General features: G+C 52.0%; 61 protein-coding genes and 1 pseudogene (2 of these 62 running past the window's edge). 23 read left to right on the plus strand and 39 right to left on the minus strand.

From position 1 onward, the window contains the following. Both PsAD13_RS01075 and PsAD13_RS01080 read left to right on the plus strand, forming a co-directional pair. Positions 1-161, plus strand: partial view of a peroxiredoxin gene (locus PsAD13_RS01075; protein WP_057464703.1) — the end only. The gene continues 391 nt to the left of window position 1, outside the view; 161 of the gene's 552 nt are visible here — the last part of the coding sequence; the start codon falls outside the window, past its left edge; the stop codon is at positions 159-161. Between the two features lie 273 nt (positions 162-434). Beyond that, positions 435-977 (plus strand): carboxymuconolactone decarboxylase family protein, encoded by a 543-nt coding sequence (locus PsAD13_RS01080; RefSeq protein WP_057464702.1) that lies wholly within the window; start codon positions 435-437, stop codon positions 975-977. A gap of 242 nt (positions 978-1,219) precedes the next feature. On the opposite strand, the gene PsAD13_RS01085 is transcribed toward PsAD13_RS01080, so the two are convergent. The 3 genes from PsAD13_RS01085 to PsAD13_RS01095 all read right to left on the minus strand — a co-directional run bounded on the left by PsAD13_RS01085 (position 1,220) and on the right by PsAD13_RS01095 (position 3,461). Continuing rightward, on the minus strand, positions 1,220-1,579 hold the full coding sequence (locus PsAD13_RS01085) for an NINE protein (RefSeq protein ID WP_057464701.1): 360 nt from the start codon (positions 1,577-1,579) through the stop codon (positions 1,220-1,222). Between the two features lie 149 nt (positions 1,580-1,728). Next, positions 1,729-2,091: an NINE protein gene (locus PsAD13_RS01090; protein ID WP_208986359.1), complete on the minus strand. Its 363-nt coding sequence runs from the start codon at positions 2,089-2,091 to the stop codon at positions 1,729-1,731. Between the two features lie 128 nt (positions 2,092-2,219). Beyond that, positions 2,220-3,461 carry a cyclopropane-fatty-acyl-phospholipid synthase family protein gene (locus tag PsAD13_RS01095; RefSeq protein ID WP_063317060.1) on the minus strand — a complete coding sequence of 414 codons (1,242 nt, stop codon included), beginning with the start codon at positions 3,459-3,461 and terminating at the stop codon, positions 2,220-2,222. 324 nt (positions 3,462-3,785) lie between these two features. Here PsAD13_RS01095 and PsAD13_RS01100 point away from each other — a divergent pair, with 324 nt between their 5' ends. Further along, entirely contained in the window at positions 3,786-4,667 is an 882-nt protein-coding gene (locus PsAD13_RS01100; protein ID WP_244275097.1) for a polyprenyl synthetase family protein, read from the plus strand. On the opposite strand, the pseudogene PsAD13_RS01105 reads toward PsAD13_RS01100, so the two are convergent. Continuing rightward, a pseudogene (locus PsAD13_RS01105) lies at positions 4,664-5,215 on the minus strand (cysteine hydrolase family protein). The gene PsAD13_RS01100 and the pseudogene PsAD13_RS01105 overlap by 4 nt on opposite strands. Before the next feature lie 159 nt (positions 5,216-5,374). Between PsAD13_RS01105 and PsAD13_RS01110 the strand changes: the two are divergent. Beyond that, complete coding sequence (locus PsAD13_RS01110; protein ID WP_057464696.1) at positions 5,375-5,587, plus strand: hypothetical protein; 213 nt, start codon at positions 5,375-5,377, stop codon at positions 5,585-5,587. 4 nt (positions 5,588-5,591) lie between these two features. Here the strand turns inward: PsAD13_RS01110 and PsAD13_RS01115 are convergent, their stop codons facing one another. Genes PsAD13_RS01115 through PsAD13_RS01130 form a run of 4 tightly spaced genes read right to left on the minus strand, consistent with a single transcriptional unit; the run spans position 5,592 to position 7,878 of the window. Then, entirely contained in the window at positions 5,592-6,065 is a 474-nt protein-coding gene (locus tag PsAD13_RS01115; protein ID WP_057464695.1) for a YbaK/EbsC family protein, read from the minus strand. A 28-nt stretch (positions 6,066-6,093) separates the two neighbouring features. Next, the gene (locus PsAD13_RS01120) at positions 6,094-6,768 is read right to left on the minus strand and encodes a dienelactone hydrolase family protein (RefSeq protein ID WP_208986362.1); all 675 of its coding nucleotides are present in this window, start codon (positions 6,766-6,768) and stop codon (positions 6,094-6,096) included. Further along, positions 6,765-7,199, minus strand: coding sequence for a hypothetical protein (locus PsAD13_RS01125; RefSeq protein ID WP_063317062.1), 435 nt, complete (start codon positions 7,197-7,199; stop codon positions 6,765-6,767). The genes PsAD13_RS01120 and PsAD13_RS01125 overlap by 4 nt, the downstream gene beginning before the upstream one ends. Positions 7,200-7,236: 37 nt before the next feature. Continuing rightward, entirely contained in the window at positions 7,237-7,878 is a 642-nt protein-coding gene (locus tag PsAD13_RS01130; RefSeq protein WP_063317063.1) for a DNA-3-methyladenine glycosylase, read from the minus strand. 72 nt (positions 7,879-7,950) lie between these two features. Here PsAD13_RS01130 and gluQRS point away from each other — a divergent pair, with 72 nt between their 5' ends. Continuing rightward, on the plus strand, positions 7,951-8,808 hold the full coding sequence (gluQRS, locus tag PsAD13_RS01135) for a tRNA glutamyl-Q(34) synthetase GluQRS (protein ID WP_063317064.1): 858 nt from the start codon (positions 7,951-7,953) through the stop codon (positions 8,806-8,808). A 1-nt stretch (position 8,809) separates the two neighbouring features. On the opposite strand, the gene PsAD13_RS01140 is transcribed toward gluQRS, so the two are convergent. Continuing rightward, positions 8,810-9,772, minus strand: coding sequence for an AEC family transporter (locus PsAD13_RS01140; protein WP_063317065.1), 963 nt, complete (start codon positions 9,770-9,772; stop codon positions 8,810-8,812). Positions 9,773-9,802: 30 nt separating this feature from the next. Next, the gene (locus PsAD13_RS01145) at positions 9,803-10,816 is read right to left on the minus strand and encodes an AEC family transporter (protein WP_208986363.1); all 1,014 of its coding nucleotides are present in this window, start codon (positions 10,814-10,816) and stop codon (positions 9,803-9,805) included. Between the two features lie 113 nt (positions 10,817-10,929). On the opposite strand from PsAD13_RS01145, the gene PsAD13_RS01150 reads away from it, so the two are divergent. Continuing rightward, the gene (locus PsAD13_RS01150) at positions 10,930-12,057 is read left to right on the plus strand and encodes a hybrid sensor histidine kinase/response regulator (protein ID WP_063317066.1); all 1,128 of its coding nucleotides are present in this window, start codon (positions 10,930-10,932) and stop codon (positions 12,055-12,057) included. On the opposite strand, the gene PsAD13_RS01155 is transcribed toward PsAD13_RS01150, so the two are convergent. Further along, positions 12,054-12,656, minus strand: coding sequence for a 2-hydroxychromene-2-carboxylate isomerase (locus PsAD13_RS01155; RefSeq protein WP_063317067.1), 603 nt, complete (start codon positions 12,654-12,656; stop codon positions 12,054-12,056). The two genes, PsAD13_RS01150 and PsAD13_RS01155, sit on opposite strands and share 4 nt — an antisense overlap. 211 nt (positions 12,657-12,867) lie before the next feature. Here PsAD13_RS01155 and PsAD13_RS01160 point away from each other — a divergent pair, with 211 nt between their 5' ends. After that, complete coding sequence (locus PsAD13_RS01160) at positions 12,868-13,707, plus strand: phosphatase PAP2 family protein (RefSeq protein ID WP_063317068.1); 840 nt, start codon at positions 12,868-12,870, stop codon at positions 13,705-13,707. A gap of 67 nt (positions 13,708-13,774) precedes the next feature. On the opposite strand, the gene PsAD13_RS01165 is transcribed toward PsAD13_RS01160, so the two are convergent. After that, entirely contained in the window at positions 13,775-14,260 is a 486-nt protein-coding gene (locus tag PsAD13_RS01165) for a low molecular weight protein-tyrosine-phosphatase (protein WP_057464687.1), read from the minus strand. A 155-nt stretch (positions 14,261-14,415) separates the two neighbouring features. On the opposite strand from PsAD13_RS01165, the gene PsAD13_RS01170 reads away from it, so the two are divergent. After that, positions 14,416-14,709, plus strand: coding sequence for a 4a-hydroxytetrahydrobiopterin dehydratase (locus PsAD13_RS01170; protein WP_057464686.1), 294 nt, complete (start codon positions 14,416-14,418; stop codon positions 14,707-14,709). A 21-nt stretch (positions 14,710-14,730) separates the two neighbouring features. Here the strand turns inward: PsAD13_RS01170 and PsAD13_RS28245 are convergent, their stop codons facing one another. After that, positions 14,731-14,955 carry a sulfurtransferase TusA family protein gene (locus tag PsAD13_RS28245; RefSeq protein WP_057464685.1) on the minus strand — a complete coding sequence of 75 codons (225 nt, stop codon included), beginning with the start codon at positions 14,953-14,955 and terminating at the stop codon, positions 14,731-14,733. Between the two features lie 94 nt (positions 14,956-15,049). Between PsAD13_RS28245 and PsAD13_RS01180 the strand changes: the two genes are divergently transcribed. From PsAD13_RS01180 to PsAD13_RS01195, 4 genes are all read left to right on the plus strand, one after another. Next, positions 15,050-15,622 carry a DUF924 family protein gene (locus tag PsAD13_RS01180; RefSeq protein ID WP_063317069.1) on the plus strand — a complete coding sequence of 191 codons (573 nt, stop codon included), beginning with the start codon at positions 15,050-15,052 and terminating at the stop codon, positions 15,620-15,622. A gap of 365 nt (positions 15,623-15,987) precedes the next feature. Next, positions 15,988-16,326, plus strand: a complete 339-nt coding sequence (locus PsAD13_RS01185; RefSeq protein WP_057464729.1) for a P-II family nitrogen regulator — start codon at positions 15,988-15,990, stop codon at positions 16,324-16,326. 22 nt (positions 16,327-16,348) lie between these two features. Beyond that, positions 16,349-17,665, plus strand: a complete 1,317-nt coding sequence (locus PsAD13_RS01190) for an ammonium transporter (protein WP_063317070.1) — start codon at positions 16,349-16,351, stop codon at positions 17,663-17,665. 364 nt (positions 17,666-18,029) lie between these two features. Then, positions 18,030-18,395 (plus strand): nuclear transport factor 2 family protein, encoded by a 366-nt coding sequence (locus PsAD13_RS01195; RefSeq protein WP_057464727.1) that lies wholly within the window; start codon positions 18,030-18,032, stop codon positions 18,393-18,395. Positions 18,396-18,471: 76 nt separating this feature from the next. Here the strand turns inward: PsAD13_RS01195 and PsAD13_RS01200 are convergent, their stop codons facing one another. From PsAD13_RS01200 to PsAD13_RS01250, 10 genes are all read right to left on the minus strand, one after another. Then, complete coding sequence (locus PsAD13_RS01200) at positions 18,472-18,846, minus strand: hypothetical protein (protein ID WP_208986365.1); 375 nt, start codon at positions 18,844-18,846, stop codon at positions 18,472-18,474. Between the two features lie 138 nt (positions 18,847-18,984). Beyond that, positions 18,985-19,803 (minus strand): ABC transporter permease subunit, encoded by an 819-nt coding sequence (locus tag PsAD13_RS01205; RefSeq protein ID WP_063291308.1) that lies wholly within the window; start codon positions 19,801-19,803, stop codon positions 18,985-18,987. A gap of 224 nt (positions 19,804-20,027) precedes the next feature. Then, on the minus strand, positions 20,028-20,915 hold the full coding sequence (locus PsAD13_RS01215; RefSeq protein ID WP_057464725.1) for a cation diffusion facilitator family transporter: 888 nt from the start codon (positions 20,913-20,915) through the stop codon (positions 20,028-20,030). 168 nt (positions 20,916-21,083) lie between these two features. Continuing rightward, on the minus strand, positions 21,084-21,827 hold the full coding sequence (locus PsAD13_RS01220; RefSeq protein ID WP_057464681.1) for a DUF1223 domain-containing protein: 744 nt from the start codon (positions 21,825-21,827) through the stop codon (positions 21,084-21,086). Between the two features lie 122 nt (positions 21,828-21,949). Next, positions 21,950-22,543 (minus strand): DsbE family thiol:disulfide interchange protein, encoded by a 594-nt coding sequence (locus PsAD13_RS01225; protein ID WP_063291271.1) that lies wholly within the window; start codon positions 22,541-22,543, stop codon positions 21,950-21,952. A 5-nt stretch (positions 22,544-22,548) separates the two neighbouring features. Next, on the minus strand, positions 22,549-22,779 hold the full coding sequence (gene ccmD, locus PsAD13_RS01230) for a heme exporter protein CcmD (protein ID WP_057464679.1): 231 nt from the start codon (positions 22,777-22,779) through the stop codon (positions 22,549-22,551). A gap of 5 nt (positions 22,780-22,784) precedes the next feature. Then, positions 22,785-23,564 (minus strand): heme ABC transporter permease, encoded by a 780-nt coding sequence (locus PsAD13_RS01235; RefSeq protein ID WP_063317072.1) that lies wholly within the window; start codon positions 23,562-23,564, stop codon positions 22,785-22,787. A gap of 178 nt (positions 23,565-23,742) precedes the next feature. Further along, a complete protein-coding gene (ccmB, locus tag PsAD13_RS01240; protein ID WP_181951980.1) occupies positions 23,743-24,402 on the minus strand; it encodes a heme exporter protein CcmB in 660 nt (219 codons plus the stop codon). Between the two features lie 11 nt (positions 24,403-24,413). Then, positions 24,414-25,127 carry a heme ABC exporter ATP-binding protein CcmA gene (ccmA, locus tag PsAD13_RS01245; protein ID WP_084404609.1) on the minus strand — a complete coding sequence of 238 codons (714 nt, stop codon included), beginning with the start codon at positions 25,125-25,127 and terminating at the stop codon, positions 24,414-24,416. A gap of 140 nt (positions 25,128-25,267) precedes the next feature. After that, a complete protein-coding gene (locus PsAD13_RS01250) occupies positions 25,268-25,708 on the minus strand; it encodes a cupin domain-containing protein (RefSeq protein ID WP_063305964.1) in 441 nt (146 codons plus the stop codon). 466 nt (positions 25,709-26,174) lie between these two features. Here PsAD13_RS01250 and acnA point away from each other — a divergent pair, with 466 nt between their 5' ends. From acnA to PsAD13_RS01270, 4 genes are all read left to right on the plus strand, one after another. Further along, positions 26,175-28,850, plus strand: a complete 2,676-nt coding sequence (gene acnA, locus PsAD13_RS01255) for an aconitate hydratase AcnA (RefSeq protein WP_063317073.1) — start codon at positions 26,175-26,177, stop codon at positions 28,848-28,850. A gap of 648 nt (positions 28,851-29,498) precedes the next feature. Further along, positions 29,499-30,137, plus strand: a complete 639-nt coding sequence (locus PsAD13_RS01260) for a DarT ssDNA thymidine ADP-ribosyltransferase family protein (RefSeq protein ID WP_063317074.1) — start codon at positions 29,499-29,501, stop codon at positions 30,135-30,137. Then, complete coding sequence (locus tag PsAD13_RS01265; protein WP_063317075.1) at positions 30,130-30,819, plus strand: hypothetical protein; 690 nt, start codon at positions 30,130-30,132, stop codon at positions 30,817-30,819. Before PsAD13_RS01260 ends, PsAD13_RS01265 begins: the two co-directional genes overlap by 8 nt. Positions 30,820-31,320: 501 nt before the next feature. Then, positions 31,321-31,647: a hypothetical protein gene (locus PsAD13_RS01270; protein ID WP_063317076.1), complete on the plus strand. Its 327-nt coding sequence runs from the start codon at positions 31,321-31,323 to the stop codon at positions 31,645-31,647. Positions 31,648-31,834: 187 nt separating this feature from the next. Here the strand turns inward: PsAD13_RS01270 and PsAD13_RS01275 are convergent, their stop codons facing one another. From PsAD13_RS01275 to htpX, 10 genes are all read right to left on the minus strand, one after another. Beyond that, positions 31,835-32,437, minus strand: a complete 603-nt coding sequence (locus PsAD13_RS01275) for a hypothetical protein (RefSeq protein WP_063317077.1) — start codon at positions 32,435-32,437, stop codon at positions 31,835-31,837. Positions 32,438-32,505: 68 nt separating this feature from the next. Next, positions 32,506-33,084 (minus strand): hypothetical protein, encoded by a 579-nt coding sequence (locus PsAD13_RS01280; protein WP_208986366.1) that lies wholly within the window; start codon positions 33,082-33,084, stop codon positions 32,506-32,508. An 846-nt stretch (positions 33,085-33,930) separates the two neighbouring features. Further along, positions 33,931-34,383 (minus strand): GNAT family N-acetyltransferase, encoded by a 453-nt coding sequence (locus PsAD13_RS01285; RefSeq protein ID WP_057464672.1) that lies wholly within the window; start codon positions 34,381-34,383, stop codon positions 33,931-33,933. A 12-nt stretch (positions 34,384-34,395) separates the two neighbouring features. Further along, the gene (locus tag PsAD13_RS01290) at positions 34,396-35,139 is read right to left on the minus strand and encodes a carbonic anhydrase (RefSeq protein ID WP_244275084.1); all 744 of its coding nucleotides are present in this window, start codon (positions 35,137-35,139) and stop codon (positions 34,396-34,398) included. 113 nt (positions 35,140-35,252) lie between these two features. Beyond that, complete coding sequence (locus tag PsAD13_RS01295) at positions 35,253-35,720, minus strand: GNAT family N-acetyltransferase (protein WP_208986367.1); 468 nt, start codon at positions 35,718-35,720, stop codon at positions 35,253-35,255. Between the two features lie 96 nt (positions 35,721-35,816). After that, positions 35,817-37,346: a glycosyltransferase family 39 protein gene (locus PsAD13_RS01300; protein ID WP_063317354.1), complete on the minus strand. Its 1,530-nt coding sequence runs from the start codon at positions 37,344-37,346 to the stop codon at positions 35,817-35,819. Between the two features lie 180 nt (positions 37,347-37,526). After that, on the minus strand, positions 37,527-39,143 hold the full coding sequence (gene purH / locus PsAD13_RS01305; RefSeq protein WP_057464670.1) for a bifunctional phosphoribosylaminoimidazolecarboxamide formyltransferase/IMP cyclohydrolase: 1,617 nt from the start codon (positions 39,141-39,143) through the stop codon (positions 37,527-37,529). A 163-nt stretch (positions 39,144-39,306) separates the two neighbouring features. Then, complete coding sequence (locus PsAD13_RS01310; protein WP_063317079.1) at positions 39,307-40,965, minus strand: heparinase II/III family protein; 1,659 nt, start codon at positions 40,963-40,965, stop codon at positions 39,307-39,309. A 273-nt stretch (positions 40,966-41,238) separates the two neighbouring features. Beyond that, on the minus strand, positions 41,239-42,687 hold the full coding sequence (gene rsmB, locus PsAD13_RS01320; RefSeq protein WP_084404610.1) for a 16S rRNA (cytosine(967)-C(5))-methyltransferase RsmB: 1,449 nt from the start codon (positions 42,685-42,687) through the stop codon (positions 41,239-41,241). A gap of 303 nt (positions 42,688-42,990) precedes the next feature. Beyond that, positions 42,991-44,019, minus strand: coding sequence for a zinc metalloprotease HtpX (htpX, locus tag PsAD13_RS01325; protein WP_063317080.1), 1,029 nt, complete (start codon positions 44,017-44,019; stop codon positions 42,991-42,993). A 212-nt stretch (positions 44,020-44,231) separates the two neighbouring features. On the opposite strand from htpX, the gene PsAD13_RS01330 reads away from it, so the two are divergent. Then, positions 44,232-44,495, plus strand: a complete 264-nt coding sequence (locus PsAD13_RS01330; protein ID WP_063286174.1) for a DUF1674 domain-containing protein — start codon at positions 44,232-44,234, stop codon at positions 44,493-44,495. Between the two features lie 56 nt (positions 44,496-44,551). Here PsAD13_RS01330 and PsAD13_RS01335 read toward each other — a convergent pair whose 3' ends face one another. Further along, entirely contained in the window at positions 44,552-45,556 is a 1,005-nt protein-coding gene (locus PsAD13_RS01335) for a CorA family divalent cation transporter (protein WP_063291262.1), read from the minus strand. Between the two features lie 202 nt (positions 45,557-45,758). On the opposite strand from PsAD13_RS01335, the gene PsAD13_RS01340 reads away from it, so the two are divergent. The 4 genes from PsAD13_RS01340 (at position 45,759) to PsAD13_RS01355 (ending at position 51,922) form a co-directional block, all read left to right on the plus strand. Next, positions 45,759-46,955, plus strand: coding sequence for an aminotransferase class I/II-fold pyridoxal phosphate-dependent enzyme (locus PsAD13_RS01340; protein ID WP_063317081.1), 1,197 nt, complete (start codon positions 45,759-45,761; stop codon positions 46,953-46,955). A 4-nt stretch (positions 46,956-46,959) separates the two neighbouring features. Further along, a complete protein-coding gene (locus PsAD13_RS01345) occupies positions 46,960-49,857 on the plus strand; it encodes a DNA translocase FtsK (protein ID WP_063317082.1) in 2,898 nt (965 codons plus the stop codon). 254 nt (positions 49,858-50,111) lie between these two features. Continuing rightward, complete coding sequence (locus tag PsAD13_RS01350; protein ID WP_063317083.1) at positions 50,112-50,801, plus strand: outer-membrane lipoprotein carrier protein LolA; 690 nt, start codon at positions 50,112-50,114, stop codon at positions 50,799-50,801. A 71-nt stretch (positions 50,802-50,872) separates the two neighbouring features. Next, positions 50,873-51,922, plus strand: coding sequence for a cyanophycin synthetase (locus PsAD13_RS01355; RefSeq protein ID WP_063317084.1), 1,050 nt, complete (start codon positions 50,873-50,875; stop codon positions 51,920-51,922). Positions 51,923-51,986: 64 nt separating this feature from the next. On the opposite strand, the gene PsAD13_RS01360 is transcribed toward PsAD13_RS01355, so the two are convergent. Together PsAD13_RS01360 and PsAD13_RS01365 are read right to left on the minus strand one after the other, a co-directional pair. After that, on the minus strand, positions 51,987-52,193 hold the full coding sequence (locus PsAD13_RS01360; RefSeq protein WP_057464660.1) for a DUF1737 domain-containing protein: 207 nt from the start codon (positions 52,191-52,193) through the stop codon (positions 51,987-51,989). A gap of 91 nt (positions 52,194-52,284) precedes the next feature. Further along, entirely contained in the window at positions 52,285-53,187 is a 903-nt protein-coding gene (locus PsAD13_RS01365; RefSeq protein ID WP_063317085.1) for a CoA ester lyase, read from the minus strand. Between the two features lie 268 nt (positions 53,188-53,455). On the opposite strand from PsAD13_RS01365, the gene PsAD13_RS01370 reads away from it, so the two are divergent. Then, positions 53,456-53,917, plus strand: coding sequence for a GNAT family N-acetyltransferase (locus PsAD13_RS01370; RefSeq protein WP_057464658.1), 462 nt, complete (start codon positions 53,456-53,458; stop codon positions 53,915-53,917). A 14-nt stretch (positions 53,918-53,931) separates the two neighbouring features. Here PsAD13_RS01370 and PsAD13_RS01375 read toward each other — a convergent pair whose 3' ends face one another. Continuing rightward, positions 53,932-54,975 carry a DUF2125 domain-containing protein gene (locus PsAD13_RS01375; protein ID WP_063317086.1) on the minus strand — a complete coding sequence of 348 codons (1,044 nt, stop codon included), beginning with the start codon at positions 54,973-54,975 and terminating at the stop codon, positions 53,932-53,934. A 94-nt stretch (positions 54,976-55,069) separates the two neighbouring features. On the opposite strand from PsAD13_RS01375, the gene PsAD13_RS27180 reads away from it, so the two are divergent. Continuing rightward, positions 55,070-55,594, plus strand: a complete 525-nt coding sequence (locus PsAD13_RS27180) for a gamma-glutamylcyclotransferase (RefSeq protein WP_082597033.1) — start codon at positions 55,070-55,072, stop codon at positions 55,592-55,594. A 13-nt stretch (positions 55,595-55,607) separates the two neighbouring features. Here PsAD13_RS27180 and PsAD13_RS01385 read toward each other — a convergent pair whose 3' ends face one another. Then, positions 55,608-55,979, minus strand: a complete 372-nt coding sequence (locus PsAD13_RS01385; protein ID WP_208980588.1) for a hypothetical protein — start codon at positions 55,977-55,979, stop codon at positions 55,608-55,610. Positions 55,980-56,137: 158 nt separating this feature from the next. Then, a protein-coding gene (locus PsAD13_RS01390) for a lysophospholipid acyltransferase family protein (protein WP_208980589.1) crosses the window boundary here: on the minus strand, positions 56,138-56,362 show its 3' portion. It continues 483 nt past the right edge of the window; 225 of the gene's 708 nt are visible here — the last part of the coding sequence; the start codon falls outside the window, past its right edge; it ends in the stop codon at positions 56,138-56,140.

Consider the following 56,362-nt stretch of genomic DNA (forward strand, 5'->3'; position numbering starts at 1 on the left):
CCTTCGTTGTCGACAACGAAAACACCATCCAGCACATCTACGCAACCAACCTGAACGTTGGCCGTAACCCGAAAGACACCCTGCGTGTTCTCGACGCTCTGCAGACCGACGAACTCTGCCCATGTAACCGTGAAGTTGGCGGCGACGTAATCGCAGCTTAATGCGTATTCCCGAAAAGTGGTTCCGGTTTTCGGGTAAGAATACGACAAAAAACAAAGACTTAGAGCTTGATGTCTGAATGCACATGAAGGCATCAAGCTCTAAGTCTGGAACAATCAGGACCGGAGCACATAAAACGAAAAATCGCAGGCTCCGGTCTTTTTAGCGTACTTCCGAAAACAATAAAAATCAGGTTTCGGAAGAGTTTGCGCACCAAAAACTAAAAACCATCACTTTGCACGTGGCCCATTGCCAAAATCATTAGGAGAAACATCATGTCCATCGATTCCTTGAAATCCCGCCTTGGTGACTTTGCTAAGGACGTTCGTTTGAATCTTGGCTCTATGGGAACTGATGAATCTCTGACTGCTCAACAAAAATACGGCCTGATCGTCGCTTGCGCCATCGCCACCCGCAATGCAGACGTGAAGAAGGCCCTGATTGCAGAAGCTGCTCCGCACCTGTCCGCAGAAGCGATGAGCGCCGCCAAAGCTGCTGTATCAATCATGAGCATGAACAACATCTACTACCGCTTCGTACACCTCTCCTCAAATGAGCAGTACGGAACCATGCCTGCCAAATTGCGCATGAACGTGATTGGCAAGCCGGGCGTAGACAAAGTTGATTTTGAATTGTGGTCGCTTGCTGTATCCGCCATCAACGGCTGTGGCATGTGCATTGATAGCCACGAAGCTATCCTGCGCAAGGCTGGTGTAACTGCCGAGATGGTGCAAACAGCTGTTCGTTTCGCATCAATCATCCAATCTGCTGCTGTCGCCCTTGAAGCATCAGAACTGGAATTGGAAGCAGCTGAATAACCACAAGCGCCTCTCTATAGGGTTTCGCCCTGTTTAATCCCCTCCCAGGATTATTCGTGCCCCGAATAACAGGCGATACCTAAACTGGCTCCAAGAGCTAAGCCGAAGCCCCCCAGCTTCGGCTTTTTCTTTGTCGTGAGCCTACAACGTATCTCCGAAAAGTGGAAACCTGTTTTCGGATAAAGATACGCAAAAACAAAGACTAAAGCAGATCAGGTGTTTCAATTTAAATGCGAGCTGCTTTAGCGAACCTCATCAGGGATGGAAGGTGTATTGAACACCCCCACTAGGATGATCAGCAAATCAACCAGCGCCCACGCGGAAACAATCATTCCCAACCCCAAAGCTCCACTAACAACAACCAGCATCCCGTTTGGATCCAACGTCTCCATCCGGTTCAGACCGCTCACAATCAGAAAACCCGTGACCAAAGAAAGAACGAGCATCACCGCTCCACTCAGCGGCTTACCAAGGTAAAACCGATGCAGCCCCAAGCCGCCCAGAAAGAGCGACAGGATCACTGTCACCACAGCAGATTTGTGCGGGTTCTTGAGATAAAAGAAACCTCTGTTACCAGAAGAATTGGCGGTTTGATCGCTCATGACTACGACCTCCGGTGAGCTTCAATCACACTCAGAGGCTGACACGCATTATCGATCAAGACACCTCCCGATATTTAAGGCATCTAACTAGGGGCTATGAATTCATCCTAGGCAATCGTGAAAGGGCCAAGCCTTAGCAACACTCTGCCCTAAAAACTCTCGCGAACGAGCAATACAATCAGCACGATCAGATCGATAAACACCCAGATGTTTGCGATCATCGCCATACCGATGGCAACACCGAAGCCGATCCACTCGCCTGTCGTCAGATCAGCAATCAAATTATGCCCCTCCAATCCCATGAGTAACGGGATCAGGATCAAAACTGCTGTAATATTCAGGCAGTTGATGACAACGGCACTGCCGAGCTTACGCAGGTAAAACCGATGCGCTGCGAACTGACCAAGCAACAGCGCAAACAAAACGGCATAGGCTGTCGACTTACCCGGTTCGGAAAAATTGAAAATGCCCTCTCGCCGCCTTTGCGAGGGCAATGTAATATCATCAAACACCAACGACCTGCTTTCACCCATGCATTCAAAACATCGGGAAAGTAGCCAATGATTTCACTGGGCGTCAATGATCCACCCTAACAAACCCCGGAACTAATTCCGGAGTCCTCTCTTTAGCGCAGAGCAGTTTATGCCGTTTTTCTGCGATCATCACGATGAGAAATCATCGCTTGCTCATTGTCACCAATGAAGTCACGGATGATCGGCACGGCATCCCGTTCTTTAGACAGGATCAACTGGAACACCATGAGCCGCCCGTGCAGGAAGTTCATTTCGCAGCCTGACAGATAGAACTCCCACATTTTGCAGAAGCGCTCGTCATACAACTCTTTGATCTTGTCTCGGTTACGCTCGAAATTAAGGCGCCAGTCTCTCAGGGTGTAATAGTAGTGCAGCCGTAAGATCTCGTTATCACAGACCCAAAGACCCGTTTTCTCAATATCGGCAAAGGTCTCTGAAAGAGCAGGACAATACCCGCCTGGGAAGATATACTTGCTCAGGAATGGGCCAGTCACACCCGGAGGTCCACTGCGACCAATCGAGTGAATGACAGCATAGCCATCCTGCTTCAGACAGTCTCTGACCTTGGCAAAGTAAGCACCCAGATTGCCGTGGCCAACATGCTCCATCATGCCGACAGAAACAACGCGGTCAAACTCACCTTCAAACTCGTTGTAGTCCAGACAGACAAAATCAACCTTGCCTTCAAGACCGGCAGCTTTCACCCGCTCTTCAGCAATTTTGATCTGCTCGGTAGAAACGTTGAGAGAGGTCACCTGCGCACCAGTCTGCGCCATGCGAATGGCCAGAGAACCCCAACCACCGCCAATTTCAAGCACTGACATACCTGGCTTTAGGTCCAGCTTGGCAACCAGATGATCCAGCTTAGCCTGTTGGGCTTCTTCAAGCGTATCTTCAGGCGTCCGGTAATAAGCACAACTATAATTGAGCCCGTCATCCAAAAACAGCCGATACAAATCCGTCGACAGATCGTAGTGATGACGCACCTGCGCTTTGTTTTTCTTCAGGTTCAGGCCAAGTCGCCGCCGCGTATGGCCGTCTTTCATGAAGGTTAGAATTCGTTGAATAGGATGTTCTGTAAGCAGGCCGTCATTCGCCATGAACACAGCAACCAGATCATTCAAAGTGTGACCCGGTTCCATGGTGATCAAGCCATCCATATAGGCTTCGGCTGCTTTCAGTTCAGGATCAATCAGAAGTGTGTAGGGAAGCTTCTGACTGTGAAAACGCAATGCAGCGGAGGGGCCGCCTTCATCGCTACCAAAAACATGCTTTTTGTCTTTGGCGTCAAAAATTACAAGTTGCCCTTTCTGGACAAAACTCGACAAAATCTTCGAAAGTGCACGCATTTCTATTCCCCCTATCATCTCTTATAGCTGACTTACTAGGGCGCCTTATTGCGAGGCTCTTATTATATGACCTTAGGTAACTTTAGATTTAACCTAAAGAAAAAAACAGCCACAAGGCAACTCCGCAGGAAATCTCATCCGAATATTTACGGGGCGAAAATCCGCAGGAACCTTACGGTAACACGCCATTTCACTTGACGTTGGGCTGTTTTCGGGACAAACGATCAACGTGCTATCTGTCGATTAGGTAAGCACTTTCAAATCTGTTGTATTTTAATTGCTCGTTTGGGATGGGGTTCTGTGTCTGTTGCTTTAAAATCGGTCATCACCGAAACCGCTCAGTCTCTTGAAGAAAAGCTCACCTCTCTTTTAGGGGAGACAGTTCGTTCTGAGGAGTTGGCCCGCCCCGAACGCTTGTTGGAAGCGATGAACTACGCAGCGCTGTCCGGCGGCAAACGCCTGCGCCCGGTTCTCATGGTGGAAGCTGCACGCTTATTCGGTCACGAGGATGAAGGCACGCTTGTAGCCGCATCAGCACTGGAATGCATTCACTGCTACTCCCTCGTCCATGACGACCTGCCTGCAATGGATGATGACGATGTGCGTCGTGGCCGTCCAACAACCCATAAGGCATTTGACGAAGCAACGGCGATCCTTGCAGGGGATGCACTGCTCACGATCGCATTTGATTTCATTGCTGATGAGCAGGTGCATCCTGACCCGGCCATCCGTCTGCGATTGTCTCGGGAACTCGCCCGTGCATCCGGCATTGGCGGTATGGCAGGCGGCCAGATGCTCGATCTGGCCTCTGAACATCGCGACAGAACAGAAGCTGAGATCCGTCAGCTACAGGCGATGAAGACCGGCGCCCTCATTCGTTATGCATGCCGTGCAGGCGCAATGCTCGCAAATGCCACAGAAGACGACATTGCTCGTCTCACCCGTTTTGGCGAAATCATCGGTCTGGCGTTCCAGCTGGCAGATGACCTGCTGGACTTAACTGGCGATGCAGAAGTGGTCGGCAAGGCAACGGGCAAAGATGCAGAAGCTGGCAAGGCCACCCTCGTCAGTCTGCTGGGTGAAAACCACACCCGTCAAGAGCTCTCACGCTTAATTGCAGAAGCAGATGAACTGCTGGAGCCATACGGCGCAAAGGCCAACACCTTGAAGACGCTGGCCCGTTACATCGCAGATCGCGAAAGTTAAGCCGTCACTGCCTGCGCAAATTCAACATCAACCTCTGGAAGGGCGGTAATGCTGCCCTCATACCCACGAAGATAAATCAGCGTGTTGTTGTGATGCGCTCTGATTTGCTGTCCAGTAGCGTGCTCTTTGTCGTGCGTGGTGTGCGCATCATTCACCAGTCGCAGGTTAAACCCAAGCGAAGCCGCACGGCGGAACGTGGTATCTACGCAAAACTCTGAAGCAAACCCGCAGATCGTCAGATCCGTAATGCCGCGCTCATCCAACAACTCTTTCAGATTGGTTTTGTAGAAGGAATCCGGTGCAGTTTTCCGCACCTTCAAATCACTGTCCGTTACAACAAGATCATCCGGCAATTCCCATCCCTCAGAACCATAAGCCAATTGATGGTTTGCCCGTTCATGCTAAACAACGATAACTGGTATGCCTGCTTCACGAGCTTTTGCGCTCAGTCTGTTGATACGGGCAATCGTTTCATCCCGCTCAAAAGGGTGCGGCTCCACATCAAATAAGTATTTCTGGACATCAATAATAATCAGCGCGGTGCTCATCGTACCCTCATTTATTGGAGGAACAGGTCTGTCCTTCTTCCCCTAAAAATACGCCCATGAATTAGTCATAAGCAATTGTAATCAATAAATATTTTCTTTGACCTTTGTAACCATCAAACAGATAGTTGGTCCTGAAGCAGGTAGACAGGAGGTCGTTACATGGATCATGAAATGATGATGGAAGGCTTCGCTCTTTGGCAAGTTGTCATTATGATCGTCTGGATACTGGTTGTTGTCATTCCAATCGCCAGAATCCTGAACCGTCTCGGCTTTTCAAGGATCTGGACCATTCTGGCTTTCATTCCCCTGGTCAACCTGATCTTCCTCTGGATCCTAGCCTACGTTCATTGGCCAGTCGAAGACAGAATGTAGCCTGCTACTTCACACAGATGACCTGATGGTCTCCCAAAATGTCCGGCAAATTTCCGGGCATCATGAACACTGCACTCGGCGTTCCGGCAGCAGCCCACACTTCATCAAAGCTCAACAGATCTTCATCCACGAAAACCGTCAGTTCCTGCTTATGTCCCAGTGGTGGAATGCCACCAATCGAGAACCCGGTAACGTTTCTGACGAACTTGGCATCAGGCCGCCCGATCGGCCCACCAACGACTGTAGAAATGGCGTCTTCGTTGACGCGATTGGTCCCACTTGCCAGCACCAAAATAGCTTCCTCGGTATCCAGTTTCTGAAAAACAAGGGATTTGACGATCTGTTCCTGAGCGCAGCCCAACGCCTGTGCAGCCTCTGCAGCAGAACGTGAAGACTCCGGCAGCTCAACCACTTTCAACCCAAGCCCACGATCATCCAAAAAACTCTGAAATTGCTTTGCACGCTTACTTTGCAACATATAACCCCTCCTCCGGCCTGTGCTTCCTTTAGATAGTGGTTGGCGCTAAAATTCCAAACCGCTCTTTTAGGAACCGGAGCGCCAATGCCTGTGCCTCGCTATTGATGGAGTGATCCAGCCCCGCCAGATCATGCGCTTCCACATCAAACCCTGCATTCTCCAGCGCCGTTTGAGCAGTCCCAAGATACGCCGCCGCCACCACATCATCCTCACTGCCATGCAGAAGCATCACTGGAGGCCGCACCACCATCTGCTCCACCAGATGCTCAGGTCCACCCAAAACACCGGAGAAACTCAGCAGGCCTGCCGCCTCTGAAAAACGCCGAGGTCCAACATGCAAAGCAACCATAGCACCCTGCGAAAAGCCACCCAGCACCATGTCACGCTCCAGCAGACCATAATGCTCCAGCTCGGCATCCAGCACCCGGTTGATCAACGGCGCAGCGGCCTGCACACCAATCCAGATTTCCCGCGCATCAAACTCAGTGGCCGCAAACCACTGCCGCCCCTCAACCCAATGTGCGCATGGCTCTGGCCCATTCAGGCAAACAACTGCAGTCTCTGGCAGCTCGTCGCGCAAGGCACGCGCCGTCGGCTCCATGTCCCCAGCATCACCGCCATACCCATGCAGCAACACCAGCAGTTTGCGCACCGGTGCATGGCTCGGCTCCAAGCGGATGCACTCAAGCTCGTGCATACTCATTCAGCTTCTTTCATCGTCATATGACCAGCAAGATCCTGAAGCAGACCATCCTTCAAAAGGACATTCATCATCGCACCATCATAATAGCGCTCTTCAACGACCTTGCCATCATCCCAGCGCTGCCAGCACAAACCGTCAATCTGCTGCAACACACCAGCACCATCTACAAACTGGCTGAGATTGCGGAAGGCGCATAAACCACGCGTCTCATCAATCACAACATCTTCAATCTTGCCAATGATGGATTGCGCTGCAGAAATAAACGGCTCTTGCTTGGCACGGCCTTCGGCAGCGCCATCCGCAAACAGCACATCATTGGCATACATCTGCACAGAGGACGCAAAGAATGCATCAAACGCTTCAAGCGGCTTCCCATCGCAAAGCAATTCAACCTGTGCGTCCACAGCACTCACAAAACCTTTGGATTCCATCAAGCAGCTCCCCATTTCATGATTGGCTCAGCCCTCTTCAAACTGGCAGGGTCTCGCGTCCTTCTTTCATCACGCGATAATAAGACCAGAACAATCGCGCCGCAGTTCCACGATGAGGAGACCATGCCTCAGTAATTTCGACAAGCACCTTTCCCTTGGGGCGCACTTCCAGATCAAACGCATGCTGTACAGCCGCCTGCAAAGCCACGTCTCCAACCGGAAACACATCCGGATGCCCAGCGCAAAACAGCAGGAAGATATCCGCAGACCAAGGGCCGATGCCCTTAATCTCACAAAGCCGCTTGTGTGCTACCTCACCCGGCCAGTCCACCGCCTCGTTCAAACACAAACCAGCCTTCAGCTCTTCTGCAATGGCCTTCAAAGTTCGCAATTTGGCATTGGAAAGCCCAACACCCAACAGATCCTCATCGCTTTTGGAAAGCAGTACATCCGGCTCAAATGGCACCACCAGTGCCTCCAACCTTGCCCAGATGCTCGCCGCAGCCGCTACAGAAAGCAACTGCGCCACCACGATATTACAGAGCCCAGCAAAATCAGCTGAGCGCCTGCGCAAAGGCACCTCACCTGCAACATCAGCAACGCGAACAAGCCGTTCATCCAACAGCACAAGAGACGCGAGCTCCCGCTCAATATCCTCAAGCGTATTTATAGATCTCAACGCCCCCTCCTCAAGCAAGCAAAGATGCTCTAATAACAAGCTGTCCATATTCCAAGTAGAACCATTTCGCAAATGAACTCGCCTGTCTATCGCTTTGCCCCTTCACCCAACGGCCACCTCCATCTCGGCCATGCCTATTCGGCCATCCTCAATGATGAAGCTGCAAAGCAAAACGGCGGAAAGTTCCTACTGCGCATCGAAGATATCGACACAGTCCGTTGCACCCCGCAACTGCAAGAAGATATGCTGGAAGACCTGAAATGGCTGGGCCTGCACTGGGAAACGCCAGTTCGCAGGCAATCAGAGCATTTCAGCGAGTACGCCAAGGCACTCGCACAGCTGGAAGCAATGGGCCTTGTCTACAAAGCCTACCTCACCCGCGCCCAGATCAAACGCTTCGTCGCAGAGCAGGATGCATCGGACACGCCATGGCCACAAGACCCTGACGGCGCCCCACTTTACCCCGGAGACAGCAGCGTTCTCTCTGAACAAGAACAAAAAGCCCTTCAGAACTCAGATGCGCCCTACGCCCTGCGCCTCAACATGGCTAAAGCCATTGAGTTAGCGGGAACATCTCTTACTTGGAACGAAGCACATCACGGAAAAATTCAGGCCAACCCGGCAGCCTGGGGAGATGTCGTCCTTGCCCGCAAAGACACCCCAACCAGCTATCACCTCTCAGTAGTCGTAGATGATGCTCTACAAGGCATCACCCACATTCTGCGCGGCAAAGACCTCTACCATGCCACCAGCGTCCACCGCCTGCTGCAAACTCTATTGGACTTGCCAGAACCGCACTACGAACACCACGACCTCATTCTCGACAAAACAGGCCGCAAACTCGCTAAATCCGCCAAGGACACTTCCCTTCGCGAACTAAGAGCAAGTGGTGTCACTCCTGAGCAAATCAGAGAGAGGTTGGGTCTGTAGCTCAATACCCCTGTACCTGAATGAACCAGAGCCAGAAGCTTACGGTGAAAACTGAGATGCCTGTGGTGATTGCGATGCCGTTGGTGGACATGGCATGACCGGTGCCAAACTGGTTGGCCATGATGAAGGAGAACACGCCTGTCGGGCACGCTGCGATCAGCGTTGCCACACCCACCCAGACAGACGGTAGACCCACCACGTGTGCAGCAACTACAAACACCACAAACGGCATCAGGATCGACTTGATGATCGCCAGCACGCTGCCAATCGCCAGATTGCCTCGAATACCGTAGTTCACCATGCTCATCCCCACTGCGACCAGCGCCACAGGTGAGGCAGCTTTCGCCAGTGGAGCCAGAACGTCATCAGCCAGCTTTGGAATTTCCAAACCTGATACATTCCAGAGCAGCCCACCCACGACACCGTATAGGATCGGGTTCGCCAACAAGCCTTTGCCAACTGCAATCAGAAGCTCTTTCTTAGAGCGTGGCGCCTTATGACCATCAATCACCACCGCACGCTCCATCAATACAGAAGACGTCAGCGCGGTTAACGGTGCGTGGAACACAATGAGAAGCGAAATCAAAAGCGTTCCCTCAGCTCCATAAACCGCATCTATCAATGGAATACCAACCAACACGGTGTTGGAGAAAGACGCCGTCAGCCCGGCAATCACAGCTGCACGTGCTTCACGCTTAAACCCAATACGGACAAGCAGGCCACCCAGAAAAGCAACCACAATCATGGAACCGTAGTAAGTCGCCCAATACCCCCAAGGCGAAATGCCATCCAGGTCAGCGGAACCAAGACTACAGAATAACAGGATAGGGATGAGAAGGTTCACGCAGAACTTGCTCAGAATATCGCCAAGACTGCGATCCAGATATCCAACATTAGCAACAACATAGCCAATGCCAACAAGAGCGAAGATCGGGAAGACGACGAAAAAGACCTGAACAATCATGGGAAACTCGAAAGAGGGTGCAAGGCCTTCTTAGTAGCCCAGAAAGTTTAAGATCCAAAGCCAGAAGCTCATTGTGATTATTGAGAAAATGGTCGTCAGGCTGATGGAGTTCGCACTCATGGCGTGCCCAGTTCCAAACTGGCTGGCATAAAGGTAAGCCACAACACCGGTTGGGCAGGCCGCCGCCAGTGTCGCCACCGCCACCCAAAGCGGCGAGAGCGGGAAGACATAAGCACCCAGAGCCAGCACCAGCGCGGGCATCAGCACAATCTTGAGCAAACTCAACACGCTGCCAATGGCAATGTTCCCACGCACACCATAGTTGAGCAGCGTCATACCAACAGAAAACAGCGCAACCGGGCTGGCAGCTTTTGCCAGAGGATGCAGCACACCATCCAGCAATACAGGCAACTCGTAGCCCGAGAAGTTCCAGCCCACACCCAGCAAAATCGCGATGACCAGCGGGCTCTTGATCAGCGTGGTGAACAGCGAATGCATAACGTCTTTGAAAGGCCGTGCTTCCTGATAGCCATCCACCACAACCGCCCGCTCCATCGCCAACACAAACACCAGTGTTACGGACGGTGCATGCACGGAGATGATCAGCGAGATAGGAACCAACGCCTCTTGTCCAAAGGCTGAGGTGATTACTGGGATACCAACCAACGACATGTTGGAGAACGCCGCCGAGAAACCACCGATACAGGCAGCTCTTGCTTCCCGACCAAACACCTTGCGCACCATATAAGCACCCAGCACAGCACTGGTTGCTAATGCTGTGTAATAGGTGCCCCAAAGCGCCCATGGGCTCAGCCCGGCAAGATCAGATGTCGCCAGAGTACGGAAGATCAGAACTGGAATTAGCACGGTGATACAGAAAGTGCTGAGGTTGTCGCCAACCTGCTTGCTCAGCAGTCCGGCATATCCAAACCCATAGCCCACACCCACTGTCGCAAAAATGGGAAACACCACTTGCAGCGTACTAAACAGCATTCCGTGTCCGCTCTCTTTCCACCGTACAGCACTCTCCCAGAGCGCAAGCATACGCGCTTGCAGCAGCAAAACACAAAATCTCGGTGGATCCTTGCCAGAACTGGGCGAACTTTTTCTGCCAGTGTTTTAGGCTCTTCTTCGAGGATTGATCAAGGAGTTATCTCATGCCTGCGCCAAAACCGGCTCCAAAGCAGGATGTTGCAAGGCTGGTGCACGACCTGAAGACACCGCTGTCTGCTATGAAAACGGCTTCTGACCTGATCGCACAGGAACCACTCAGCGATCAGCAGCAACATCACCTGAACACTCTGCAAACAGCCATCAATTCGCTTGAGGAGCTGACGGGTGCAATCCTGGGTGCAAACACACAGGCTGAGCATCATAGCCATGCAACAAGCAAGGCAGGGCCTCAAGCAAAATCACTATTGGATCAGCTCACCTACATTGCAGATTTGTTTTCACCACAGGCAGCAAGCTCTGGTCACACCCTCACCCACCGCTGGTCGCGAGAAGCGATGTCAGCCTACCAAACCCAGTCAGATGAACTGCAGCGCATTCTCGCAGTCCTGGTTGATAATGCTATTCTGTACAGCAATACGGGCACCATCACGCTCAGCGCACATATCAAGTTCTCAAATCATCAACCCAACATCGTCGTAACACTCAAGGATGCTGGCCCAGGCCTGACACCAGAGCAAGCTTCACATCTGGACGCCGCCCCAACGCCAAAACGTAAGTCCGACGGCCACGGCCTCGGGCTCTGGAGTGCGCGGCACCTTGCCTGCGATCATCAGGGAGACCTGAGGCTCGTCACCAACACCGGGCACGCAGCTTGTTTTGAGCTCGTTTTGCCAATCCAAGAGACAGAGCAGACACAGCAGCTTTCAACTCCAGCACAAAATATGACGCGCTCCAAACTTTCCGGCTCTGTGCTAGTGGTTGACGACAATGAGCCAAACCGGGAATTGCTGGCAGCAATCTTCTCATCATTTGGCCTGACAGTGCGCATCGCAAACAGCGGAAAGCAGGCGCTGGCAGTGCAGTCAGAAGCGCCATCCGATCTGATCTTTCTGGATTTGAATATGCCGGAAATGAGCGGCTCGGAAACTCTCACTCAGATGCAGGCAAACGGACACGTCAAAGATAAAGCTTGCTTCGCGATCACAGCAAGCATCGCCCCAGAAGACCGCCCGGCACTCTTCAAACAAGGCTTCACGCAGATTCTGGAAAAGCCAATCAATCCATCCGCACTCTATAGCCTTCTGGAAAGTACGCTTCAGAAGGCAAGCTAACCAATCCGCACAAAGGAGGCATCCAACGCCTCATCAAGGCGGTCGTTGCCCCAGTAAAGATCGCCCTTTTCGGTGATCATGCTTGGTGCTCCAAACACACCCAGCGCTTCTGCCTCTGCAACCGCTGCCCGCAAGCCAATCTTGACCTCAGTGGTTTCAGCCTGCCGCATGACCTTATCTGCATCCAGATCCAGCTCACGCAACAAGGCAATCATCAGCTCTGGTTTGGAGATATCCTCATCCAGCACAAAAGCCATGTGAAACACAGCGCGGGTAAACGCACCGATCCACGGCTCCTTACGTCCCGCAAAAGCAATGCGAGAGGCAAGCAGGCTGTGCTGTGGAAAGATCTGTGGCTTCTTCCAGGGCAACCCGAGGTTCGCAGCGGTACGCGCAACGTCCCGCCACATATAAGCCCCCTTCTTCGGGTTCTCTACAAATGGAGAGCTTTGTATCCCCTGACGCCGGAAGATCGGCCCCAACAAAAAAGGCCGCCAATCAATATCGATGCCCCTGTCTTTCGCAAGCTGCTCAATACGTGCTGCGGTCAGGTAGGAGTATGGGCTGGCAAATTCATAATAAAACGCGAGCCGAGGCATTTATTCTCTTTCTGATCCAATAGACCGGTAAGACCCAACCTACGGCAATGGAAACAATTTGAATTTATCTCGCAGGCCCCTATATGGGGGTTTGGCACTGCGAGACGTAATCTTGCTGAGCACCAATGGAATTTCAAGGCAGCACATTGGCGTAACCTTCGAAAACAAGTATACCGCCTTGTAACCCAAAAGAGCGAACTCAGGAATTCCCGTGGCAAAAGACGGTTCGAAGACTTCAATCCTAAATAAAATCATTAGTTTCTGCGGTGAACGCCCGTTCACGGCAATCCTGACATATATCCTTGTCGTCTCAGCAATCTTCTTGATTTTCCCGAGGCTGGATATCTGGGCCTCCACCTTCTTTTATGACGGCGAAGGCAGTTTCCCTGTTTCAAAAGACCCGTTTTGGCGCGGTCTGCGATACTTCGGCGTCTACATCTTCCAGTGGGTCGCAGGCCTGTCCTTGTTTGTGATGCTCTTCAAGCTCGCATTTCCAAAGCTGAAAGCGCTGATGGACCTCCGCCACCCGATCTTTGTCGTATCCACGCTCATTCTCGGACCGGGCCTCGTCGTCAACGCATTCTTTAAGAACCTGTGGGGCCGCCCGCGCCCGCGCGAAACGGAAATCTTCGGCGGAGACCTGCCATTCATCGGCGTGTGGCAACCTACTAACCATTGTGATAGTAACTGCTCGTTTGTATCCGGTGAGGCATCAGCATCCATCTGGTTGTTCGTGCTGGTCTTTATCGCCCCCAAAGCCTGGCGCATTCCTCTGGCAACAGCCATCGGGGCATTGGTCTTTTTCCTTTCCGCCAACCGTGTGGCTTTCGGCGGGCACTTCTTTTCAGACACTCTGCTCTCCTGGGGCATCACCATGCTCGTAGTTGTGGGTGTCTATCACTACCTATACCAGCGCACGCCAACATGGGCCCAGCCCGCTAATCTGGATACCTCCTTCACCAAAGGTGGCAACTGGCTGCGTGCCAAACTTGGCCGCGCTGCCTGCTGGTGCGCACGAAGCAGCAAAAGCTTCCTGCGCAAATTCAAATAATCAGCCCAAAAAGCAAAAAAGCTCCGCAACCAACTGCGGAGCTTTTCTTCAATGTCCTGCAAAGAGCTTAAATCTCGGTCGGCTCCATCTCCTCACGGATCTCCTGAAGCAGATTGTAAGTCCCGTTGCTCACCAGATCATACACCTCATCAAAGCCCTCATTCGCTCCGTAATACGGATCAGGCACATCCTTCTGCTCATCCTGAAGCAGCAAGCGCACATTTGCTGTGTGCAGATACGGCGCTTTAGACTGAATATTCGTTAGGTTGCTGGCATCCATCGCAATGATGTAGTGAAACTTCTCAAAGTCCTCATCAATCAGCTGGCGCGCTTCCTGTTTAGAAATATCAACGCCATGCTTTTGCGCTGTCTGGATGCTGCGGATGTCCGGCTTTTTGCCACTATGCCAGTTCGCAGTTCCAGCGGAATCCACGTAAATCTGCTCTTCCAGTCCAGCTTGTTTGACATGATGACGGAAGACACCCTCTGCCAACGGACTACGACAAATATTGCCAAGACACACAAACAGTACACGACGCTGCAACAAGACCACTGCTCCCTCCAAATCTGACTGCCCGAATATTTAACCCAGCCGAAATCTTTGCTCCAGACTTTCGCGCGGATCTACTCAAATATCCATGGATTTTGCGAGTCAGAAAAACCTACTAAATCTGAGACACCCCTTGCAACAAAACCAAAGGTGGTCTTGTGCCCGAGCTGTTAACCTCTACCGCAAAAGAATTTGCCCTAGCAGAATTACCGCATTGGACCTTGTCTGAAGATGGCAACGCGATAGAACGCACGTTCACCTTCCGGTCCTTCGCACGTGCATTTGGCTTCATGGCCAGCACTGCAATTCTGGCAGAAAAGATGAACCACCATCCTACATGGACGAACACCTACAACAAAGTGGATGTGTTACTTACCACCCATGATGCAGGTGGGCTGACCGAGTTGGATTTCAAGCTCGCCCGCAAACTGGACAGGCTGTGCGACGCTTAATCTTTTCCAGGAAGAGCGCAATCAGCATTCAATCTTGAACTGACGCACGTCACCTACCATCTTATTCTCAATCAGCACATGGCCGTCTTGCTGGCACATATGTGGAATATCGATTGCAGACATTGGATCAGTAGCTTTCACAACAAGCTGCTCGCCTTTTGCCATACGCTTAAGATGCTTGCGCGTCTTCATCACCGGCAGTGGGCAATTGAGACCTCTCAGGTCCAAAATATTTGAATCTTCCACCAATGTTTCACCAGGTACTCGAGTGTGGCACTGTGTTTGATGCTGGGCTAACGGAACTTTGCGCAACAGTAAAGTGAATATTGGGGAGTAGACCATGGCGACGATGGAACTGGACGGAAAAACAGAGACCAGCGAAGCGCTTGAGATTCTGGACTTCTGGTGGACGGCAGGCGGCCCCAAATGGTTCAACGGCGGCGAAGCGTTCGATCAGGAAATTCGTGAGAACTTTGAAGCCGACGTAGAAGCCGCCAATCGCGGAGATTACGACGACTGGACAGCAACGCCTCACGGCACTTTGGCCCTCCTTTTGCTGCTCGATCAATTCCCGCGCAATATCTACCGCGGCTCACCAAAAGCATTTGCATCCGATCCGAAGGCTGTAAAAGTCGCTCTTGAGTCATTGAACAAGAGCTTCCATGCCGCCTTTCCTATGGGCTATCGCATGTTTTTCTTCCTGCCATTTGAGCATTCAGAAGAGATGGACATGCAGGATTTGAGCGTGGACTTATTCCGCGGCCTTGGCGATCAGGACACCTACCATTATGCGCTGATCCATATGGACGTGATCCGCCGGTTTGGCCGGTTCCCTCACCGCAACGAAACTCTTGGACGCACCTCAACGCCAGAAGAGACCAAGTTCCTCGCCTCTGGAGGTTTCAGAGCATAAGTATCTTGGCTAAAAATTAGCCAAACATCACACATGACTACAAAATAGGCAGAGTCAATTTATGGCTCTGCCTATTTTAGTGACAGCCACATTCTGCGCAATTCCGCCAGATCAGCCCACCCTCAAGAAAATATAATTTCAAACAAGCCGCTGAATTTTCGAGATTATTCCAACATCTTCCCCACGCGGAATCTACGTAAAAATCGATATTTCTCAAAACTGGCACGCTCCTTGAAGGAGAGGAGGCAAGCGTGCCGGCCGGGCATTCTGAGAACGACCAGATAACTGGCAACTTTCCCGGTCCCAAAGAGGTCTCCAGAACTCTTTACGGCGCAATCGATGAGAGAGGGGAACGGGAATCTGACATGAAAATCATTATGGCAATCATCAAGCCCTTTAAGTTGGATGAAGTGCGCGACGCACTCACCACTTTAGGCATCCAGGGGCTCACGGTAACCGAAGTCAAAGGTTATGGCCGGCAGAAAGGGCACACCGAAATCTACCGCGGCACAGAATACGCCGTCACCTTCCTCCCAAAACTAAAGGTCGAAGTCGCAGTTGCAACAGACATGGCAGACAAAGTTGTCGAAGCCATTGGCAGCGCAGCGAAGACCGGCCAGATCGGCGACGGCAAAATCTTCGTCTACTCCATTGATCAAGTTGTCCGCATTCGCACCGGCGAAGCCGACGCAGAAGCAATATAATGAAATGAAGGGGACAGAGAATATGAAACGCGCCTCCACCCTTGTTGCCGCAGGCTCACTCCTGGCACTTTCCGCAGGTCCAGTCATGGCAGAAGAAAAATACGCTCTGGCTGTCGACACCGCCTACATCTTCAACACCCTGCTCTTCCTGATTGGCGGATTTCTGGTGATGTGGATGGCTGCTGGCTTCGCCATGCTGGAAGCTGGCCTCGTTCGCACCAAGAACGTTTCCATGCAGTGCCTCAAGAACATCGCCCTCTACTCCATCGCTGGTCTGATGTTCTGGATCACCGGTTACAACCTCATGTACACCGGCGTTGACGGCGGCTTCATGGGTTCCTTTGGCCCATACTCCTTTGACCCTGTCGGCGGCGATGCACTCGACGCAGGCTACTCGACAGCGTCCGATTGGTTCTTCCAGATGGTCTTCTGTGCAACCACAGCCTCCATCGTGTCGGGCACCATGGCAGAGCGCATCAAGCTCTGGGCTTTCCTGATCTTCGTTGTCATCCTCACAGGCGTTCTTTACCCAATCACTGGCTCCTGGCAGTGGGGCGCTGGCTGGCTCTCAGAAATGGGTTTTGCTGACTTTGCTGGTTCCACTCTCGTCCACTCCGTTGGTGGCTGGGCAGCTCTTTCCGGCGCAATCATCCTCGGCGCGCGTAAAGGCAAGTACGGCAAAAACGGTCAGGTCTATGTCATGCCGGGTTCCTCTATGCCACTGGCAACTCTGGGCACCTTCATTCTGTGGCTCGGCTGGTTCGGCTTCAACGGCGCTTCCCAGCTCGCAATGGGCACCATTGGTGACGTCACAGACATCTCCCGCATCTTCGCAAACACCAACATGGCTGCTGCGGGCGGCGTAGTCTCCGCAATTGCCCTGACACAGGCCCTCTACAAGAAGGTCGATGTTACAATGGCTCTGAACGGTGCATTGGCTGGTCTTGTTTCCATTACCGCTGAACCACTGGCTCCGAGCGTACTCCAGTCCGTCATCATTGGTGGCGTTGGTGGCGCAATTGTCGTCTTTGCAGTGCCAATGCTCGACAAGTTGAAGATCGATGATGTGGTGGGTGCAATCCCGGTTCACTTGTTGGCTGGCATCTGGGGAACGCTCATCGTGCCGTTGTCCAACTCTGACGCATCTTACGTCACTCAGTTCATCGGTGTTGCAGCCGTCGGCATCTTCACCTTCGTGGCCTCCACCATTGTCTGGTACGCAATCCAGTTGGTGGTCGGCCTGCGTGTCACAGAAGAAGATGAAGCCATGGGCCTCGACAAAGCCGAGATTGGTGTAGAAGCCTATCCAGAATTCGGAACCGGCTCCCAGCGCCTCTAAGCTTGCGCCAATTCTGGGAGGATCAAAACACTCTCCCAGAACTAAAAGATGAAATTACAAAGCCCGGCAACCACCGCCGGGCTTTTTCTATGGCAGCATTTGCCAGCCTATCATTTTCTCTCAATAGATAGCTCTGTGTTCAAACGCTAAATACTACAAAATCAAAGCAACCCAAAAGCTTAGGAATGTTGATACCCCAGCTTACTAGTCGGTTCAAATCCGCCTACCACATTTGAAAGACGGACTTCACCTTTCATAGGTGGTACTTTCAGGAATGCCATATACGTCCATTTCTAATCAAGATTCGCTCTTCATCCTACGTCCAAACAAAGAGGCGCAAGCGCCCGAGCTTTGGAGTCCAATGATGAACAGTGAGTTGGAAGCAGCAGTTAAAGAGGCCAGCCAGAAGTGGCAGAACGCGTTCAATGCGGGTGATGCTCAAGCTTGTGCCAACTGCTATGAGGCAAACGCTGTTATGGAGGCCAAACCCTTTGGCACCTATCACGGACGAGCCGAAATTCTCGAGTTCTGGCAAATGCTCATTCGGGAAGGCTTCTCAAAAATCGAGTACATCAACCCCAAAATCGTCGCATCAGGCGAAAGCTCCGCAATCCTTTCTTCCGACTGGAAGATGAACAAAGCCCACGGCAACATCTCTAAAGAACTCTGGGTTCTGCAATCAGACGGCACCGCGCTGCTGCGAGAAGACTACTTCAGCGCCGCATCTTGATATCAGGAGGCGGATCACAAAAAAGCCCGGCACATGGCCGGACTTGGTCGCATCGCTCGAAAGCTGAGGCACTTGCTCAGCAGTCGCGATAGTAAAAGTAGTCCAGACGATCTGCGATAGCATCCAGAGCAAAGGAGTAGCCGCTCCAGTCCTCATCGATCCATGCATCTTCCAGCCGGTCAACCGCGCGGTCCAGTTTACCATCACCCTCCAGCTCGCTCAGCAAGCGACCCACATCAATCAGGTGACCCAGAACGCCATCAGCACTTGAGCCAGCACGTACACCACCTTCGAAGAAGACTTCATCGGAAATATCATCGATGTCTGAAATAGTCGCATTCAGATCTGAGCAGCTCAACTCACCCCATGCATAAGCAGGGCTTTGAGAGACCAACCCGACAAAACCGATTGAAGCAACAACAGCAAGTGCTTTGAAACCACGCATTATCATTCCGAGACCTTCTTCCGTGAGATGCATCTGGAGCAAAGCTCTAAAGATACCTGTAACCCACACAGAAGTAGCAAGGTCGCAAGGCGGCGCTGTCTCAAAGAAGACAGAAATTATGGTCTCTTTGAGATTTCTCAGTGATCACTGACGCCCGTCAGTCAGCCCTTTCACAAAAGCTTTCTGACAGAACACTACAAGCAGGATCGGCGGCAACATGGCCAGCACAGCAAGCGCCAAACCTTGCGGGCTTGTGCGCCCAACCAAGCTAAGTCCCTGCACCAATGTCATTCTGGTCTCCTCACTGGAAACCATCACAGGCCACAGATACTGGTTCCATCCCTGCACAAACATCAACAGGCCGAGCGCTGCAATCATCGGCGCAGATGCAGGCACCAGAACGTCTTTCAAAAACTTGATCGGCCCTGCCCCATCAATCCGCGCAGCTTCAGAAAGCTCAGTCGGCACTCCCAAAAAAAACTGGCGGAAGAAGAATGTCCCAACCGCAGAAGCCAACAGCGGCAACATCAAGCCCGGATAGGAGTTTACGAGCCCAAGCTTGCTGGTCACAGCATATGTCGGCAAAAACCGGGACTCCAAAGGCAGCAACAAACTGCAAAGGATCACCCAGAAAAAGAACGTCCCAAAGCGCACCCGAAAAAACACCAACGCATACGCCGCCAACAGAGAAACAGCCACTTTTGCCAGTGCAAACCCGGCAGCCAGATAGAGCGAGTTCAACGCCATGGTTATGCCAGTGACACCGCCAGTAAACCCACGCCCTTCAAACAGCGCCCGGCTATACACCTCCACCCCATATGGCCCCGGCAGAAACTGGAGGCCATCCTGACCAAGTGTAGCGCCAGAGTGCGTTGAAGAGAAAGCGATCACGATCACCGGCCCGACGATCAAAAACACGCCGATAAGCAGAATAAGGTGATCAAAGAAATGTTTGCGGGGCATATTCATCTCAGAAACGAAGCGCAGTCCCCCACCACGAAGCATGGTTTTCGAAGACAAAGACGCAATCAACAATACTGAAAGCAGTAGGAGTGGCCCCGTTTCCGGGCAAACTGCTTTAAAGGATCGTTCCAGAGAGAAGGCAAAAGGCAGCCAGACCAACAGAACGCAGCAACAACGGAAACACCGTAGAACTACGCAGTCCAGGTTTCAAGCTCTCTAAGTACCTATAAAACCACAATTCCTGAATGCTTGGCGTGATTTTCCGGCTCAACATGGATGGTCACACGTGCGCCCGGCATCTTTTCTGCGATGCCTTCCTCAATACGATCACAAATCGCATGGGCATCCAGAACGCTCATCTCACCCGGCACCACCAGATGAAAATCAACAAACGTCACATGTCCAGCATGGCGGGTCCGCAAATCATGAGCCTCCAGCGCACCATCTCCAAACTTGGAGATCAACGCCCGGATTTCCTCCTGCTCTTCTTCAGGAGCCGCCTCATCCATCAGGCCACCAACAGATTCACGCACCAGCTTCCAACCGGACCACATGATGTTAACCGCAACAATCCCCGCGAGGATCGGATCAAACATCTGCCAGCCTGTTGCCCACACAGCAGCGATACCAACAAACACACCGAGAGATGTATAGACATCCGTCATGATATGCCGGGCATCTGCCTGCAGCGCAGGTGAGCGATGTGCTCTACCAATGCGCATCAAGGCCATTGCCCAGAACAAGTTGATAACGGAAGACAGGAAGTTCAGTGCGATACCCTGAAAATTGACCTCAAGCTCATACGGCTCAGTCAAACCCATATAGGCTTTGCGCAGGATCAGGATTGCCGCCAGAACAATCAGAACACCCTCAAGAACAGCAGCAAAATACTCTGCCTTGTAGTGCCCATAGGGATGGTTCTGATCAGCAGGTTTGCGCGCCAGATACAAAGCACCGGCAGCAGCAGAAGCACTGGCAATATTGATGGAGGTTTCAAGAGCGTCAGAATAAAACGCAATGGAGCCAGTCAACGCAAAGGCAAAGTATTTAAGAGTAAATACCAGTATGCCAATGACGATGCTGCCCAGCGCAAAGCGCATGCTCTGGTCCATGTGCCACATCCACCCTAATTCAAACTCGACGACTGCTTAGAAAGTTATCGTCCTCTATCAGGTTTCAGTGGCATATTAAACAATGGAACAGGGTCAAACAGCCAGTTTTCATGCTTATTTGCACTCAATGTTTGCAAATGAAAATCACTCGCAATTTATCAGCCAATTCTACTTGTCGTAAAAAGCTGCACCAATGATTTCGCCTGGCATCTCACCGGAGTTTGTCTGAACCAAAACAGCCCAGTTCTTGGAATCGAACATCTTCAAAGCGGTCCGTGGCAAACGGAACACTTCAGCGGTACCAGACCACATGCCAATCGGCATGATGCTGCGCACCACGTTCTTATAAGTCTGCGTTGTACCAGCGTTTTCACCGCGCTGAATCTCTACAACTGCTTCCTTGTCAATTCCAAGAAGATAAACGTCAGCCTTCTTATCTGGCTGTTTCAAGGAACCAGAGAGCTGAACTTCAAGCGCGTTGTCATCAAGCATCGCCTCAACCTGAACGCTCATGCCAGAAGATTTGCGGATCGCATTCTTCACAGAACCACGATCACTGCCGACCATATGCCCACGGCCATTCACAACAACCTGAGGCGTATAGATCTGCGCATCACCACGGCTCTTGGCATAATCCTTCTGGCGCTGAGTGAACACAGGCGAACCCAAAGTGTCCTTCCAACCGAAGTAATCCCAATAATCTACGTGGTAAGAGAGGGTGACCACATCCTTCTGGTCTGAGACAAGCTCCTCCAGAAACTGGTCCGCAGGTGGACATGACGAGCAGCCCTGGCTGGTAAACAGCTCAACCACAGCCTTTGGTGTTTCCGCCTGAGCTGAGAGAGAGGTCGCAAAACCAATTCCCGCTGCGAGAATAACACCCGTCAATCTATTTACAGAAAACCACCGCATTTCGGCCCTTCGCAATTGTTCAAGTCATCGCTGATGCAGCGCTAACCTAAACAATAACCAGATAACTGTAGAATCACATCACAGTGAGCCCCTGAAAACCGAAGGCATCAGGGGCACTGCTTCTATTTGGACTCAGTCAGCACTTTTTCAAGTTCTGGTAAGAAGACATCACGATAACTGGCGGCACTCAAAGGTCCGATAAACTTATAGCGGATCTGAGCCTTCTCATCGACGATAAACGTCTCAGGAACCCCGTAAACGCCCCATTCAATGCCAGCCCGGCCAGTGTCAAAACCAACGCGATCATAAGGATTGCCCAGCTCAGCAAGGAACCGGTTCGCCTTAACGTCAGTGTCCTTGTAGTTCAGGCCAGCAATCTCAAAACGATCATCCTTGGCAAGATCCATCAAGTATTTGTGTTCTGCACGACAAGGCGCACACCAGGATGCAAAGATGTTCACCACAGTCACCTGACCAAGCAGATCACTGCGTTGGAACCCGGGAACCTGCTGCCCATCACGCTCCAGCCCCTTAACAGGAGGAAGCGAAAACTCAGGTGCCGGCTTATTAATCAAGGCAGATGGAAGTTCTTTGGAGTCATGGCCTGACAGCATCATGAAACCCATCAGAACCGCAAGAGCACCAAAAACAATCAGCGGAAGAAGAAACAGCGGAGAAATGCCTGATTTCTTTTCCTCGTCCATTTCACTAGCCATTCCTGTTAGCTCTCACTCTTTTCATCAGAACCTGCAGAGACCACCTGGCTGACAGAAGGACCAGCACGGCGTGTGGAACGACGGCGAATGCCGCTTGCTTCCAACGCCTGCATCTCTTTGTCCAGCTGGGTTTTGTCTGAGCGCACCCAGACAATCAGCACAGCAATAACAAGTGCAGCCATCGCATAAGCAGCAATCACATATTCAGCGTGACGACCAAACTCTGAAAAATCCATTGTCCTTACCTCGCACCAGCAGGAGTTGCTTTCGTGACCGTGCTGCTGGACGCAGCCGGAGCAACAGATGCTGCACGCATCCGCATTGCTCTGATCCGACGGCGCATAATCTCGTTACGCATGCTCATCAGATGCAAAGTCACAAACAAAAGCACAAAAGCCAAAGCCATCAAACCAAGCGGGATAAGAATGGAAGAGTGAATGGCAGGGCCGTCAGCACGAATAATGCTCGGCGGCTGGTGCAGTGTGTTCCACCACTCAACGGAAAACTTGATGATGATGACATTGATCACGCCAACCAGCGTGATAATCGCATTCACTTTTGCAGCCTTGATAGGATCTTCAATCGCCTTCCACAGCGCGATAATGCCAAGATACATAATCAGCAGCACAAGGAAGGAGGTCAATCTTGCGTCCCAGACCCAAAAGGTGCCCCACATTGGCTTGCCCCAGACAGCGCCGGAAAACAGAGCCAGGAATGTGAATGCAGCACCAATAGGTGCAGACGCCTTAGCCGAAACATCAGCCAGCGGATGCTTCCAGACCAGAGAACCAACCGAAGAAAGTGCCATCATTGCATAACACATCAATGCAAGCTGGGCAGCAGGGACATGCACAAACATAATGCGCACTGTCTGGCCTTGCTGATAATCTTCAGGCGCAACAAAAAACGCGAAGTACAAGCCAACTGCAAGCGCAGCGACCGTCGCAACGATAAGCCAGGGAAGCACAGCTTTCACAAGCTTCAGGAACCGGGTTGGGTTTGCAAGATCGTATAAGGTCATAGAGCCGTTCTAAACTGAGAATGACGAAGCATCAATGTGTACATAGTGTCACGGACCCATCACAGTCATTGATTACGCGCAATTTGACGCTTCACTTCTTCGGGATTTCACCCATTTTAGACGATTTTACATAGACTTAACGCTTCTGGCAATTTCAGCAGCCTCACGGCTGCCGTCATCAGTCACCAGAAACGCGAAGCGCTGCAGCTGCTGCAAGAGGTCCAACAACAAGACCAAAAAGTGTCAGGGCACACAAAAACAGGAACGGAACGAGGAAGTTATTGGAGTCGATCGCTCCCGCTGTCGCGGCACTCACACCAAAGATCAGGATTGGAATTGCCAGCGGAATAACCAGAATGGAGAGCAACACCCCACCCCGCCGCATGGACACGGTAACGCCAGCACCAACCGCACCAACAAGCGTCAATGCGGGAGCGCCAACAAGCAAGGTCAGGGTCACCAGAACGATGCTCTGGAAATCCAGACCCACAAACAGAGACAAAACCGGCGTCGCCAACACCAGCGGCAGACCCGTCGCCGCCCAATGGGCAGCACATTTAATCAACACAACCAGCTCAAGCGAACGCCCGGACATCACCAGAAGTTCGAGACTTCCATCCTCGCGATCAGCCTGAAACAGGCGATCCAATCCCAGCAAAGTCGACAGCAATGCGCCAATCCAAAGGATCGCAGCGCCAATGCGAGACAGCAGGATCATGTCCGGTCCAACACCGAACGGAAAGATCGTCACCACAGCCAGAAAGAACAGAACACCGATCAGCGCACCACCACCAACGCGGTTCGCCAGTTGGTATTCACGGACAAAAAGACTCTTCATCCAACTCATGATCAGCCCTCGTCCTGCTCGTCTTCGTCGAAATAATCGTCCAGATCCGCTCCGGCAAACATATGCTCACTCTCGGTCGTCACAGGCGACAGATTGAGGAACTTGGTGTTTGGCAGGTTGAGCGGCAGGTGCGTTGCAGCAATCACAAGGCCACCAGCGTGGATGTGATCGGCAATCAACCCCAGCAACACTTCTTCAGAGGCTTTATCAAGCGCGGATGTCGGCTCATCAAGCAACCAGATTGGACGCGGCACCACCAGCAAGCGCGCCACTGAAAGGCGTCGGCGCTGTCCGGCACTCAGGTACCCTGCTGGCAAACTGGCAGTATGCGCAATACCAAGAGTATCCAGCGCCTCCAGCTCGCTCATGCTCTCACGCACTTTGCCACCACCAAAAGCAGCAGGCTCAAAGAAATCCCGCCAGAAACTTAGGTTTTCAAGGACGGATTGCAGCGGCTTCAATGCATCAAGATGGCCAAAGTAGTGCGAGTGCTCGGCAACAGAGCGCTCAGCCATGCCACCTTCCAGCTCAATCGTGCCATTCGCTTTCGCAACCAACCCTGCAATCACGCGTAACAGACTGGATTTCCCGACACCATTGGGACCCTGGACAATCAGAGCTTCGCTTGAACCAACTTCAAAGTCGACATGGTTCAAAACTCTGCGGCCACCGCGATCACATGCAACACCCTGACAGACTAACTTCAATTGGTTCATCGCGCCCGAAACCACCACAGCAGCTCACACTGCTTACCAAACTGACGGCGTATCCCGAAAGTGGATCCGATTTCCGGATAAGATACGCTCCAACAAAGAATTAAAGCAGTTTGCATGATCCCGTCTTTGCGCAAACCACTTTATTCAGGAGGCCGTATTACATTCGGCAAATCCTTCGCTCCCATAAACACAGCTAGAATTCGCGTTGGCTCTGTTCCGGTATTCTTACCGTAGTGCCAGGTATTGACGGCCTCAATAAACGCCTCCCCCTTTTTAAAGGTCAGAGGAGCCTCTTTCTCATAGGTGATCGTCAGCTCACCATCAAGTATATATCCGTAAAGAGGAATGGGATGCATGTGCTCTTTAACAGCCTCTCCCGGTGCCAGCGTAATGATGAGGGACGTCACCTGAGCCTGCCGACCAGTCGGATAGAACAAAGGCTGCTTTGTAATCGTAGTCTCGCTCTTATCCAGCAAAACCTCAGTGTTTGAATAAGCCTCTCCATTCTCCTGGGCCAGGGCGCTGACGACATATCCGCCCAACACCAGACAACAAGCACCAACCAAAACTGCAGATTTCATGGGAAACGCCTTTTTGTTGTTTTCAGCTATTCTCCGCGCACTTTTTCGCCACTTCCGGCGATTATTCATAGGTGAACCAGAAGCACTTTACCGATAATCCCCTTCCGAGCCTTTAAAGCCACAAAGGACCAAATCGTAGGCTAGACACATTGTATACCGCTGTATATAATGCGATTCATACAAACCCAAACCCGCTTGATCGGGCGCCTCATTCCGGCCTAATCTCACCCTAGGTAAATTATTAGCCTTCCGCTGCGGTTCAGCTGGAACCTGCGTCAGAAAGACGCTATAGGGACGACAACTATAAGCTGATTGAATTTCAAGAAGCGCTTTTAATGCATTTGTTAAATGATCAAGCCAACGCCATGACGGCGAGCCACTAAACTCCGGGAGATATCGGAGAGGTTCGTCAGCTCAAAGCTCCGTTTCCTGTTCACGGCGGGAAACGAAATAAGGAGATCGCCGAATGACACAATCTCTAAACAGTTTTAATGCCAAACAAACGCTGCAAGTCGGCGGCAAGTCTTACACTTACTTTTCCATTCCTGAAGCAGAAAAGAACGGCCTGACTGGCGTTTCCAAACTGCCATTCTCGCTAAAGGTGGTTCTGGAGAACCTGCTGCGTTTTGAAGATGGCCGCTCTGTTACAGCGGACGACATCAAGGCCGTTGCTGAGTGGCTCACCACCCGCACCTCCACACACGAAATCGCCTATCGCCCTGCCCGCGTGCTCATGCAGGACTTCACCGGCGTGCCAGCCGTTGTTGACCTTGCCGCCATGCGCGATGCTGCCGTCAACCTCGGCGGTGACCCGAAAAAGGTGAACCCGCTGGTTCCTGTTGATCTCGTCATCGACCACTCCGTGATGGTGGATTACTTCGGCACCACTTCAGCTTTCGCGCTCAATGTGGAACGCGAGTATGAGCGCAACAACGAGCGCTATGAGTTCCTGCGCTGGGGTCAGTCTGCGTTTGATAACTTCCGCGCTGTTCCTCCAGGCACCGGCATCTGCCACCAGGTCAACCTTGAATACCTCGCCCAGACCGTCTGGACGAAGGAAGAAGACGGCGAAACCGTCGCTTACCCGGACACCCTCGTCGGCACAGATTCCCACACCACCATGGTCAACGGCCTTGCAGTCCTCGGCTGGGGCGTGGGCGGCATTGAGGCCGAAGCCGCCATGCTCGGCCAGCCGATCTCCATGCTGATCCCGGAAGTCGTCGGCTTCAAACTCACTGGAGAAATGGCAGAAGGCATCACCGCGACCGACCTCGTGCTCACCGTGGTTGAAATGCTGCGTAAGAAGGGCGTTGTCGGCAAGTTTGTAGAGTTCTACGGCCCCGGCCTCGACAACCTCTCGCTGGAAGACGCCGCCACCATTGCCAACATGGCACCGGAATACGGCGCCACCTGTGGCTTCTTCCCGGTGGACAGCGACACCCTCAAATATCTCAAGTCCACAGGTCGCGACGCCCACCGCATCGCGCTGGTGGAGGAATACGCCAAGGTGCAGGGCATGTACCGTGACACCCACGCGGAGCCAACCTTCACCGACACGCTGGAGCTGGACATCTCCACCGTTGTGCCATCCATCGCCGGACCAAAGCGCCCGCAGGATCGTATCTCCCTCGCTGACGCCTCAGAAGGCTTTGCCAAAACCATGGCGGAGGAATTCAAGAAGGCAGGTGAAGAGTTCAAACGCGCACCGGTGGAAGGCCGCGACCATGACCTTGGCAATGGCGACGTCGTCATCGCCGCGATCACAAGCTGCACCAACACCTCAAATCCGTCCGTTCTCATCGGCGCTGGTCTGGTGGCCCGCAAAGCCCGCGCCAAAGGCCTCAAGGTCAAGCCATGGGTGAAAACCTCACTGGCGCCCGGCTCTCAGGTGGTGACGGATTATCTTGAGAAAGCTGGCGTTCAGGAAGACCTCGACGCCCTCGGCTTCAACCTCACCGGCTACGGCTGCACCACCTGTATTGGTAACTCAGGCCCACTGCCACCGGAAATCTCCAAGTCTGTCAACGACAACGACCTCGTGGCGTGCTCCGTGCTGTCCGGCAACCGCAATTTTGAGGGCCGCGTCAATCCGGATGTACGCGCCAACTATCTGGCCTCTCCGCCACTGGTTGTCGCTTATGCCATCGCAGGCTCGCTCAACATCAACGTGGCCAAAGACCCGCTCGGCAAGGATCAGGACGGCAATCCGGTCTACCTGAAGGACCTGTGGCCAACCACGGAAGAGATCACCGACCTCATCCGCTCCTCCATCACGGAAGAGATGTTTGAAGAGCGCTACGGCGATGTGTTCAAGGGCGACGAGCACTGGCAGAACATCAAGGTGGAAGGCGGCATGACTTACGGCTGGCCGCCAGCATCCACCTACGTGCAGAACCCGCCTTACTTTGAAGGCATGACCATGGAGCCAGCACCCCTCACGGATATTGAGGGCGCGGCAGTCATGGGCCTGTTCCTGGATTCCATCACCACCGACCACATCTCCCCAGCTGGGGCGATCAAGACAGACAGCCCGGCGGGCCAATACCTTGAATCCCATCAGATCTCGCCAAAAGACTTCAACTCCTACGGCTCCCGCCGTGGCAACCACGAAGTCATGATGCGCGGCACCTTCGGCAACATCCGCATCAAAAACCAGATGGTACCGGGCGTGGAAGGTGGCTACACCACCAAGGATGGCAAGCAGCGCTGGATCTACGACGCCTGCATGGAATACAAAGCAGCTGGCACCCCGCTTGTGGTGTTTGCTGGCAAGGAATACGGCACCGGCTCCTCCCGCGACTGGGCAGCAAAAGGCACCAAACTGCTCGGCGTGCGTGCGGTCATCGCTCAATCCTTCGAGCGCATCCACCGCTCCAACCTCGTCGGCATGGGCGTCCTGCCCTTCACGTTTAAAGAGGGCGAGAGCTGGCAGTCCCACGGCATCGATGGCACTGAGCGTGTAACCATCCTCGGCGTAGCAGACCTCAAACCCCGCCAGATGGTCGACATTCAGGTCGAGTTCGCAGACGGCTCAAAGAAAACCATAGAAGCCCTCTGCCGCATCGATACCGAAGACGAACTGGAATACATCAAAGCCGGCGGCATCCTCCACTATGTGCTGAGGAACCTCGTCTCCGGCTAAGACTGGCAGACACACCACAAACACAAAAACGGGCCCTCCAAGGCCCGTTTTTCATTGGCGACCCCACCTTCTGAGACCACCACTTCCACCGATGTCATCCCACACAAACAATCCCCTCCGACGTCATCCCGCACAAGCCCCCCCTCTGATGTCATCCCGCACAAGCGCAGCGCGATGCGGGACCCAGAGCCACGTGCCCAGACCTCAGCCTCCACCACACCGACATCCCGGCCCCCGAGCCGGGATCCAGAGCTACCTACACAGACCTTAGCCACCACCACACTGGATCCCGCATCAAGTGCGGGAAGACGGCGGAGGGTGCCGCTTCGATATCGAGAACGGACTCTAATGCATCAAAACCGGCAGCATCCTGCACTACGTCCTGAGAAACTTAGTCTCCAGCTAAGCCACCCCAACAAGCAAACTATTCAGTCCGCCAACCTCACCAGTTCCATCCCAAACTCAGCTCAACACCCGACCGTCATCTCGCACAAGCAAAGCGCGATGCGGGATCTCACATTAAGTGCAAGGTGACGGTGGTTCGGCACAAAAAGGAGAAGTGATTTCTATTCCTTTAAACTCATAGGTTGCAACTAATAAATTTAAAACTAAATTCATGTCGAATGCATTTTTTTGAATGGAAGCATAATGAGCGCAATCCAAATTCAACAGATTGTAGCCGAAAGAAACATCCGACGGCTCGTACATTTCACTCCAGCACAAAACCTACATTCCATTTCGCAAAATGGCATCTTATCCGTTGAAGCAGCAGCGAGTGCAAATATACCAATTACACAAAATGATAACGAAAGGTTCGATGGTCATCCTAACGCAATCTCATTGTCGGTGAGCCTGCCAAACTATAAAATGTTTTACAAGTGTCGAGTAAGAGACCGATTAGTTGACTGGGCTGTTGTAACATTGGATGTAAGATTATTATGGGAACTAGATTGCTCATTTTATCCCACAAATGCGGCAAATGCTGCAATGAGTTGCATTCACCCTAGCTCATTAAAGTGTGCTGACTCATTTGCTGCATTATTTGAAGATAATGATCTTAGGAAAAATCAAACACTATTCAAAAAAGATACAACAGACGTACAAGCTGAGGTATTGGTTTTTGAAACTATAAGTCCAGATTACATCACTGGTATGTATTTTGACCGCAACAGCACTAGAGTAAAATATCCGCCAGTGTTTAAAAAAATAAGTCCAAAGGTTGCATCTGCGCTATTCTCAAAAAGAGAATTTGTTCGCAATAAGCAGGTAAGACAAGCTAATGGCTAATCGACCAGTTTTTTTACCCGTGTTGGCAAAAGACATTCTCGTCAAAACTGTTTTTGTCGAGTTTCACTGGTTTCCTGGATTTGCAAAATCACAAAAGAAAAAATCCTTAGAGTCTCTGCATGCATCAGCAACGCAAAGACTAAACACAAAAAAAATTCTTGATATATCGAGCAAATCAGATGAACGCCTTGGAGAGCTGTTAAGCGCATTCAACCTAAAGTTCACAACCAAAAAATATAATGTAGAGATGTGCGTGGAGTCAGCCTTCCAAGGAAGTAAGATTTTCGAAAAAGGCGGCCCATACCAAGACCTTTACAATGCTGACGCAAGAACTGCTAAGAAAGACCAACGTCTCCGAAGTAGTGGCCGACTAACGGGATTTCGCTTCTTCGGGATTAATTGGGACTTAGAACCTCTCACAGCTTTCTATGACTGGTTATACATTAACGCCCTCACGAAAAATCCATCACTTGCAGATGAGATTAAATACTACGATGCCTTTACTGACATAGAGTTTAACCCTCAAAAATCAATCAACTGTCAAGCTTATTCAGCAGCATTGTATCGCGCTCTAGAGCAGCGTAATCTTCTGTCAGATGCCACTTCCTCACCTGCAAGTTTTCTCGATATTTTACGAAATTACACACCAAGTAACGTAAGAGAAAACACTTATTCATGCTAAACTCGTCATCCCGGCCCCCGAGCCGGGATCTAGAGCCATCTGCACACACCGTTAGCCTCCGCCCAGCTGGGTCCCGCATCGAGTGCTGGATGACGGTGGTGGGGAGGTTGGATGGGGTGAAGGTCGCGGGCTTTGTGGGGTGTAGCACAGGCTCTCGGGTGCAGCGCAAACGCATCACATCCCCCACCATCCACACCCTCGTCAAAACTGCCAGTTTGACAACCTCAGGTTTTCATTCCACATTCATACATGAGGCCTAGAAACCTCCTCTAAGACAGCGGTAACCGCTCCCGTTAACTGGCGGATTTTTTGTGCCTGCTTTATAGGTAGCGTGCAAACCCTTTGCTATGAGCGGGAGGGCGGTGAATACAATACCTTCTTCGGAGGGGAATAAACTCGCCTGTCTGTCTTACAGGTTTCTAGCCTCCCGCTCGCCAGTGGGCCCTAGAAAGTCTTGCTGTCGCGCGGTTGTTCAACCCTGTAAAGACAAAGGGATTGAGAATGACCGACTCCGCATGTGCCTGTGGCACCACAAATACGTTCCAAAATGAAATAGACGAAGTCCTCGTCGTTGTCTCTGACCTGCAAAATCTCAGCTATATGCAGCACTTACTGCTAACTGAGAGACTGCAGCACAGCAGCGAACGCGATGCTTTGTTCACTCTGCACCATGCCTTCCACGACCGACTGGAAGCGCTCCAAAAACGCTGCGGAACTTTATCTAATGCGTCTTCTAATTCGAAAACCGCTAGGACTTTTCGGGAATACGCAGGAGAGCGGGTCGCTCATCCGCAGCCGATAAACACCAAAATTCCGCTTCCTGAATAAGCCCGCCCAGCGCTCCACAAAGCAAGGGAACCTGCCTACGTGGAGCATGTGCTGGCGCACTGTGTAAGAGCATTTGGCAACACTGCCATCCGCTCCGGTGCCGGAAGCGAGAACGCACCTACACCCCGCATCCTCGCGGGAAGCACCCTGCTGGCCTGCGGAGCCACCACCCTCCGCAGGCCAGCGCTTATTTACTGGAACAGAACTTCGTCAGCACCGCATCCCACTCAGCAGCGGCATCAATCTCTTTAATCTTGCCAGCTCGCTCATGCTGCGATTTCTCTTGCGCAACTTTCACAAACCACCACGGATGATAAGTTGGCGATCCCTGACGACCCATCTCATCGCATGTCAGTATGCGCGCCTCTTCAGCAAACTCTTTCCCATCACGCTTGAACTGCTCTTTCTCAGCCTCAGTCATTTTAAGGAAAGTGAGCATTTGATAGAACATGGTCGCAGAGCGAACCGACGTGCCTTCAACGCGACGCGCATCAAACTGCACCTTGATCAGCCCACTCAGAAAGATTGAAAGTTTGCGCGTAGGATCTCTGTGACTGGCACACTCAGAAACTGCAGTCGCAATCACCGGCAGCTCAACATCCGGCGTAATTTTCGACAGATCCTTGCACTCACGAGAGGTGCGACTGCCCTCAGCCTGCGCATTATAAGCTGCCAGCATAGCAGTAAAAGCCAGAACGATCGTCTTAATACATTGTTTTTGCATCACTATTATCACCAGAGCAAGAATGCCACCCACAAACCAGCTCTGGCTAATATCAAACGCATCCATCCTCCTCAAGCGCGCGCAAGAGGAGGAAAAATCAAACACAATCCGCAGTTGGCACCAAAGCCCAGCGCTTATTTACCAGCGCAAATGCCGGCTTTTGTCAGGGTCAGTTGCCATGCAGCAGCGCCATCAAACGGCGTGACCAGCCCGTCATCATCCTTGTTCGTGAAGGCGCCCATACCATGCGCAATCATGTATTTCGGGTAGTAATCCGGCGCATCCTGTCCCTGCAGAAAGTCACAGGCCTCGGCAATGCCATCCTTGCTGTAATTTTCCAGCGCTGCACCAAACGCAATACGCTGCGCCTCGTCCATCCTTTGAAACGTCACCATCCGCAGCACAGAAAGCGCCTGATACGCGCTCTTGTCTTTCACCCGCTGCATATCAAAGGTGCCACGCGCAAACGCCATCACATAAAGATCAACAGCAGAGCCATACTGCTCCTTCTCAATGCAAGCAAAGATCGACGCATAAAGGTCAGCCGGAGTGTAACTCGTCTTGGCGTCTTCCCGCGCAATACAGCCCACATCATGGGTCACCTGCAGGTTTCCCTCGGCCTGATGATTGGTGATTTTGCCTTGCGCCTGCGCACCACCGGCAAACAACATCGCCCCACCCAAAAGGCTGAGAGCCAGATACGAAACTTTCAACGAAAACACCTCTCTAATCGCCCGGAAAGCACCCTTCCCGGCACCTCACCACTACAATCTGCAGGTCCCACTCATACACCCGTCACCCCACCCCTCACTTGACCTTCGCCAAACACACACCCGGTTATCTGCCAGAGTGCGCAGAGTTCTCATCCGCAACCTCCCCCGGTGTCATCCCGGGCGCAGCAAAGCGAAGACCCGGGACCCATAACCATAACCCTCTCGGCTCCACTCACTCATGCTCTCCCACACACAAATGCTATCGCTGCCTCACAAACACCCGCACACATTATGCAGCGACTGCCCCTGAGGATCGGGCTAACACAGGAGGGCCTGCAAAAAACTTATCCCCCTTGGCAAAAGATGCCGCCATACTAACTCCCATGCCTACGTAACGGGCTGCTGGCGGACCGTCCGTCAGTTTGTCGTAGGCTGGGTGGGGCTTTTGAGAGAAGTAACGTATCTTTCAAAGGTCCGGTGGAACCGATTTTCAAACGTGACCGCATGGTTTGAGAGGAAGGGCCCAAGTCTGAAGGGCATCACGCGGTGACACGGACCAGTCAGAGTGGTTGCGTGTCAGGGATGAAGGAACTGTTTTAGTAAGGAAACTTGCTGGAATAAGCCATCGTCCTTCCAGGAAACTGGCTATCGTGTCTTTCAGGATAAGAGGCGATGTTGTCCATACCAAAATGCCCGGGCAAGGCGACAGCCAATGCCGAAGACTCATAACCAATAAAATGCGCAGGCACTGCCTGCTCGCCTTGCCCTCCCCATTTTGGGAGTTTCACGTGAAAACACCGCCGGACATTTCCAGCGGTGCTAAAGCTGTTTGCAAAACAGGAAGGCTCACGCCGCCGCCTTCTCCTTGAACATGTGAAGCCGGTCCGTATCTTCCCACTGCAATCTATAGCCAAGCTGCTCAATGAACACCTTCGCAGGGTGGGTCTTGATCGGGTTGAACGTCCACTGGCTAAAGCCCTTGCGCTGAATATCCTCCTCCGTGCGCTCAAGCAGATACTTCGCCAAACCGTACCGGCGAAAATCCGGATGCACATACACGTTGAAGATATGGGCACTGTCGTTCAGAAGCCCCCAATAGCAATAGCCTTTGATGTCATCTGCCATCTCAGCGGCAAAAGTGCGCAGCAAAGCCTCTTCCATCCGCTTACGATGCACAGCCTCACACGTCTTCCATCGCTCAAAGTTCTGCGGTTCCAACTCCGCCATATAATGCGCTTCAAGCTCCAGCAAAGCCGGAAGGTCCTTCGCTTCAGACACCCTGATTATGGGAACAACCATCTGCGATCCCTCTTATGTCACCATTGTAACTTTGCCCGTATCAAGGTCATACACCCCACCAACCACCTTCAACGTCCCCGCCTTGAAGTGCTTGTCCAAAATAGGCGATGCCTGCTGCAAAGCCGTCACGCCCCACTGCACATTCGCTTTGATGGCATTGACGAGAACATCCCCCTTCTCACCCTGCGCCTGCTGCACAGGAGGCCGAAGAAGCTCAACAAGCGTCTGGATATGACCGGGAAACTGGTTGCCACTCTGAACAGAAGAAATCGCCGCCTTCACAGCACCGCACTTCTCGTGACCCAGCACCATGATGAGCTGCGTACCCAGCACATCAACACAAAACTCAAGGCTAGCCAGCCCTTCCGGCGTCACAACATTGCCAGCAATACGAACCACAAAAAGATCCCCACGCCCGGTATCAAACGCCAGCTCCGGCGCCACACGGGAATCCGCACAGCCAAGGATCGCCGCAAACGGGTTTTGCCCAGCAGCCAGTGCAGCACGGGTACTCTGGAAATCAGCAGGAGTGATATCACCCTCAACATAGCGTTTGTTACCATCCATCAAACGCTTAAGAGCAGCCTCACCACCAATCTCATTCTTAGGAATAGGCGGCTCCTGCGCACTGACAGACGAAACAGCACCAACACCACCCGTTGCCAGAGCAGCACCAAACACACCAGCCGTTTTCAGAAACTTGCGGCGCGCTGGTGATCCAACCAAACCCGCTTTGTCATTGCACATCCAACACATAGGCTTCTCCTGGCCAAACAACAAAAGTTGCAGCCAGCCTAAAAGCCCATTCTGGACATTCTGTTGTTGAATTGAATGAAACAGCCCTAAACGAAAAGAACTCGCAATCGCACCTAAATTTCTCTTTCCAGCCGCGGACCAATTTCTCTGAATTCGTTATTAAGATAAAAACTCAGCGTCGTTTTCCAGGCTGGCTGATGCGGTGCTCCCACTTCCAGGTAAGGCCAGTCCATCTCCTGCCCCTTCAACACTGCCTGTTGCAGCAGTATTTTACCAACCCCGGCACACCGACCAGATGGCACAACGTAAAACTCGACGATTTCACCAAACCTGCCACCAGCATAAATGGCCTTCTTTTCCGACAGTGTAATGAGCCCGAGAAGCTCGCCTTGAGACCGCGCCAGATAAGCCCAATAGCGAGAGCCATCATCGGAGAGAATATCCTCAGCCGTCATTTTGAACTGCCCGACATCAAGCTCATCTTCCGGCCAAAGTTCGCTTTCCATCGCAAAGACGAGCTCACCCAAGCGATGCGCATCCGCTTCTCTGGCAGGTTCCACTGTAATCTCATCGAATATCACGGACCCATCTCCCTGATCTCAAATCACGACGACCAGACTACCAATTTTCAAAGCATCCACCCATTCTCAAAACTGGGAGAATTTAGCCGTATAACTCTAATGCTGTGAGGCAGCCTGATTATTCCCCTCAACAATGATGAAGCTATACTCGAACGGATATTCCGACCAATGATAGTAAGGCGCAGCTTCCTTATGGATTTCACTGTTAGGGATCGGCTTGCCTTTAAGCTTCTGATAAAGGGCAGACATGTTCTCAGGGACAGCCTTGGAGTGCCCCTTCCAAAGGATCGCAACCGGGTAGGCGTAGTTGATATCGATACCGGAATACTCCGGAATGGTTACTGCCCAACCCGGTTTCAGATCACCAATGTTACCCGCAATGCTGTGAGACGTAGTCAGAACACTTCGCACACCATACTGCGCCAGCGTATCAACAATTGCCTGAGAAGGAAGCGAATGCGCACTTGGCTTTTTAAAACTGCCAAAAGCAAAGTTGAAGGGAATGAGCACAACGATCAGCACTGCCAGCACACTAGCTGTTCCAAGAATGATCTTGGCCTGACGTATTGAGACCTCAGCAAACAGCCACAACGAAGCAACCAACGGAGCAAGAAACAGGATTGGTTGAAGCCATCGATCTTTCACATTGGTCGCGCCACTTGCAACAACAGACACAGCAGCAATAACCAGCCCAAAGATAACGACAAGCGTGAGAAGTTTGCGAATGGTCTCATTCACATATTGGTCGTGCTGCTCAGCATCCTTCCAATAAAAGCTCGTCGCCCATGCGCAAAAGAACAGGACCACAGCCACAATGACAAACTGCAAAGCTGCATTTACCAGAGAGATAAACCCGGTCAGAAAATGCCGTTCAACCTTTTCGATTCCGAACTTATGGACACGTGCATAGATGAGGTCCTGGTTCTCAAACATCCAGAAAGCAGGAGGAAGCAAAAGCACGACAGCAACAGCAGCAGAACCAAGAATGTATTTTGAACGTAGGAACTTGCGCCCGTCCTCAATGCAAAAGCCAGCTGCGATCAAAGCGACAAACAAAAACATATAGTTGTATTTGGAAAGTGCACCTGCTGCGATCACAACACCAAACACAACAGCACGCCACCAGCTTGGTTTTTCGATGCAGGTCAGGAAGAGATAAACCGTCCATGCAGAACACGCGAACATCAAAACTGAATGGCTCAACGCTCGCTGCGATTCCCAGGAGATCTGCGGCAGAAAGATGAGTGAGGCCGTCCCGATAGCAGCCAACGTCGGATCAGAGGCCTTCCGCGCGGTGAGCCAAACACCAAGATAGCCAAGAAACAACAAGGTATTTTTAAGAAGAGCCGTTGCAAAGAGCCCTTCTCCAAACACCCAGAAGAAAGCGATTGTCAGCCAAGTATAAAGTGGGGGCTGCGGGCCATATCCAAGCTGAAAACTCTGGGCCGCAATAATCTGTTCCGCTTCATCCAGGCCCAATACGGGAGACGCAAAATAACGAGTAATGGTCTGGACAATGAAGTATCCGGCAAGAAGCCAGATAAAATGTTTCGCGATGAACGTAGCCCAGTTATCCGAGACTATGACGCGTTGAAGTTTGGGAAGGAAACCTTGATCTTGCAGCATCTGCACCATGCGCAGTTATCGACGCTTTTGCGCCTTGTTTTTGCGCCTTGTTTTCGTTCCCTCCACCATACCAATTACAACTAAGCATTGGCTTTCAGCTTTAATTAAAACCAGCGGCCAATAAAAAAGCCTTCGCAAGCATAACCTGCGAAGGCCCAGAATTTATAAAGATGCCGCCCTTTAATGACGGAAGTGGCGCATTCCAGTAACGACCATTGCCAAGCCAGCTTCATCAGCAGCTTTAATCACTTCATCATCACGCATGGAACCACCTGGCTGAATAACAGCAGTGGCACCAGCCTCAGCAGCAGAAAGCAAACCATCAGCGAACGGGAAGAACGCATCAGACGCAACCACACAACCTTTGGTCAACGGCTCAGCAAGGCCAGCAGCCTCTGCGGCATCCTCAGCTTTGCGGGCTGCAATGCGAGCGCTGTCAACGCGGCTCATTTGCCCTGCTCCGATGCCAACAGTCGCGCCGTCTTTGACGTAGACAATCGCATTGGATTTTACATGCTTGCCAACACGGAAGGCCATTTTCAGATCTGCCAGTTCCTGATCAGACGGAGCACGCTTTGTCACCACCTTGAGATCCAGATCATCAACAACACCACTGTCGCGATCCTGAACCAGCAAGCCACCAGAAACAGTCTTCACAAACAGACCCTTGGCACGTGGATCAGAAAGACCATTCGTCAGGAGCAAGCGCAGGTTCTTTTTCTTAGCAACCAGCTCAATCGCTTCTTCTGTCGCATCAGGAGCGATAATCACCTCAGTAAAGATCTTGGTGATCTCAGCAGCAGCATCCGCGTCCAGAGTACCGTTGAGCGCAACAATGCCGCCAAACGCAGAAACCGGATCACACGCCAGCGCTTTCTCGTAGGCTTCCTTCAACGTAGGCGCTTCAGCAACACCGCATGGGTTCGCATGCTTGATGATAGCAACTGCTGCCGTACGAGCTGGATCAAACTCGGAAACAAGCTCAAACGCTGCATCTGTATCATTGATGTTGTTATAAGAGAGCTGCTTACCCTGCACCTGACGAGCCGTCGCAACACCTGGACGCTTCTCACCTGTCACATAAAAACCAGCTGCCTGATGCGGGTTCTCACCATAGCGCATCACTTCATTCAGCGTACCACCAATCGCACGGTAGTCCGGAGCAGCTTCATCAATCTGCTCTGCCATCCAGTTGGAAACAGCAGCATCATAAGCAGCGGTACGAGCAAAAGCCTTCTGCGCCAGCTTCTTACGAAGAGCAATCGGAGACTGACCGTTATGCGTATCCAGCGCCACAACCACAGCAGCATAATCAGCTGGGTCAACAACAGTGGTTACATAGGCATGGTTTTTGGCAGCAGCGCGTGTCATCGCCGGACCGCCAATATCGATGTTCTCGACACCGTTTGCGTAATCAGCACCAGATGCAACCGTATCTTCAAATGGATAAAGGTTCACGCAAAGCAGGTCGATACCAGTGATGCCATGCTCATCCATCGCAGCAACATGCTCAGCATCATCACGAATGCTCAGCAACCCGCCATGTACCATAGGATGCAGCGTCTTAACACGGCCATCCATGATTTCAGGAAAGCCAGTAACCTCGGAAATATCTTTAACTGGGAGGCCAGCCTCAGCAATCGTTTTGCGAGTTCCGCCTGTTGAGATCAGCTCAACTCCACGTTCGGAAAGCGCTTTCGCAAACTCAACAAGACCGGTTTTATCGGAGACAGAAAGAAGCGCACGCTTAACCGATACGAGTTCAGGTATCGGAACGCCTTTGGAGACAACGGCCATGGGTAAAAGCCTACTCTCTTAGAGAAAATGAAAGGGTTTTGACGCCCGCCAAATAACACTTATTCACAGCTGTGGGAACCCATTTTATGGGGATTGAGAGCGGTTTGACGGGTAACCTTTAGGAGCAGTTTACATCCCCTAAAGGGCAAGAGCACAAATGACGTTAGGTCTTCCGCCGCGCCTTGGCAGAGGCTGTCTTTCTTAGCATCCAGGTCACACTCAGCGCTTCTTTTACACCAACACTAAGAACAATCTGCTGCGTTTGTCGGTGACCGAATACGTCTGACAGGTAAATTGATTCCTCAACGGAGAACTCAATCCCATCAGCAGAAAATTCCCAGGCTTCACCATCCGCACACTGCAAAACAGCAGCATCACCCAATGGCAACATGGTGCAGCTTACCTGTGGGTGTAGATGGAAGCGGATCGTGACAGTCTCTTCCTCTGCCTTGTCAGATGTCGGCTTGAACCGATCAATCCCATCCAGAACTGTTCCATCACGCGACAGCGTCAGATCACGTTCATGAACAATGCCATAGCGCTCTACATAGCCATCATGGCTCGCAATCACACGGTCAGAAAGGTCCGTGTCCTGACGCTCCGCTTCAACATCTTTGGGACCGGATAACACCGGATTACCCAACACCTTATCAAAACGAGAGGACGTCAGAAAACGACAGGAAGACGTATCACCAATCCCGGCTGTTGAATGTGCAGCGGTGGAACGAGCCACCATCTTCCAGGCAACTTGCTCTCGTGTAGAGACGCCACAGTTCACCACAATGCGATTGCGCTTTGAGGAGAACTCAAAGGAGAGGCAACCAGCATGCGTATTGCTAGAGAAGCGCGTTGGCGGCGGCGCTCCCACATCAATCATCACAAGGCTATCACCACCAGTGAGACGCTGATAACCGGAATGCGGTGCACTAACAGGCGGTGTTCCACGTGCATCATCATAAGCAAGGATGGTCGCAACCACATCACCCGGAGTAGAAGCCATGCCATTGAAATGAGCAAAGGATCCATCACCATGACGGAAGAAGCGGATCATCGGCATCATGCGGTCAATGGATTCCATCATGACTGGAGACACCGTTTGCCCCTGCATCACAAGCGCCTGGCGGATTGGCAGCAGATCAACAAGAATCTCAATAATCGCACCGGGATGCCGGGAGATATGACCACCATCCGGCAAGATTTGACGCTTCAATTCCTGATCAAGGCGTTTCAGAGCTTGTTTGACGTGACGCCCCTGCCCATCCATGGAAACCGTTGCACAAGCATTCGCCATGGCAACTGTCAGACGCGGCAAGCCATCCGGCGCTTTGTTCATAGTCCGGCGTAGATAGCGCACCTGCCGGTACAGCGACCGCATGAAGGCACGATAGAAATCCGCTTCACATCCGGTCAGCAATAACGGAGATTGAGCCATCCAGCTCAACACGCGGCGTGCAACAACTTCCTGCTTCCAGCCGCTATCATGCCAGCGACCACAGGACCTGATCCAGTCCTCAACCAAGGCACGGGCATTTTGCTGTGCCATGTTGGTCTCAGCAGCACGCAAATGACGAAGCCAGGAAAACCCATGCAGCGCTTTTGACCATTGGAGATTCGGCGGCTCAACATCAAACGGAGATTGCCCGCCCACTTCAACCAGATGTCCGGCAAACAGGAACCGGCCAGCATAAATGTCAGCGGCGTTTGTAGCATCTGCAGTGCGTAAATCCTGAGGAGCGATAAGCAGACGCGATGGCGCACTTCCAAACGAGAACAAGCGGAACATAGATCCCCCTCGCGCCCAGTTCAGACTGTTTTGAGCCATGTTTTGTGTCAAAAGACTAAGGATTCTAAGTCTTTCAGACACCGTTGCGCCCGTCATACCCCTTCAGCACTCCATTAGAGCGTATCCCCGAAAAGCAGTTTCGGTTTCAGATAAGGATACGCACAAAAACAAAGATTTAGAGCGTGAGCAAGAAAGCGATTTGCAACAACACGCTCTAAACAAACTTAACAAATGGTTTGCGCCCAAGCTCTTTAAATCTCGTTAACCATGCCCACTTTGCGCAAATCCTTGGTGACATTCCACCAGCTCTTTTTAAGAGAGACGCAAACGAGCTGCGAAAAAGCCATCCAGACCACCAGATGTTTTACCTGAGGATGGGTTCTGACCTGGCATCGCACGGAAGTCGCCTTGAGAATTGATCGCCTCAGCAACGCCGCCCAGCTCTTCAGCTGTTACAGGCACACGCTGCACCTCAGGATGCTCCAGCAACAAGCGCTGAACTTGCAGTTCACCCTCTTCCTGTTCCAGTGAACAGGTGCAGTAAACAAGAGTTCCGCCCGGCTTCAACCAACCCAGTGCTTTTTCAAGCAATTCGTACTGCAGGTCAGCAAGCTTGAGCACATCATCTTCACGCTTCAGCCATGCCACATCTGGGTGACGGCGAATGGTACCGGTTGCAGAACAAGGTGCATCCAGAAGAATCGCGTCAAAAAGATCAACCGGTACAAATTCACGAAGATCAGAAACTTCAGTCTCAGCTTCCAAACCAACACGCTTCAGATTCTGTGTCAGGCGCTGCAAACGACGGGCTGAGATATCGACAGCTGTCACATCAGCACCAGCAGCAGCAAGCTGCATGGTCTTACCACCGGGGGCAGCACACAAATCTGCAACCACTTTGCCTTTGATATCACCCAGCAAACGAGCCGGAACTGCAGCTGCTGCATCCTGAACCCACCATTTGCCATCTTCAAAGCCTTCCAGCTTTTCAATCGGCCCGTCTGGCTGCAAGCGTACGGAGTAACCCAGCTGAACTTCACCACCCAGCTTTTCCGCCCAATCATCACGGTCTGCTGGCACGCTCAGGTCCAGATACGGCTCCTGCATATGCGCAGAGGACATCGCACGCGCAGCTTCTTCGCCATAAACTTCGCACCAGCGTGCAAACATCCAATCAGGAGCATTCAGCTTCGCAGTATCTTGCTCAGCAATAATCGCTGCACCTTCACGTGTTGCACGGCGTAGAACAGCATTGACGAGGTTTTTATACGGCTTGGCACGTGCATCACGGCCAGCGAGCGTCACAGCAAGGGAAACCGCTGCGTGATCAGGCACGGACATAAAGAACAACTGCGCCATAGCAACATGGAGAATGTCCAGAACGCGACCCGTTTTCTCAGGAATAGGCCGGTCAAGAAAGCGATCAATCACATCCTGAATCTGACCACGGCGACGCAGCGCAGTGCCAATAATCGCACGAACAAGCGCTCGATCATTCGGCTCAAGGCGTTTATAGCCCGGATGACCGTTGTTTAGATCAAGCTCGCCATCCAGTGGCATACGCTTGCTCAAAACTTTACCAATCAGATCGGTGGCAGCCTTACGAGCAGCATAGCCGGGATCTTTAAAGGTGCCCTCTACGCTCTCCGTTTCAGAAGCTCTGTCATTGTCTCTTGGAGTCTTCTGTGCTCCAGAACGCTTTCTCCCCTTGAACTTGGAGTTTCTGTCCCGAGAGGATGTATTCTTACGCTCTGCGCTCATCGTTGATCCATGTATTCCAGAATGTGTCGCCAGACCTTCGGCGCCATCTATTCTTTTAAAGATGCATTCTTGTGTGAAGAGCCTCACTCAGAGGCCAACCGGTTTCATCAGGTTCCACTAGAGTTTCGGCGGATTACTGCCAGTTGTAACCAAAGGAGAACTGTCAAATCCTGCTCGGCTAACCACAGAACCTTTAATATTGCAAAGACAATTTGGGAAGCGCGAATAGTTATTCAGGTAAACACGGTACAATCAACAAAGCAAATGCGAGAGACGGTTCGTATTCGCAGATTTCCCTTGCTTTTAGCCCCATGGCCCTTTGGGCTTCCGCGGTTCATCACGACTAGGCTGGTCATTCCCACCACGCTGGCCTGATTGGCGGGATGCTCCCCATGGGCCACTTGGGCGACGTGTTTCACGCTGCGGCTGAGCTTGCGACGTCTCGCGCACGTTAAAATGATCACCACCGCCAGAACTACGTGTTTCAGTAAAGCCAGCTTCAGAAGCCATCTGACGAAGCGCAGCAATCCGGTTATCTGTGTTCGGATGTGTCGAGAACAGGTTGTCCATGTTCTGGCCAGAAAGCGGATTGATGATGAACATATGCGCCGTTGCAGGGTTATGTTCTGCATCTTCATTCACAACCCGTGCTGCACCGCCTGCAATCTTATGCAAAGCGGAAGCAAGCCAAAGTGGGTTACCACAAATCTGCGCACCCATACGGTCAGCCGCATATTCGCGCGTTCTGGAAATCGCCATCTGAACCAAAGCCGCCGCCATCGGTGCAAGGATCATCATCAAAATCGACCCAATCAGACCAAGCGGATTGTTGCGGTTTCCTCCAAAGAAAAGCGCAAAGTTCGCCAGCATGGAGATCGCACCAGCGATCGTCGCAGTGATTGTCATGATCAGCGTGTCACGGTTTTTCACGTGCGCCAATTCATGCGCCATCACGCCTGCAACTTCTTCTTTGGAAAGAGAGTTCAGAAGACCAGTCGTTGCTGCAACTGCCGCATTCTCAGGGTTTCGGCCAGTCGCAAACGCATTGGGCTGCGGGTTGTTGATCACATAAACCTTTGGCATCGGGAGCTCAGCACGCGCCGCCATGGTACGAACCATGCCATAAAGTTCCGGGGCCTGACGTTCATCCACTTCCTGCGCATGGTGCATGGACAGAACCATGCGATCCGAGTTCCAATAGGAGAAGATGTTCATGCCGCCGGCGATCAATAGAGCAATCAGCATGCCGGTTTGGCCGCCAAGCATGAAGCCAATGCCCATAAACAAAGCGGTCATCGCCGCAAGCAGCATACCGGTCCGTACATAGTTCATGGTTTCAATGCTCCAATCTGTTCTTTTAGTTCGCCAATTCTACCGGTCATCCACCAATGAACGCAGTGCCCATTGCAAAATACAGGCTCTCGCGCCTATATCTAAGCCTACGCGATCATTGTGAAACTACCACTACCAGCTTAAGTGGTAGCTCCAAATGGCAAACGCAAGCTTACAACAGCGATAAGCAGCATCAGCCAACGGGGATTGAAATGGAAAAAGACAACAAATCAGCCGTCGAAAACTTTAAAACACAAGAAGTCGATACGACGGAGCAGATTGAAGAAGCGCCAAAAAAACGCCGGTTTGAAGACCTGCCCCCTGCCGCCCAACGTGCTTTAAAAGAAGCTGAAGAGCGCCGTGCAGAGATCGACACAGCCCAAAAAGAAATGCCGAAAGAGCTTAATGGCCGTGGTGGTCTGGACCCTGCCCGCTACAGCGATTGGGAAGTCAAAGGCATTACCAGCGATTTCTAGAACGTATTCCCGACTGGTTCCGGCTTCCTTATAAGACGACGCACGGAGCCAGCCCTTTAGAAAATCCTAAACCACCGGACGATCGCAAACAGTCCCACGCCGAAAATGATCAAAAGCCCGCTGACAATACTAAACGCAACAGGGTCATGACTGCCCGGGATGCCGCCGACATTAATACCCAGCAAACCAGTCACAAAGCTAAGCGGCAAAAACACAACGGCAATTGCCGCCATCATCAGCATGTAGCGATTGGTGTTCTCTGATCGTTTAAACATGATTTGATCGTGAACTATTTCTGCCCGTTCACGGATAGCATCCATCTCCTCGGCAATTCGAAGAGCCCGGTCACCCGCCTCACGAACGCGGCGTTTGTTGATCCGATTGACCCACTCAAACTTCTCAATCTCAAAATTCCTCAAGATGTCCAAATGCGCCAGCATGCTGCGCCTGACAATGGTTGCTAACCGACGAACCTGCGCAAGCTCGCTTTCCCAAGGGTGGTCTCCTGTCTCCAGCACCACATCCTCAAGATGGTCGATCCTATCCTGAAGCACCTCAACCATTTCTTCAGCACGTTCCGCAATCGCCAGCACCAATCGAGCCCAGAATTCTGCCGTGCTTTCTGGTGGCACACGGGTCTTGAACCCCTCAAGCAAACTTTGAAAAACATCCAGCGGATCGTGCCAGATGCAGATCATCCGCTTAGCATCCACCCAGATCTGGGCACATTCCATGTCGCCGCTTTCTTGTTTGGGCAACTCATTGAAAACATTGATGGCAATAAACGCCCCTCTTGTGCGCACATGGCAATGCGGACGCACCTCTCGGGCTAAAAGATCATCAATATCGCTGTGTTCCAGCCCAACTTCTTCAAGAAACTCGCGGTTCTGAGCGGCAATCCGCTGCAAATAAGCCCAATAAAATTCGTCGGGCTCCAGCTCATAGTCACGCAACTGTTCTAACGTGAGTCTGCGCATGCCTTTTGACTTGGAAAAAACAATGACAAATGAGGAATCCAAATGAATATGGCTCGCCTCAATGTTTTCTGTGGTTTGTGCCATTTCGACAAATCTCGGCCCAAGTTCGATCCTAACTCAGCACACACATCAAAACCCACACTTCTAAAAAATCAGATGACAAACCCCAGAAGAAACACCTATTCAGCTTAGCGCACAGTAAATTGGTTAACAGCCAATTTACCAAAAAACACTAGAGTTTTGGTGCTCCGAGCATTTGTTGTAAATCATTCCTGCGAGAATTCTTGTGTCCACGAAAGAAATTGAGAAAAAATCTAGCGGAGGAAACCCGTTTCAGCGGCTGAATCAGCAGCTCGCTGGAATCGAACCGGGTCTTGATCCGATTGTCATGACAATTGGTGAACCGCGTCATGAGCCTCCAAGCTACGTCATTGAAGTACTTGAAGAAAATCAGAACGGCTTCCGCAAGTATCCAGCAATTCGTGGCACTGATGAATTCCGTGCAGCTGTTGGCAAATGGGTCAAAAACCGTTTTCAACTCTCTGATGCCTTCGATCCAGACAAAAGCGTTATTCCGCTCAACGGCTCTCGCGAAGGTCTTGTCTTTGGCTGTGTTTGCGCACGCGATTATCTGAAGAAAGACGGCAAGCCGGCTGTTATTTTGCCGAACCCGTTTTACCAATCCTACGGTGCTGGCGCTCATATTGCGGGTGCTGACGAAATTCTTTTGCCAGAACCAGCAGACGGAGTTTTGCCAAATCTGGATGCCATCGATCCAGCTTTGCTCGACCGCACCGTCGCGTTCTATTTTGCGTCCCCCGCCAACCCACAAGGCACCGTTGCGCCTATGGAATATTGGCAAAAGCTCATCAAGCTGGCACGCAAACACGACTTTCTGCTCTTCGCTGATGAGTGCTATTCTGAGATCTATCGCGACACGCCTCCAACAGGTATTTTGGAAGCTGCTGAAGCTCTTGATGGCACGTTGAAAAATGTCGTGACATTCAACTCACTGTCCAAGCGCTCCAACCTCCCCGGCGCACGCTGCGGCTTTGCTGCCGGAGATCCGGAGTTCATCCAATTCTTCGCCGATTTCCGCAACGTTGCAGCTCCTCAGGTCCCAATGCCTGTGCAAGCGCTCGCCGTACGCGCGTTCGGTGACGAAGGACACGTGATCGAAAACCGCCGCCTCTACAATGAAAAGTATGACACCGCCGAAGAGATGCTATCTCCTCTGTTTGGCTCAGTACGCAAAGAAGGTGGTTTCTTCCTCTGGCTGGATGTTTCCCGCTGGGGTTCAGGAACACAGATCGCTGAAAAGCTCTGGCGCGAAGTGGGTGTGAAGTCCCTCCCAGGAGCTTACATCGCCTCGGACATGCCGGACGGTTCCAACCCCGGTGATAAATACATCCGCCTCGCCCTCGTTGAATCTTTGGAAGTCAGCAAGGAAGCTTTCCGAAGAATTTTGGACTCTCTGGAGTAATTGAATGCGTCAGGCTGCTGCAATGCAACGACCAAAAGCAAGCTCTGTTTCACTGGCTGATACAGAGAGCCCGATCAAGCGCTTTATCAAAAGCAACATAATCGTCATTGGTGGCGCGGTGATCCTCGTCATCGGTCTCTGTGTGGCGGCAGCCCTCGCAACATGGTCAACGGACGACCCAAGCTTGAATCACGCAACCAATGCGGAGATTCATAATGCACTGGGTCAGACTGGAGCCATTGTTGCAGACGTTCTGATGCAGACAATCGGGCTGGCAACAGCTGTCTTTCTGGTGCCCATCTTCATCTGGGGTTGGCGCCTGTCTCTCAAATACACATCTGGTGTCACCCGCAAACGCTTTCTGACCTGGCTTGTCGGAACCGTGCTGTTTGCAGGTGGTCTGGCGGCCATTCCAATTCCATCAAGCTGGCCATTGCCAACAGGACTTGGCGGTTTCCTTGGTGACTGGATCTTCTCAGTTCCAACCGCAATCCTGCCAGAGCTCTCAACCGGCATGAGAACCCTGACCGGTGCTGTCGGCCTTGGTCTGCCTTCAATTGTGCTATTAGCTTACGCAGCTGGTCTCATCGGCAAAGACCCAACCCCTGCAGAATTCGCCGAAGACGAAGCTGTTGAAGATGAATACACTCCTCACGAAGCGTTGCCGTTTACGGAAGATTCTGAGGAAGACTATGACGGCGAAAACAACCGCTATTATGCAATCATTGGCGCGCTAAGCCACTGGAAGCTCATGGCAACCAGCGCGATCCAGCGCACGGTCTTCAAGCGCAAGCTGGTCACTGAGCAAAACTGGCAGGAAGAAGATTATGCAGCAGCTCCGCATGATCCAAACCAGCCTCAGCAACCTGAATACTACGAAGAAGAACAGCAAGACCAACAGGCAGATCAGCAGTGGGAAGAGCACGAAGCTGATGAAGATGAGCCCGCTGAAAAAGGCGGGCTGGTTTCCCGTTTAAGACGCAAAGTAGCGGCCAAGCTTATGCCTGTCGAAGACGATGGCCTCAGCGATTACTATCAGCAGGAAGCTCAGAGTGAGCGGCCTGATGTGCAGTTTGACCCACAACACGACAACACCCAACATTACGCTGCACAAAACGAGCACTATCCTGAAGAACAGTGGGAGCCCGTTCCGGCAGGTGAACCCGTTTATGATGAACAGGGATATGTGCTCGGACCAGATGAATACCATGAGGGCGAAGACCTTCATCTCGGCCCTCAGCCAGATGCACCGATCGGCATTGCAAGTCCTGATGAGCAAGAACCACCAATGCAGGCGGCGCCTCAACAACAGCCACCACGCCCTGCTCCGGGGCGCTCTGTACCGCGCCCGTTTGCTCAGGAAAAAAGATCTACTGCAATTATCAAACAGCCACCGTTTGAATTGCCAAGCATTGAACTGCTCGCTGAGCCTCAGGCCGACGGCAAACAACGCCTGAGCAAAGATGCGCTTGAGCAAAATGCCCGTATTCTGGAAGGTGTGCTGGGTGACTTTGGCGTCCGCGGCGAAATCATCGCAGTTCGTCCGGGACCTGTTGTAACCCTTTACGAACTGGAGCCGGCACCGGGCATCAAATCTTCCCGCGTCATCGGTCTGGCAGACGACATCGCCCGCTCCATGAGCGCAATCTCTGCACGTGTGGCCGTTATTCCGGGTAAAAACGCCATAGGTATCGAACTGCCAAACGCCAAGCGCGAAACCGTATACCTTCGCGAACTTCTGGATTCTGAGGACTTTGACGCGTCCAAAGCAAAGCTGGCTATGGCACTCGGCAAAACCATTAATGGTGAAGCCGTCATCGCCGACCTTGCCCGCATGCCGCACTTGCTCGTGGCTGGTACCACGGGCTCTGGTAAGTCCGTTTCCGTAAACACCATGATCCTCTCCTTGCTCTACAGGCTCACCCCTGAGCAGTGTAAGATGATTATGATCGATCCAAAGATGCTGGAACTATCCATTTATGACGGCATCCCACACCTTCTCACCCCTGTTGTGACCGATCCAAACAAAGCTGTTGTGGCTTTGAAATGGACCGTTCGTGAGATGGAAGATCGCTACAAGAAAATGTCCAAGATGGGCGTGCGCAATATCGACGGGTACAACACCCGCATTGAGCAAGCCATGAAGAAGGGCGAAAGCTTCACCCGAACCGTTCAGACCGGTTTTGACAAAAACACTGGCGAGCCAATCTTCGAAGAAGAAGAACTGCCAATGGAGAAAATGCCGTACATCGTCGTGGTCGTCGATGAAATGGCTGATCTCATGATGGTGGCTGGTAAGGACATCGAAGGCGCAATCCAGCGTCTGGCACAGATGGCCCGTGCAGCTGGTATCCACTTGATCATGGCAACCCAGCGCCCATCCGTGGACGTCATCACCGGTACCATTAAGGCCAACTTCCCAACCCGTATTTCGTTCCAGGTGACGTCTAAGATCGACAGTCGCACAATCCTTGGCGAAATGGGCGCAGAACAACTGCTTGGTATGGGTGACATGCTTTACATGGCTGCTGGCGGTAGAACCCAACGTGTTCACGGTCCATTCGTCGCTGATGATGAAGTGGAAGACATCGTTTCACACCTCAAAGAGCAAGGAACACCAACTTATCTCTCTGACGTGACTGAAGACGCCGAGTCTGAAGGCGGTTACGACGCTCTGACCCAAGGCTCCGGCAACGCAACCAACGACCTGTTCGATCAGGCCGTCGCAATCGTCGCCAGAGACCGCAAAGCATCGACCTCCTACATTCAGCGCCGCCTTTCAATTGGCTACAACCGTGCAGCTTCTCTCATTGAGCGCATGGAGCAGGAAGGCATGATCAGCCCAGCGAACCATGCCGGTAAGCGCGAGATCCTGCTTCCAGAAAACGGCGAACAGTTCTGATACTTCTCTTACAGCAGTCTGCCTATAGCCAATCACAGGGAGACTGCTGTAAAACACTCCCGAAAAGTTGATCAGTCTTTTCGGAGATCTCTAGGCGAATTTATGGAATTTGAGGCATATGCCCCATCTTCGCCTTATGGTAACGATAGCCTTTCAGAATGAGGGTTCACAAATAACCGCAAGCTGGATTTAGAGAAGAGTTAATCAACTCGCCTTACGGTTGTTCTACGAGTTTTGACAGCGGAGTTATATTTATGATTGCATCTCAGGCGATCTCTTTTGGTAGGATTGGCAAAAGCCTCGCAATTGCGGCAGCGCTTTTTATTGGTTCTGTCCCACTGACTGCGGAACACTCCGCCGCTCAAACAGCCCAGCAGGTACAGCCAGTCGCGCTGACCAACGTGCAAGCCATTGACGCCGTTAGCAAGTATTTCAACTCTGTTCGCAACATGCACGGCAAGTTCGTGCAGTTTGGCCCAACTGGCGGGCGTGTAGAAGGCCAGTTCTTCATCAGCCGCCCGGGCAAAGTCCGCTTCTATTACAACAAGCCTTCTACACTCGACATCATTGCTGACGGCAGCATGGTTTCAGTGAAGGACCGTAAGTTGCAGACACAGGACATTTGGCCGCTTTCCCAGACACCACTACGCTTCCTGCTGGCTGATAAAATCGACCTTAAGACAGACGCCAATGTAACCAACGTGGTTGTTGAGCCAGATCTCATCACAATTGCGATCGACGACAAAACCCGTTTCACATCTGGCCGCCTGACACTGATTTTCGACGCAAGGAACTACAAGCTCAAGCAATGGACCGTACGCGACGCACAGGGTTATGACACGTCTGTTGCGATCTATGACGTGACTGAGAACGGCGCGACTAACCCGGATCTGTTCAAGATTGATTACATCGCGAATTCCCGTCAGCGACGCGGCAACAACTAGAGCCTTAAGCAAAATTCTGATGTATGAAGAGGAGTGCTTCGGCGCTCCTTTTTTTTAGCTTGAGAACTTGAATGCAGTTTATCCCTGTTTCGCCTGACCTGCCGAACCTCCCTCTTGCCCCACGCTTGCTTGCAGAGCTGTGTCAGGAGAAAGGCATCAAACTCGCTCTCGACAGCGAGTTCTTCTATTTCGGCTATATCGAAACAGGCAGCGACAAACGCTTTCCCATCAAGGGCGGAGCCTTCGCACTCAATAGCTATGCAGCTGGAGAAGCTGCACGGGACAAGGATTTCTGCGGCCGCCTGCTACAGGACGCTGGCCTGCCAACCCCAAACTTCAAACTCATTCATTCAGACAAAGCCATCAGGCAACTCAGCACTGCCAACCCACATGTCGCCAAAAGCCTGAATACGCTCACAGGTGCAGGCAAGATCGCTCAGTCACTGGGTTATCCGGTTTTCATAAAACCCAATGAAGGCACCCAGGGCGTCGGCGTTCAGAAGATCTCTGATGAGGCGGAACTCATCTCCCACCTGACAAACGCTCTGCGATCCAACGACCGCATGCTGGTACAGGAAGCTGTCTCAGGCCGTGACTACCGCGTGATTGTACTTGATGGAACCATTCTGGCCATCATCGAACGGCGCCCTCTCTCCATCATCGGAGATGGCACCAACACCATTGCAGAACTACTGGCTGCAAAAATCAAAACCCTCACCACCCGTAGCGGCGGTTATAAGGTTGAAAACGACGACCCGCGCATCCTCAAAGCCATTCAGGAAGCAGGATACGATCTGGCAACCGTTCTCCATAACGGAGAATTCCTGCAGCTCCTCTCCAACGCCAACCTCTCAACCGGTGGTGAAGCGGTCGACGTCACCGACCTAGCCTCACAACGCTTCAAAGATCTGGCCGTGGAAGCTGCGCGTGTATGCGGCTTGCGCTATGCAGGCGTCGATATCCTTTGCGATGACCTCAGCAAAGACGACGCACCAGCAAATGTCTTGGAACTAAATGCAGGCCCCGGCCTCACCAACTTCTGGCAGGCTTCCCCAAACCATCATCATCGCATTAGAGCGGTCTATCGGGGTGTTTTAGAGGCTATGCTGGAAAGCGCCTAACGGCAGCCCAAAAGCAAAATGGCGGGAAATTCCCGCCACTTCCAACATCAATCAAAGACGTGTCTTACCAAGCACCAAGCTTGGTCTCTGGCGTGTACTTCTCACCATCAACATGCTTGACCACAGCCTGACCACAAATGGTAAGGCCCTGAGTTGCGTCATAAGTCATGGTTGGAGAGCCCTGCAGTTCCCAACCTTTGTTGAGCGCTTCAGTGACGCGGTGACAAAACTTTGCAGAATCCGGTTCGGTGATGAGGCGGTAAAGGCGCATGTTTATTCCTTTAAATTCTTCTGGTGTGGGCGGGAACCTACCAGCCACACCTATCAGATACCAGAGGTTAAAACGTGCGCAGAGTTCAAATTTACGCGTTCACGTGCCGCTTGATAGCTTCAGCAATCGCAACCGTTTTGCGGCCAATATCTGCATGCAAACGCTCAACCATCTTGCCGTCAACCTGCACGGCGCCTTTGCTCTGGTTTTCTGGCAGTTCAAACTCGGCAATCATCTTCTTCGCCCACTCAACATCCGCCTTACTCGGCGCAAAGGCAGTGTTGCAAGGCCCAAGCTGCTTCGGATGGATCAACGTCTTGCCATCCAGACCCATCTCAGCCCCCTGCCTACATTCTTCCGCAAAGCCCTCAAGATCAGAGAAGTTGTTGTAAACGCCATCCAGAATATCCGCACCACCAACACGCGCGATCGCCAGGAAGGTCATCAGCCAAGGCATCAAAACAGCACGACCCGGTAGGATTTGTGCACCACTCTCCTTGCTCAGATCATTGGTGCCAATGATGAATACATCCAGACGATTATGCGGGTCCTTGGCAGCCTCAGCAATTTCGGAGGCATTGAGGATCGCACCCGGCGTCTCAAGCATCGCCCAAATGCGAACACTATCAGCACCTTGCTCTGTCAGATAATCAGCAACGGGCTTGATATCAGCAAGGCTTTCCACCTTCGGCAGAAGCACAGCATCCGGCTTGGCAGCAACAGCTGCTCTCAGGTCTTCCTGGCCCCAGGGTGTCTTCATCCCATTGATACGAATAACAAGCTCACGATGCCCGTAACCGCCACCAGCGACAGCCTCACACACCTGAGTACGTGCCATCTCTTTGGCATCAGGCGCAACAGCGTCTTCAAGGTCCAGCAGCAGCACATCCACATCCAGCCCCTTGGCCTTTTCCAGTGCCCGTGCGTTTGAACCTGGCATGTAAAGCGCACTACGACGCGGTCTGATACTGTGAACTTGCTCTGAGCTAGACATGACACTTCCTGTTGCGTTGCAAAATCAAGCTGAGTTTAGAGGCGTCAATCCGCCTTCACTACTCACCATTCGTGCTATTTGCGAGTTTTGAACCGTCAAACACTAGGTCTTTGGCCGCAATAATAGCATCGATGAAAATCAAGCCAGCCTCAGGAATTAGGGATCCCACAAAATTCCAAGCCCTATGAGACTTTCACACCTTGATTTTAAGGGATTTTTGGGGTCACTCTATAACGCAAAATCAAACGAAGGAACGGGAAGAGGTATAATGGCTGATCTTTCTTTTAGAGCCTTAAAACCCGGTGACGCGCCAGACTTGGCCCCTCTCATTGCAGAGAATGCACAAGCTCTCAAGCGCGGTGCTCCACGTCGCCCGGACGAAGTCTTTTCCGAGCGCCTGCTCGAAGACAAGTCCATCGAAATCATTGGTGCATTCGAAGGCGAGACACTGGTTGGCTTTGCCGCTTTCTTTGACATTCCAGACCTGATCTCTGGCCTGCGCATTGGCCAGTTGGATGATATCTACGTCGTGCAGAACCACCGCCATACCGGCATTGGTCGCACTCTCGTGGAAGAAATCTCCAGGATCGGTAAAGAACGTGACTGGCTTCACGTCCGCTGGCTGGTGCCAAACAAAAACAAGGTCGACAACAGCCTCTTTGAAAATCTGGCAGAACCAGACGACAAAGACAGCTTCATCGTCCCGATTGACCGTCTGGCTCTCGCATAAACCAAAAGCGGCTCTTACGAGCCGCTTTCTTTTATGATCAGCTGAGGCACAGGCCCCAGATCAAAGAACGCGATACGAGCACGCCCATTCTCTATGGTTACTGGGATCTTGAGTGTCGGCACACCATTTACCGCACTTCCCTGCCCAATACTCATCGCAGTCTTCTGCAGCGACTCGAGCATCTTGGAGCCTTGTGGGAACAATGGTCGCAACACATCCTCCAGCTGATGAATACCAGTGATCACCAGTGGCAGCGTTCCATTCAAACGACCCTGACGGTCAATAACCAGATCACCACCCGTATTGACGGAAAACTCGCCGCTTTTCAGCTGCAAGCTGGAGAGGTTGACCTTTAATTCTTCATCAACCATCAAATCAGCAATATTGCGAACTTTGCCGTCCAGAAGCTTCGAACCCTCCGGCAACAGAATAACAAGGCTGATATCCAGCGGCACATCATCAGACACTTTGCCCGCTGTCAGGCCATTGACCTGCACAGCCAGATCAAGCGCGTCCTCATTGCCTTCAACGCGGCGCATATGCGCTTCTGTCCGCTCAGCATTCAGCTCAACAGACTGCTCGCCAATGGTGTAAGTCAGCTTCGGCTCTTTAAAGACAGCGTCAATTTTAGCAGGCTTACTGTTTTCAGCCACCACGCTCGCCTGAGCCGTTTTCCAATGCGCAGAGTATGCAGGCCCCTGCTGGCCAAAGTTTGCCTCAGCAGGACCAGTCGCCTCAAAGATCACATGGGTCGGGTTATAAGCCAGCGCTACACCACGTAACTCATTGATAAAATACCACTCTCCGTTCTTGTCCATGCGGAACGGGGTACAGGTCAGTTCAAATCGGAACGGGTAACCGCCAAGTTGCTGGTCACCACATTCAAGACTTCCGCCGTCTGCTTCAGCAACCTTCACACCGTTGCGAATAACGTCAGAAACAATACCGCGCCCAACTGCCCAATAGGCGGACCACCCGCCAATAATCAAGGCGACAAGGATCGCCAAAACGAAATACGCCGACTTTCTTGGAGGCCGGGATACTTTTGGTTCAGTCATCTACTCTCCGTTACCCTCACACAGTGCTGTGAGTTGCATGCTGATTACGAGCCTGATAGGCGTGTCACTCAAAGAATTCTACGAGAAAATAGTTATGCGAGATTTATGGATATTTGGCTACGGCTCACTAATTTGGCGCCCTGGCTTTACTTTCGAGCAAGCAGTCCCCGCAATCTTGCATGGCGTTCATAGATCTCTCTGCGTGTATTCATGGGTTCATCGTGGGACTCAAGACAACCCTGGACTGGTATTTGGGCTGGATAAAGGCGGTGCTTGCATCGGCATGGCATTCAGGGTCTCACCAGAAAACTGGCAGCACACACTTGGGTATCTCCGCGAGCGTGAACAGCAAACCATGGTGTATCTGGAAACACACCGCCGTGTCCGTTTGCTGGACGAGGAAGGCACCAAAGTTCGTGCAGTCACATTCGTTGCAGACCAGAAACACGAGCAATATGCAGGTGCGTTACCGCTAAAAGACCAATTGCAGATTGTAAAAGGGGCTGTGGGTCAGTCTGGCGCAAATCCGGAGTATGTACTCAACACTCACGCACATATGAAGGAAATGGGTATTAAAGACCAGAACGTAGAATGGCTGGCACGACAACTCTCGATATAGCTTCAGGTTTCGACTACTCGTCTTCCTGCTTGATATAAGAAAAGATCCCCGTACGCAGATCATTGTGAGCGCGATCCCTCTCCGCGCTGTCTTCTGCCAGAAGATGTACGTATGCACCCTGCGAAGGTTTCAGCGCAGGCATTGGGGTCTTTTCATTCGACATACCCAAAAACCCGAGCCAGACAACGGCTTCGCTCTTCTTGTCTGTGATCAGAACAAGGTTCTCCGCATAGTCAGAAACCTCTTCCGGAGAGATCCGGGTAAAGAGGTAACGATGCCCGGATGCACCAGACCAGTATTTAAACTGGCTGCCAGCACCTAGCTCCTCTGACACGCGTGGAGACCTGCCACTTGGCAAGCGATCATCAAACAATGAGTACTGCAACGCACTCTCCTGATTTCTCCTGCTATTTCCCATAGTACTTTATAGAACAAACTGCGAACATGTTACAAGTTAAGCCAGAGCATTGTCAAAAAAAGAAGCCGCCTTTAAGGCAAAGGCGGCCTTCTTCCTTTGAAACATCTGATTTCCACGCAAAATCTTTATTTTTTCTTATATTCTGCCTGCCGTACACGGGCTTCTTTGATGATAACGTTATCCGGCGTATCTTTTTCGGCTTCATCCAGCAAACGGTCGGAGGCAGTCTCGATCCGTTCCTGCAACAACTTGAAGAACTCTTCCGGTGGCAAGCCCGGCTGAATAGGCTCAAGGATCTCTGCTTTGATCGTGCCAGGGAAACGGAAGAACCGGCGACGCGGCCAATAAAC

The sequence above is a fragment of the Pseudovibrio sp. Ad13 genome, assembly GCF_001623225.1.
Lineage (GTDB): Bacteria > Pseudomonadota > Alphaproteobacteria > Rhizobiales > Stappiaceae > Pseudovibrio.

Excerpts from the sequence above, each read along its gene's own strand:
- PsAD13_RS01080 (WP_057464702.1), top strand. The coding sequence starts at position 435 with ATGTCCATCGATTCCTTGAAATCCCGCCTTGGTGACTTTGCTAAGGAC.
- PsAD13_RS01085 (WP_057464701.1), bottom strand. The coding sequence starts at position 1,579 with ATGAGCGATCAAACCGCCAATTCTTCTGGTAACAGAGGTTTCTTTTAT.
- PsAD13_RS01095 (WP_063317060.1), bottom strand. The coding sequence starts at position 3,461 with ATGCGTGCACTTTCGAAGATTTTGTCGAGTTTTGTCCAGAAAGGGCAA.
- PsAD13_RS01110 (WP_057464696.1), top strand. The coding sequence starts at position 5,375 with ATGGATCATGAAATGATGATGGAAGGCTTCGCTCTTTGGCAAGTTGTC.
- PsAD13_RS01115 (WP_057464695.1), bottom strand. The coding sequence starts at position 6,065 with ATGTTGCAAAGTAAGCGTGCAAAGCAATTTCAGAGTTTTTTGGATGAT.
- PsAD13_RS01120 (WP_208986362.1), bottom strand. The coding sequence starts at position 6,768 with ATGAGTATGCACGAGCTTGAGTGCATCCGCTTGGAGCCGAGCCATGCA.
- PsAD13_RS01125 (WP_063317062.1), bottom strand. The coding sequence starts at position 7,199 with ATGGAATCCAAAGGTTTTGTGAGTGCTGTGGACGCACAGGTTGAATTG.
- gluQRS (WP_063317064.1), top strand. The coding sequence starts at position 7,951 with ATGAACTCGCCTGTCTATCGCTTTGCCCCTTCACCCAACGGCCACCTC.
- PsAD13_RS01140 (WP_063317065.1), bottom strand. The coding sequence starts at position 9,772 with ATGATTGTTCAGGTCTTTTTCGTCGTCTTCCCGATCTTCGCTCTTGTT.
- PsAD13_RS01145 (WP_208986363.1), bottom strand. The coding sequence starts at position 10,816 with ATGCTTGCGCTCTGGGAGAGTGCTGTACGGTGGAAAGAGAGCGGACAC.
- PsAD13_RS01150 (WP_063317066.1), top strand. The coding sequence starts at position 10,930 with ATGCCTGCGCCAAAACCGGCTCCAAAGCAGGATGTTGCAAGGCTGGTG.
- PsAD13_RS01155 (WP_063317067.1), bottom strand. The coding sequence starts at position 12,656 with ATGCCTCGGCTCGCGTTTTATTATGAATTTGCCAGCCCATACTCCTAC.
- PsAD13_RS01180 (WP_063317069.1), top strand. The coding sequence starts at position 15,050 with ATGGCGACGATGGAACTGGACGGAAAAACAGAGACCAGCGAAGCGCTT.
- PsAD13_RS01185 (WP_057464729.1), top strand. The coding sequence starts at position 15,988 with ATGAAAATCATTATGGCAATCATCAAGCCCTTTAAGTTGGATGAAGTG.
- PsAD13_RS01190 (WP_063317070.1), top strand. The coding sequence starts at position 16,349 with ATGAAACGCGCCTCCACCCTTGTTGCCGCAGGCTCACTCCTGGCACTT.
- PsAD13_RS01195 (WP_057464727.1), top strand. The coding sequence starts at position 18,030 with ATGAACAGTGAGTTGGAAGCAGCAGTTAAAGAGGCCAGCCAGAAGTGG.
- PsAD13_RS01200 (WP_208986365.1), bottom strand. The coding sequence starts at position 18,846 with ATGATAATGCGTGGTTTCAAAGCACTTGCTGTTGTTGCTTCAATCGGT.
- PsAD13_RS01205 (WP_063291308.1), bottom strand. The coding sequence starts at position 19,803 with ATGCCCCGCAAACATTTCTTTGATCACCTTATTCTGCTTATCGGCGTG.
- PsAD13_RS01215 (WP_057464725.1), bottom strand. The coding sequence starts at position 20,915 with ATGGACCAGAGCATGCGCTTTGCGCTGGGCAGCATCGTCATTGGCATA.
- PsAD13_RS01220 (WP_057464681.1), bottom strand. The coding sequence starts at position 21,827 with ATGCGGTGGTTTTCTGTAAATAGATTGACGGGTGTTATTCTCGCAGCG.
- PsAD13_RS01225 (WP_063291271.1), bottom strand. The coding sequence starts at position 22,543 with ATGGCTAGTGAAATGGACGAGGAAAAGAAATCAGGCATTTCTCCGCTG.
- ccmD (WP_057464679.1), bottom strand. The coding sequence starts at position 22,779 with ATGGATTTTTCAGAGTTTGGTCGTCACGCTGAATATGTGATTGCTGCT.
- PsAD13_RS01235 (WP_063317072.1), bottom strand. The coding sequence starts at position 23,564 with ATGACCTTATACGATCTTGCAAACCCAACCCGGTTCCTGAAGCTTGTG.
- ccmB (WP_181951980.1), bottom strand. The coding sequence starts at position 24,402 with ATGAAGAGTCTTTTTGTCCGTGAATACCAACTGGCGAACCGCGTTGGT.
- ccmA (WP_084404609.1), bottom strand. The coding sequence starts at position 25,127 with ATGAACCAATTGAAGTTAGTCTGTCAGGGTGTTGCATGTGATCGCGGT.
- PsAD13_RS01250 (WP_063305964.1), bottom strand. The coding sequence starts at position 25,708 with ATGAAATCTGCAGTTTTGGTTGGTGCTTGTTGTCTGGTGTTGGGCGGA.
- acnA (WP_063317073.1), top strand. The coding sequence starts at position 26,175 with ATGACACAATCTCTAAACAGTTTTAATGCCAAACAAACGCTGCAAGTC.
- PsAD13_RS01260 (WP_063317074.1), top strand. The coding sequence starts at position 29,499 with ATGAGCGCAATCCAAATTCAACAGATTGTAGCCGAAAGAAACATCCGA.
- PsAD13_RS01265 (WP_063317075.1), top strand. The coding sequence starts at position 30,130 with ATGGCTAATCGACCAGTTTTTTTACCCGTGTTGGCAAAAGACATTCTC.
- PsAD13_RS01270 (WP_063317076.1), top strand. The coding sequence starts at position 31,321 with ATGACCGACTCCGCATGTGCCTGTGGCACCACAAATACGTTCCAAAAT.
- PsAD13_RS01275 (WP_063317077.1), bottom strand. The coding sequence starts at position 32,437 with ATGGATGCGTTTGATATTAGCCAGAGCTGGTTTGTGGGTGGCATTCTT.
- PsAD13_RS01285 (WP_057464672.1), bottom strand. The coding sequence starts at position 34,383 with ATGGTTGTTCCCATAATCAGGGTGTCTGAAGCGAAGGACCTTCCGGCT.
- PsAD13_RS01290 (WP_244275084.1), bottom strand. The coding sequence starts at position 35,139 with ATGTGTTGGATGTGCAATGACAAAGCGGGTTTGGTTGGATCACCAGCG.
- PsAD13_RS01300 (WP_063317354.1), bottom strand. The coding sequence starts at position 37,346 with ATGCTGCAAGATCAAGGTTTCCTTCCCAAACTTCAACGCGTCATAGTC.
- purH (WP_057464670.1), bottom strand. The coding sequence starts at position 39,143 with ATGGCCGTTGTCTCCAAAGGCGTTCCGATACCTGAACTCGTATCGGTT.
- PsAD13_RS01310 (WP_063317079.1), bottom strand. The coding sequence starts at position 40,965 with ATGGCTCAAAACAGTCTGAACTGGGCGCGAGGGGGATCTATGTTCCGC.
- rsmB (WP_084404610.1), bottom strand. The coding sequence starts at position 42,687 with ATGAGCGCAGAGCGTAAGAATACATCCTCTCGGGACAGAAACTCCAAG.
- htpX (WP_063317080.1), bottom strand. The coding sequence starts at position 44,019 with ATGAACTATGTACGGACCGGTATGCTGCTTGCGGCGATGACCGCTTTG.
- PsAD13_RS01330 (WP_063286174.1), top strand. The coding sequence starts at position 44,232 with ATGGAAAAAGACAACAAATCAGCCGTCGAAAACTTTAAAACACAAGAA.
- PsAD13_RS01335 (WP_063291262.1), bottom strand. The coding sequence starts at position 45,556 with ATGGCACAAACCACAGAAAACATTGAGGCGAGCCATATTCATTTGGAT.
- PsAD13_RS01345 (WP_063317082.1), top strand. The coding sequence starts at position 46,960 with ATGCGTCAGGCTGCTGCAATGCAACGACCAAAAGCAAGCTCTGTTTCA.
- PsAD13_RS01350 (WP_063317083.1), top strand. The coding sequence starts at position 50,112 with ATGATTGCATCTCAGGCGATCTCTTTTGGTAGGATTGGCAAAAGCCTC.
- PsAD13_RS01355 (WP_063317084.1), top strand. The coding sequence starts at position 50,873 with ATGCAGTTTATCCCTGTTTCGCCTGACCTGCCGAACCTCCCTCTTGCC.
- PsAD13_RS01360 (WP_057464660.1), bottom strand. The coding sequence starts at position 52,193 with ATGCGCCTTTACCGCCTCATCACCGAACCGGATTCTGCAAAGTTTTGT.
- PsAD13_RS01365 (WP_063317085.1), bottom strand. The coding sequence starts at position 53,187 with ATGTCTAGCTCAGAGCAAGTTCACAGTATCAGACCGCGTCGTAGTGCG.
- PsAD13_RS01370 (WP_057464658.1), top strand. The coding sequence starts at position 53,456 with ATGGCTGATCTTTCTTTTAGAGCCTTAAAACCCGGTGACGCGCCAGAC.
- PsAD13_RS01375 (WP_063317086.1), bottom strand. The coding sequence starts at position 54,975 with ATGACTGAACCAAAAGTATCCCGGCCTCCAAGAAAGTCGGCGTATTTC.
- PsAD13_RS27180 (WP_082597033.1), top strand. The coding sequence starts at position 55,070 with ATGCGAGATTTATGGATATTTGGCTACGGCTCACTAATTTGGCGCCCT.